The sequence below is a fragment of the Sphingobacteriales bacterium genome (assembly GCA_016719635.1).
In the GTDB taxonomy this organism is placed as follows: domain Bacteria; phylum Bacteroidota; class Bacteroidia; order Chitinophagales; family JADIYW01; genus JADJSS01.
Genome location: JADJYT010000002.1, coordinates 1 through 57,671, shown reverse-complemented (window position 1 = coordinate 57,671; position 57,671 = coordinate 1). Strand labels below are relative to the sequence as shown.

Genomic DNA, 57,671 nt, shown 5'->3' with positions numbered 1-57,671 from the left:
AGCCTCTTTTTTGTTAACTGTTCCATTGCAAATGAAGGCTATGATTTTGCAGTTAAGGATTCCCTGAAAAGAATGAAAGACAAATCAGCACTGGAACTGGAAGGTATTCATAAAGGGTTCATCCAGATGGATGTCAATTTTAATTTCGGAAGCCATTATGCCTTTACCGGAAAGAAAACTGATAGTCTGTCGCTCAAAAGTTATCAGCTTGGATTTCGGCCAGGCATGCTCTTGAATTTTGATGTAGCGGCCCATCCGTTCTTTAGTGTTGGGGTATTCATAGGATACGATGCGGGTAACAGGCAGGCGGGTATTGGCGTTGGTGGCAGAGGGGTTTTACATCTGTACCAGATGATTTATCAGAAAAAACAAACCAAAATTCATCCGGCTAAATTAGATGTATATATCCCTGTGCATGCAGGCGCCATTATACGAATAGGCAAAAGCGTGGGTAAATATGCCGGTGCTACAGCAGGAGCAGGTATCGGAATGCGATATTATTTCTTAGACCATTTGGGTGTGAATATGGAAGCCGGCTGGCTGGAGATGTGCGTAGCGAAAATCGGCATGGCGGTGAAGTTTTAATGCTGCTGATTTTTTTCCGTTAATAAATTATTAGAGTAACTGATTTTTATCATTGATTTATTTACGAATTCGGAATATATTTACTTAATAAAATAAGTTAATATGAAAAAAATTACCATAACCCTTCTTTTCATGGTGTTCTTGCTTCAAGGTTTCAGTCGTGGAAAGTTTGAAAACGCTTTTACTGCCGTTAAACCTAAAGCGACTGAACCGGTTGATTATTATAAAAAAGGATTTGTGAGTATTACGGAATTAGGTGTGGCTTTCTCCGGCAGAACGGCCATTTTTTCTTTCAATGAAGTGTTGGGTGGCCGTGTTTCACCTCACTTTGGGATTGGATTGGGTATTGGTACGGAATATGGAAGGGGAGGATTCATATCTTTTCCAATTACATTAGATATGCGTGCTTACTTCTTAAAGAAGAGAGTATCTCCGTTTATCAATATCGCACCCGGTTATCAGTTAAATACGTTAGTTTCTGCATTTACAGGCAGCATATCTCACAACTTCGTTTCGAATACCGGACTTGGCGTTGAGTTTAAAATTATCAAACAAGTTGGTGTTTCACTAAACGGGGGATATCGACTAACGGTTAATCCGGTTTCCGGCTCTGTATTTCTAGGTCACGGCGGATACGTTCGTTTCGGAGTCGTGTATTAGTATAATAGTGAACTGAAAAAAATAAGTCGACGGTCAATACTAAAAGTATTGACCGTATTTTTTATACAAAATCTTCAGCGATTATATTTTCCATGGCGCGTTCCGCTAATGCAGCTATGGTTAATGCAGGATTGGCACAACAGGAGAAGCCGGGCATCATGGAGCCGTCTAAACAATATAAATTTTCATAACCCTTTAATCTACCATACGTATCACTTGCTAAGCCCAATACGGCACCACCAAGCGGATGATAGGTGAAATCATCCCCAAATCCTTTTCCGTTAAAATAAAACAACCGATCCAGGGAGCCGCCGTTGGCTGCATTCAGTCGGTCTATAAAGTTACCCATGGCTCTTCTGGATAACTCCATCTGGCTGCTGTCAAAATATAATTCGGCGTTATCTGTTGCAGGATTATACTTAAAATAACCCCGGTTTGGATTCTTCGTAATAGCAAGGGTCAGTAACTGTTTCAGTTCCATTCCAATCGGAAATGGCGCCTGTTCAGCCAGCAACGGTGCAACGGGATTGTTTAGATCTCCATAAGCCGTTACCGGAACGATACACTGGTCAGCGCCTGTTTCTTCATTCAGCAGGACTCTCATAGCCATCACATTGCCGTTATTGCCCCAGTGTTTACCCACTTCATCGTTGAGATTCACGAGTCCTCCCAGATATTTTGATTTTAGGAGTATCTGCATGGTGCCCACCACGCCTGCATTCACAAACAGATGTTTGCAGGTATATATTTTGGTGTATTCCGTATCGCCCTGTTCATTTATCTTCAGTACGTTCACTTCATAGCGTCCGTCCGGCAGTTGTTTTACAAAATCTACTTTGTGCAGGGTTTCGATCGTTAAATTGCCGGTTGCTTTTGCAGCAGGAATATAATTCCTGTCCAGGCTGTTCTTATAGCCGTTGTTGGAACCATACAGCAACTCACCGCCTAACGATGATTTTTTTTCCGTGCCGTTCATTTCCCCGCGAATGATAGTAAAGTCGACACCGGCATTCAGCATGACTTTATCCATGCCGGCCTTTTCACAATGTGATAAGCCTACGCGGGCATACTTGTAATACTTTGAATTTAAGATGTCATCGGGTACTTCGCTGAAATTTAAAATGCTTTTTACTTTAGGATACCACTTGTCTGTCATTTCGCTGTATTCGACAAAAGGAAAATATTCATTCCACATGGATGGTTGTGCATACGGCAGCATCGCTCCATATACGACAGAACCACCACCCAGACAGGTACCCCTGTAAATATTCATATAAGATGTCGGAAACGATACTTTATCCAGCACACCTACATACTTCGGAATATCAAACTGAATGGTCGTTACAGGGGCTGCTGTCTTTCTCTTTAACCAAAAGGAACGACCGTCCGGGTTCAGTGTTTTTGTAAAGACCTCTTTGGATGGATTGATGTCATATTCTTTGCCCATTTCCAGCATCAGCGTTTTCTTTCCTGCTTTTGTAAGTCGCAAGGCGGAAACTGAAGCACCAAATCCGGAGCCAATGACGATGGCTTCATAGTCATTTACACTGGGAATCACTTCTGCTTTACTGCATCCCGATAATGGTAGGGTGGAGGCTAATCCTGCTGCAGCGGAAAGTCCGATAAACTTTCTTCTGGAAAGAGATTTTTTCATGAATTATAATAATTAGTTACGGCTAACTAAAAATAGTGATTTGTTGATACTTTTTGTACCTGCAAACAGATTAATTAGACAAATTTTAACAGAAATCTATATTATTTGACAAATATCAAATCCACCAAAAACCTACTATTTTTAAAGGCACTCTTTTTAGGATAAGATGCGGCCTATTTTTTCCAGTTCAGATGCCGGATTTTTCCACCAGTGGTATGACCATAAATGATAGGTTAGTATACCATACTCTGCCAGAATCTTTTGCCGGTGCAGTTTTGTCCTGTAGGAAACTTCGGGATGGTAGTGTCCGGTTTTCTCAAAGTCTATATGCAGAAACGGGAGCTTGTTTTTATAAAGAATAATGTCGAGCGTAAAACCGCCAAATGTATAATCCTGCTGAACATCTTCCCCGAAATATTCTTTAAGTGCGGCATATACACGATTCTTAAAGGGGGTGGCTGTATCGGTTGGTTTGTTGTTAAAAAGCGGCGTATTGTTTTGCTGTAACTGATTCAGTATAAATTGTACCTGCTGTTCATTGTGTTCATGTTTTGCTTTCACAAAAGCCAGGTAGGCATAAAAGATACTTTTTCCCTGATTGCCTTTTTGTTTCAGTTCCATTTCAAAATTCATAAAGACGGTTTCAGGAATGGACGTGAATACATACAGGGAATGTTTCGCTCTTGTAATGATGACATTGAGCAGCTGATAACCTTTTTCCTGAGAGAGCGGGCCGAAAAGCTGCCTGAATTTTCCGTTCTCGTCTTTACCGAATGTAGTGGAAAGTAGCATGATGTCGCGTTCATCTCCCTGGATGTTTTCCAGATTTTTTACAAAGAGCCCTTTGTCCAATAGTTCCCGCAATAGTTCATTTTTCTGTGTTTCTGCATACGCCTGTTCATACAGTTGATCTAAAATTAAGTCACGTTGGAAGATATTAAACGTGGCAATTCCGACAGAGGGATATGCGCCGTTTGTCTTTTGAAGCTGATAGATGAACGTAACGATATCAGATGCCTCTTTTGTATTGGTGCCTTGTGTGTAGGTTCCTTCTGTGTTTTTATAAATCAGTGCAGGGTAATGTTCTTTCTCCGGCATAGGTATCAGGCGGGATTGATAAAAAGCGTGATTGGAGAATTGTATCAGGTCGGGATGCAGTGAACGGTAATGAAAATCGAGGTAGGAATTTTTATAGTTGGCATCGTCTGCATACTCCAGGAGCGATTTGCTTTCCGCCAGGAAGCTTTCCGTTTCTTGCGCTGATTCCTCTTCTTGCCAGAAAATGGTTTCACTGCCAAAGAAGTTGCTGGGCGGCATCTGGTGCTTGTCTCCGGAGATGATTTTTATTTTTCCTCTTAATAGGGAAGAAAAGGTATCTTCGATTCTCAGCTGGCTGGCTTCATCTAAAATTATAAAATCAAATAAATCCTCCTGAAACGGTAGAATGGAGGTGCATACCGACGGGTTTACCATTAAAACAGGAAACAGCGTAGTAAAGAAATCAGTATCGTGATGTACGATTTTCCGGAGAGAGTTCCGGGTGGCGAATTGCTTGTTCTTCCGCTGGTTGTAGAGATACTTCAGTTCGGTGATGTCTGCATTTTGTAACAGCTGATGGATGTTCTCCTGCCAGATATGGTTTATCTTATCACAAATGGGTTGTTTTAGTGATACGTCTTTTTGTCCGAGCTCATTGTACAATTGTTGCGTGTCATCTTTCAGGTTATTCTCCATTGCCGTTTTCAGGATAAACTGATTCAGGTAGTAGGTCGTGAAAATGGTTTCCCAATCCGTATCGCCCGTAGTTGCTATTGCATTCAGTATATTTTGAGTGTTGGAGTCTTGTTGGAGGATATACTTCCGGTATTGATAATAATCGGAGAATAAGTGCTGCTTTTGCAGGAGTTTTTCTGTTTGAATTCTCACATGCTGTAAAGGTGGAAGCAGTATTTCCATTTTTTCCAGATTGTCGGTGGAAATGAAGTTAACTCCGAAGGACGGATATACCTCTGAATATAACTTGATATGGGTATAAACTGACAGACAACTCTTTTTCTCTTCTTTTATTTGCCTGTAGGAAGATAAAAAGACGGACAGGACAGCTATCTTGAAATGAGTAATGCCGGTCAGTAAATTAAAATCATCCTGATATGTATTAAGATTGGCTTGAAGCGTGTTTTCTAAATTGCCGCTGAGTTGAAAGAGAGCGGTCAGGCTGTCAAATAGCTGCGTTTCATCAACAGCACTGTCAGATAGGTTGGAATGGAGTTGTTCAAAGATAACGGCATCTGCGTGAACGGTTGAATACAAATGATGAGCTGCAATAATTTTATCTTTCAGGGAAAGGTATTCTTCAAACGAAAATTGATAATCGCTGCTGCGAAGTAGTTTGTTTAATGAGTCTGCTTTGGCCGCTACCTCAGGATTTGAATTCAGGATGGAGCTATTGCAGAGTAATTCCAGCCAGGTATCATCACCGAATACGGTCGTTTGGGTTAAGTTTATTCTGAAGTTGATTTCTTCCTTTAGCGATAAAAATTGTCCGTGCAGCATTTCATAATCATGACTCCTGAACCGTACGGCAGGGGCATTGCTTTCAATGATGGCGCGAACCTGTTCTACCATCTTTTTTCGGTCAGTATATACATCTTCTATGATAGCGCAAAGATGTTCCAGGTTCTTTGATTTTAAATTATTGTACAGCACTTCCATCGCCGTGCGTTTCTCACAAACGACCAGCACTTTCTGTTTATTCAGTAATGCCTGCGTGATGATGGCCGTGAGCGTCTGGCTTTTACCTGTTCCCGGCGGACCCTGGATAATCAGGTTATGTCTGTTGCTTAACTGATTCAATACATTCTCCTGGCTGGAGTCCAGTGCTATGGGTGTAAGGACTTCGCCGTCAAAATAATTAGCTGTCTGTAGGTTGCTTGTTTCCTCATTCCTGATTGAGGACTGTTTGCGCAGCAGATTTTCCACATCCCGGATGATGGGCTGTTTCTGCATTTTATAAAGCCCGAATATCGCACTCCAGCGTATCCATGGTTTTTCTTTGGTACAATTTTCAATCGCTTCTTTGTTTGAACCCGGCAGCAGCGTGACAATATTTTCATCCGCGGCAAAGGGTATATGCATTTTTTCTAACAATCGTTTGCAAAAGACATTCAACTGTTTCTCTTCCAAAAAATCATCTTCGAGGAGCGCTTCGAGGTCATCGGTTTTTATTTGCTCCTGCTGTTCAAAATGGGATTGCAGCAGTTCGTTGAAGATGAGCGGATGCTCTTCATTCCGGGAAATGATCCAGGTATTGTTTTTTCGGGTGTCTTTATCAATGGACAAATACCAGATTAGCAAAGGAGCTTTGATGATTCTTTCCGGATGATTGGGGTCACGTTTAATCAGTAACGGATAACCGAATCCGAAGGTGCTGTAGCCGTGTTCTGAAAACTCTTCCTTATCCTGATATTCCAGATGGTTCAGACGCCTGATGATACGCTGAATGATTTTTTGATGGTCTTCGTTTTTATCTTTCCAGGCTTCCGGCTCAACGGTAATGGAAAACCGGAAGGATTTTTTAGTCAGCAGCTGTTGTAGGAAGGATAAATGTAAGCTTTGCTCTATCGTCGCCAGATCGTAAACATCCAAACGCGCAAAATTCCCGGGCAGCGCATTGAGATGTATACTCCTTGCATCACCGCTTTTCAGGCGAACCAGTAACTTTTCTAAAAAGGTGTTTGAATACATGGCAGTCTTATCCGCCACAATTTACGATACGCATTTTGTTTTTACCAATAAAAAAAGCCTTCGAAAAATCGAAGGCTTTAAAGTATGTTGGTTATTATTAATACCTTTTTTTGTAGTCACTGCCACCGCCGTAGCCGCCTTTGTTATAGCCGCCGCCACCGCCGCCTTTGTAACCGCCACCGCCGCCTTTGTAACCGCCGCCGCCGCTTGATTTTTTGTACTCCGTTTTAGGACGAGCTTCGTTTACGGCTAATGCTCTGCCTTCCAGTTCGTACTCATTTAAAGCATCGATAGCTTTTTGAGCTTCGTCATCGTTGGGCATTTCCACGAATGCATAGCCTTTGCTGACGCCTGTGTCTCTGTCTTTGATTAATTTCAGAGATGCGATTTCTCCGTGCTGAGAAAACAATTCCTGTAATTGTTCGTCAGTCACTTTTCTTTCAATGTTTGCAACAAAAATGTTCATTTTTTTTTATTTAAAAATTTTAAAATAGGGCTACATACTTTTTAAAATCAAATCAAATGAACATTTACAACATTAGACAAGAAAAATTAAAAAGAACTATAGTTGAACAAAGATACAATTAAAATCTGAATATGAGCACTATCCGGTCAATTTATTACACCAGTCCAGCACATTCTGCAGAACCTGTCCCTTTTCCGGCTCATTATGGCATTCGTGGTACAAGCCCGGATATTCAATGAAGGTTACATTTTTTCCCGCGTTGGCAGCAAATTGTTTGCTGGCATCAAAGGAGGTAAGCTGGTCGGCAGTGCCGTGAAACAAGAGCGCTGGCAATGTCAGTTTAGCGGCGTTGGTTACCGCCTCCTGGCCGAATTCAATCAGTTCGATGCCCATCTTGGAGGAAATGCTGTCAAACACCATCGGGTCGTTGCTGTATTTTTTCACCACTTCCTTATCTCTGGAAATGGCATTCACATCTAATCCGGAAGGAAGGGAAAAGGTCGGAATCAGGTTGCGCATGAACTTCCCGGCAGCGATTTTAATGGCAGGTGGTTCGAATGCGGTATTGAAAAACGGAGAAGACAATACGATGCCGGCCACCTTCGGATTGCGCTTCATGGCGAAATTGGCCACTACGTTTCCGCCCATACTGTGTCCGTATAAAATCTTCGGAAGGCTGGGAAAATGGATGTCTGCCTGCCTGTTCAGGTTCTCCACATCATTCATGAATTCATCATAGGAAGGGAAGTGTCCTCTTTTGCCTCCGGAGCGTCCATGCCCCCGATGGTCATAAGCAATCACAGCATAGTGGTTATCCGTAAAGAACTGAGCAACGTGTTCATATCGGGAACTGTGTTCGCCGAAACCATGCACCAGGCAAATCACCGCTTTTGCCGGTTGGGTTTCGTTTTCCCATTTTTGCCCGAAAATATCCAGCCCGTCGTTCGATTTCCATTTTAATACTGTATTTTTCATGCAGATTGATTTTATATTCTAAAATAAGCCTAAATTTAAGGTTCTTACCGTCATTCACAAAGTATTCACATGAAAAAATACGGCATGATACTCATTAAAATAATCCTTGCGGTGGCCATACTGTTCGGCATGTATGTAATAGGGGCGATTTTGGTTGCGCAGCTGACGGATTACAAACCGAAGGCGGAGGAAGCAGCGGAAGTGCTGGAACCTAAGGAAGCATTGCCGCTGCTGGAAAAAGATACGCTGGTGTTTTATGACTGGAATATCGGCTATTGCGGACTGGGAAAAGAATCCGATTTCTTTTACGATGGCGGGAAAATGGTGCGTCCTTCCCGGGTGTTATCCGAAAAGAATTTCAAAGGTTTTATGGAAACGATTGCAAAGTGGAAAGCAGATGCCGACTTTATCCATATTCAGGAGATGGACAGAAATTCCAAACGCAGTTATCATACCGAACAGTTTCAGCAGGCTTTTGAAACACTGGGGAATTTTAAAGCGGTCTTTGGCAAAAACTATGATGTGAAGTACGTACCCATTCCTTTCTTCGAGCCGATGGGAAAAGTACTGGGAGGTATAGGAACGTTTTACAAATACAGGGATGCGGAGAAACCGGTCAAGTATGCGTTCCCATCCAATTTCTCCTGGCCTAAAGGATTGTTTTTCCTGGACCGCTGTTTTGTGAAACATCGCTTCAACCTGAAGAGCGGCAAACAGCTCATTGTTATCAATACGCACAACTCCGCCTACGATGGCGGTACGCTGAAGAAACAGGAAATGGCCTATTTTAAAAAGTATATCACAGAAGAATATGCCAAAGGGAATTACGTCGTAGTCGGCGGTGACTGGAATCAGATTCCGCCCGGATATCAGCCATTGAAAGAAAAAAGCGATTATGAAGAGATGCCCGTTCCATCCGATTTTATTGAGAAAGACTGGGTCTTTGCATTTGACAAGAATGTTCCTACTAACCGCAAAGTTGATTTTACGTATGAACCCGGTAAAACCTATACAACTGTAATAGATTTTTTCCTGTTGTCTCCGAATGTGGAGCTGCTGGAAGTAAAAGGCGAGGATATGGGCTTTGAATATTCCGACCACCAGCCGGTGCGCATGGTATGCAGGCTGAAGTAACAATTAATGAATTAAATTCGAATTGAAGATAGTTTTATGCAGATAAACTCAGAAATACAAACATTACAGAAGGTGATTGTTCACGAGCCGGATATGGGCATTGACCATGTGTCGCCGGAGATTGCGGAAGAATTGCTGTATGACGACATCGTTTTCCTGCCCCGTATGATTGATGAACATTACCAGTTCACCGAAACATTGAGGCAGCTTTTGGGTAAAGAGAATGTCATCGAGTTTCAATCTTTACTGGAAGATATTCTGAAAAACGATTCGGTAAAAGAAGAGATGCTCGAATATATCTATGAGAAGGAAGATTTGAGCCTGGGCAAATATGAAAAACTGAAACAGATAGAACCGGAATACCTCGGTCAGGTGCTGATTTCCGGCGTGCATCCGGATAGTGAGGAAAGCATCATCAAGCCGCTGCCTAATCTGGTATTCACCCGGGATATCGGCTGTGTGGTCAATGATCATCTGATTGTTTCCAAGGCCAATAAGTCCGTTCGGTTACGCGAAAATTTCCTGAACAAGTTTATCGCTCAATACCATCCGTTGTTTGACTCTTTCAAAGGTAAGGTGATTGACTTCGTGACGGATGAAAACCTGGAAAAGGATTCGGATATGTCCATTGAAGGCGGTGATGTCATGCTGATACATCCGCGGCATCTGCTGATAGGAGAGAGTGAACGCACGAGCCTGGACGCCATCTTTGAACTGAAAAATTATCTGTTTGAACACGATGTGGTGGATTATGTGACGGTGGTGGAAATTCCCAACGAACGCTACTGCATGCATCTGGACACCATTTTTACGATGATCAGTGCGGAGACCTGTGTCGGTTTTTCGCCGTTGATGTTCGAGAAAAATGACAAGGTGGATGTCATCACCTATTCTAAAGACAACAAGCGGGCGGTATTGCATCCATCGCTAAAGGAACTGATGAAAGAAATTTATCCTGCCATGCAGTTTATTTCCTGCGGCAATGGCGTATCGCCGTTTCAGCAGCGGGAACAATGGACAGACGGGTGTAATTTTGTGTCGGTTAAATCCGGAGTAGCCTATTGCTATGAGCGGAATATTCATACGCTGAAAGCGTTCCGGGAGAATGGATTTTCCATTGTGAGTGCCAAACGGGTGCTGTCGGAAGCGTTTACACTGGAAGAACTGAATAAAACCATCATCACGTTGTCTTCTGCCGAATTGTCACGTGCACGCGGAGGCCCGCACTGCATGACCTTTCCAATTTCCAGAATATAGATTTATGGGGTTGTTTCACCTTTTCGCAGCCTGCGGATTGTTTCAGAACTAAGATAAAGTCAAAAAAAAGGTAATACGATAAATCTTACATTTCACAGTGAGGTATTCAGGTCATTAACTGACAAAGTCAGGTGATTATTTTATTCTTTTTCCTTTACCGTTCCGGATTCTGCTCAGAGTTTCAGGGGTAATACCGAGAAAGTTGGCGATATCCTGCAGCGAATAACGGTTAAAAATATGGGGTCTTCTTTCATCGTCAGTTCATAACGTTCTTTAGCATCTAAAGATTGCAAAGCCATAAGTCGCTGTTCAAAAAAGTACAAGAGGTCATTGTTGAGTTTCTGAAAGAAACCGGCAAATGGTTTTTGTTCCAGTATTTTAATAAAGTTTTCCAACGATATTTTTATACCATAGGTGTCTTCCACACAGGTGACCCCTTCATCGGAAGGCAGCTTTACAAAGAAGTTTTTCATAGGGGAACAAAAATTACATTCCGTTAAAAATCCGATAATGTGCTGGCCGTGTTGGTTTTCTGTATAATATTTTACGGCACCCTGGCAAATAAAATTCATATACTCACCTGTTTCCCCCACCTTAAATATAGTTTCATTTTTCTCCCACATACCATATTGCAAATATTTTTCTATACCCTCGAAGTCTTTATCAGAGAATATTTTGAAGTTTTGAAGAAAATGAAAGAAATATTCTATACACTCTTCATGAGATGGCTTACTGCGTTGTTTGAATTTTAATTCGGGTGTGAAATTTTTATAAAAAACATTGGCCATGTTGTTCTGTTTATTTTCTTAGGTATGTTTCAATTCGAAAATACATATTTATTATGACAAATGTCAAAAATTTATCACTTTGTAGTTTTATTGATATGTGTCAACCTTCATCTGTTCATAATAAATTACCTTTAGTTAATTCTTTTGGGTAGAAACATAAATTCCTTATTACCCGTCGACCCAATATAGTTGAAGGCTGAACATTTGTTCAGCCTTTTTTTAGAATTTTAAGTCTCTGATTTTTTTGTGCAGTTCGAGCTTATGAAGGTCCAGCAGGAAAGATATCCGCTGTCCGAATTTTGGTGCGTTGGCCTTAAAATAATCTCTGTATTCCTTGCTCATCAGCAGTGGCAGGTAAACTTCAAATCCTTCATCAAAAAAGCTGAATAGGATACCCCCATCGTATTGGAATCCCTTAACCGGCAAAAGGTTGGAAGGGTTCAGGTGATTGTCGTAGGAGTAACCTAAATCAAAGAAAAATTTTATCGGAACGTATTGAATGGGAAAGTCAATCTTAAAATTCATTGCCAGCAACCAGTCTGCCGTCTGTCCGGTTTCAATGGCGTTTAAGGGAGTACTTACCTTAAAAAAGCCATCTGACTTTGTAATCTGATTGGCGGCAAAGCCCTGCTGTTCATTTCGCCCGGCATAGAAATCATCAAACAGGTAATTTTGCTCCCCCCGTTTGCCGTTTAAGTTAAATCCAACGTCCGGATAGAGCCTGAATTTGAAACGGCTGCTTCGCCATAAAAATCCTCCGACAAAAAAACGCAGATGAACACCGGTATTGTAGTTCTTCAACTGATAGCGAATAAAGGAGTTAACTTCCAGATAGCTTTTTACAAATGATCTGGATTGTTCCAGTGTGAAAGACGCCGTGAACGGAAAATTCCGGTCTGCCCGGGTGAATGTATATTTTAAAACATTGGCATAAAAACGGGTGAGGGTATCTTTCAAAACGGTATTTACACTGTCTGTGTAGGCAAACGTGAAGTCTTTTCGTAAAACAGTATGATGGGTGAATGAAATCTGGTGTGTCATTTTTTCCAGCCTCTCGGAACGATGGTTGAAGGTGGCGACGATTTCCGGGTGAATGGCATAATATTTCAATGGTTTCACAAAATCATAGTAGGTGAACGACTGGAATTTAACACCGGGTTTCAGTTCGGTCAGCACCCCTTTTTCAGGACGATAGTAATAATCGACATTTGCCGTGCCGCTCACTTTTCGGGATTTTATTCCGTAAAACAAGGTTCCGGTAAAATCTACATTCTTAACCGGCTGTTTCAGGTTGATGAGTGCAGCACCAATTTGCACCCCGTCATATTTATTGTAGGCAACAGCCGGAACGGCAAACGGAAATTCCCTGTTTTTACTGTCTGTCCACTTCAAATACTTCTGCTGAACGGAAAATAATCGTTTGAAACGAACTTCTTTTTCAGATTGAACGTTAATGGCTTCAATACTGTCTTGTCCGTAAACAGGGTAATATATTGATAATACCAAGATGTTAATAACTATTAAAAGGGGTTTCATATTTAACACTTAACTTTTCTATCAAATAGTATTACAATATTAACCATTAACTTTGAATTACTGACAAACTCACTCCATAATTATAGCCTATGAGTAGCTTTGAATTTGAAAATGAAGACGATCCCATCAACGTATCTGAGTTAGTAGCCCAATACGAACAATCCATACAGGGCGCTCAAACGCCCTTCTTTGATCAGGATGACTATGAAGTCATTATTGAATATTATGAAGATATGGGGCGATTTGATAATGCACTTGAAGTTGCGGAACAATCGCTGCTGCAGCATCCCTATTCTTCCATTCTGCTGCTGAAGAAGGCGCAGATTTATTTTGAACTGAAGCAACTGGACATCGCCCTGGATACATTGGATAAAGCGGAAATTTATGACAGTACCGAAATAGGCATTGGACTGCTGAGGGCTGAAATATTTACATTCCAGTCACGCTATAAGGAGGCGGTCTTTATCCTCCAGGAATTGCTGGAAAAAGCGGATAAAGAGGATTTACCGGATGTTTATCTTCAAATGTGTGATGTGTATGAAGACTGGGAGAAATATTATGAAGTCTATAACTGTCTCATCGAATGCCTCAGGATAGAACCGAATAATGAAGAAGCACTGAATCGTTTGAATTACTGCATCGAGATTACCGACCGGTATGAAGAAAGCATTCCGCTGCATCTGCGTTTGATTGATTTGAATCCGTATAATCAGTTTGCATGGTATAACCTGGCTTGTTCGTATCGCGGATGTGATGAGTACGAAAAGGCGATAGATGCTTTTGAGTATGTATTGGCCATTAACGATGACGCTGATTTTGTCTACCAGGATATCGCTGAACTGCATTTCAAAAAAAAGAATTTTACCAGGTCATTGGAGGTCATCAAAGAAATGTGCGAAACCTTTGAGGCGGATGACGAAATATTTTTCCTGCAGGGGAAATGCCATGAAGCGCTGGGCAATATGAAAATGGCGCGTTACTGTTACCGCAAGGCGGTACATGATAATCCATCCTTGTCAGAAGCCTATTTCAGAATAGGAGAGACGTACAAACAGGAAGGACTGTGGGAGCAGGCTTACAAATCCTTTCAAAAAGCCAATGAACTGGAAAAAGAACAGTATGATTTCTGTCTGGCGATGGCGGAAGCCGCATTGGAGATCGGAGAAACCGAAGTGTCTATCGATGCCTGTGAAACGGCAATTGATATCTTTGTAAAACGGTATGAAGCGTATTATATACTTTCCAGGATTATGGCGGACAGCGGCGATCTGGAAACAGCCAGACAAATTCTGCTGAAAGGCACAGAGGTTTGCAAAACCACCGTCGAACTCAATTTTGCATTAGCGGCGCTCGCATTTTTAGAAAATAAAAACAAGGAAGGAGAAGTGTTGCTGAGAGAATTGCTGCAAAGTAATTTCACTTCCCATGAATTGTTATTTGATTTTTCTGAAAAGCTGAAGGATAACCTTCAGATTCATGCAATCATCGCAGAATATAATTAACTAAAACTAAAATTCAATTGAAGTATTCCCACGAAAGTGGGAATACTTTTTTCTAAAAAATCAGGAATGAAGCAGTACGGATTGATCGGTTTCCCTTTGTCGCATTCATTTTCCAAAGGGTATTTCAAGGAGAAATTTGAACGGGAAAAGATTACTGATGCGGTGTACGATGTATTCCCGCTGGAGAGAATGGAACTGTTCAGGCATTTGTGCGAGCGGGAAGAAAATCTGGCAGGGCTGAATGTCACCATTCCGTATAAGGAACAAATCATTCCTTATTTAGATGAACTCGATGAAGAGGCGAAAGCTATCGGAGCAGTGAATACCATCAAATTTACAAAGGGCAAAAAAATCGGATATAACTCGGATGGCTTTGGATTTGAAAAGAGTTTACAGCCTTTATTGAAACCACAGCATACTGCCGCATTGATACTTGGTACCGGTGGTGCAAGCAAAGCTGTCGTGTATGTTCTGCAAAAACTGGGCATTCCGTTTCAGTTTATATCGAGGAATAAATCAAAAAACACGATCACTTATCAGGAACTGGACGATGCAGTTGTTCGGGAATCAACACTCATTGTCAATTGTTCTCCGGTAGGTATGCATCCACATACGCAAGAGGCGCCGGATATTCCTTATCAGGTCCTTACAGACAAGCATTTGTTATACGATCTGATTTATAATCCGGATGAAACGCTCTTTTTAAAATATGGGAAGATGCGACATGCGCAAACAAAAAACGGATTGGAAATGTTATACCTGCAGGCTGAACGAAGCTGGGAAATCTGGAACCGGTAAATGGAAAATTCGTATCTTCAAGGACTAAAAGACAATCGTGGATTTCAATAATACACAAACCGCATTTGCATACAAATCCAATCGGGAGCTTATCCGTGATTATCAGATTTTTCGTCTGATAAATGTCGGCTGGCTGGTGGATATAGGAACGAAGACAGCCTCCCGAATGATGGATATGGGTATCAAAACGCCGGTTGCAATGGGCATGCGTCCCACCATTTATGCCGTGTTTTGTGGCGGTGATTCCCTGGAGCTGGCGACTAAAAAAATCAATCATCTGTATGAATATGGCGTGCGGAGTATTTTGGATTACGGAGTGGAGGGGAAGGAAAGCGAGGAAGATTTCCAGCGTACTGAGGATGCTATCCGGCAGGCCATTTTTTTTGCAAAAAACTACAATGCGGTAGATATAGTCTGTTCTAAATTTACGGGACTGATACCATTGTCCATTCTGGAAAGGTTACATGCCAAAGAAACATTATCTCCCACGGAACGGCCTGTTTTTGAAACGGCAAAAAGCCGTATTTATAATCTGGCACAATTGGCTCATGACAATAACGTCAGCCTGTTTGTGGATGCCGAAGAAAGCTGGATACAGCAGCCACTGGATGATTTGACCTGGGATCTGATGTCTAAATTCAACAAGGAAAAACCTATCATTTACAATACGGTCCAGTTGTACAGAAAAGACAGGCTGCAGTTTTTCAAAGAACAGGCTGAAAAGGCGAAACAGGCAGGATTCATCTATGCCGTTAAACTGGTACGGGGAGCCTATATGGAAAAGGAAGAAATACGCGCTTCGAAAATGGGGTATGACAATCCGATACAGATTTCAAAGAGCCATACGGATAATGATTATAACGAAGCGGTAAAATATGCAATCGAAAATATAGGACATGTTGCCATCTGCGTGGCCACACACAATGAAGAGAGTACCTTACTGGCTATTCAGCTAATGCAGCAGGGCAACTTATCCAATAATCACCCGCATATTCATTTCTCCCAGCTGCTGGGGATGAGCGACCATATCACCTTTAACCTGGCGAAAAAAGGCTACAATACCAGTAAATATATGCCTTACGGCCCGGTGAAAGATGTCATCCCTTACCTGATACGAAGGGCACAGGAAAATACCAGTGTTTCCGGGCAAATGGGGCGCGAACTGAAACTGCTGAAGCAGGAAGTCCGGCGGAGGAAATTATTTATACTTTGACGGCAGGCCTTAAATATTAAGCCAGCAACCCCTGGTAGGTGCTTGGCCGCCGCTGCTCCAGTATCGCATTTCTGTCTCCCTTAAATTTATTGATGTAGTCAAAGCTGTTGTAATGACGGATGGTCAGTATGGTCAGATTCTCTTCGATGGAAAAATCAAACTTATCCTGTAAGGCAGCCTTCACTTTTTCAATCTTTTCAGGTATATTGTCAACTACGGCATCAAAAGAAATGGCGCCCTGCTGCATCATATTGAGTTTTAAATTGGCTTTGGAGAATGCCGTAAATATTTCCGCCACCACCTCATCTTCCACAAACGAAAAATCTTTGGTGTGCAGAACGATTAATGCCTGGCTGTTTTTTACGATTCTTACCGGCGGCAGGTTGTTGTCCTTTCCGCCCACTACCGTGCCTTTGCCTTCCGGATGTATAAACGATTTTACCAGTAACGGGATATTCTTATTCTGTAAGGGTTTGATGGTTTTCGGATGGATGACGGTTGCTCCGTAAAACGTCATTTCCACCGCTTCATTGAATGAAATCTCATCTATGAAGACAGCATCGTCAAAAACGCGCGGGTCGCCGTTCATAACACCCGGTACATCTTTCCAGATGGTTTGATTTTCGGCATCCAGCATATTGGCGAAGATTGCCGCAGTATAATCGGAGCCTTCTCTGCCTAAGGTGGTGGTGCAGTTTTCGGCGGTACATCCGATAAATCCTTGTGTAACGATGATGGAATCTTTTAGCATAGGTTTTACGACCGAATTCATCAGGGATTGTGTCTTATTCCAATCCACCACCGCTTCGCGGTAGGTGTCGTCCGTTTTCATTACATCACGCACATCCAGCCAGCTGTTTTTCACACCCGCTTCATTCAGATAGGCGCTGAGTATGACAGACGAAATCAATTCACCCTGCGATACAATCTGGTCGTAAACATAATTATAGCTTTCCTTCCTGCTTTCCTCCAGTTGCCAGTCCACTTCGGCATAGACATTCTGCAGTTTGTCAAACACTTCATGTGTATCATCATTAAACAGATCCCTGCAGATAGTATCATGATTCTTTTTGACAACGTCAAAAGCGGCTTTTGCATCCGTATTGTTGAAATAAGCCTTTATAACTTCTTCCAGTGCGTTTGTGGTTTTTCCGGTAGCGGAGACCACCACTACTAAATCCTGTTCGCCGTATTTTTGTACAATCGACGCTACGTTTCTGATTCCTGCGGCATCCTTTACCGATGCACCTCCGAATTTAAATACTTTCATACTGTCCAATTAGCAACGTGTAATATCTTTTTATTAGTAAAATGATGTATTCCACTGTGTTTATAATAAATTTTCTTTCTCTATCTTAACCGTTATCCAGGTATTGTCAAATGTCACCGGATATTTTTTGTAAAAATTGATGGCGTTCTCATTCCAGTCCAGCACGTGCCAGCGCAGCTGGTTGATTTTTTCTTCTCTGGCGATCGCTATCAGTTCGTCCATTAATTTTCTGCCGATTCCCTTTTTTCGGTAAGATTCTTTTACTACCAGATCATCTAGGTAAATCATCGAGCCTTTCCAGGTGGAATAGCCGTAATAATACAGGGCGATGCCGGCCACTTTCCCATTGTCATCCGCCAGGATAACCTGAAAACGCGGCTGTTTACAGGTGCCTTCTTCGATGAATTTTTTCAGCGGATTGGAAGGTTCATCCGGTTCTTTTTCAAAAGCAGCCAGTTCCCTGATTAAACCATAGACCTGTATCAGGTCATTAGGCTCTGCTTTACGAATAGTAATATTGAATTTTCCTTTCATTTGCCGGACTGCTAAAATAGTTATTTAGTTATTGTAAATCAGGAGGTAATTATTAAGTAATAATTAAAAGGTTTCATGGAATTTACTCGGAAATAGCCCTGATATCAGTATATTTGCGAACTACAAAACGAGTGTATGCGATTAATTACCTTAGATGAGTTTATAGCCAATAATCAGGAAAAACATCCCGAAGCAACAGGCGAATTGTCCGGATTGCTGCGTGATATCGGATTGGCATCCAAAATAGTGAACAGGGATTTGAGCAAAGCCGGCCTGGTCGATGCCATCTTGGGCGATGCGGATAAGACGAATGTGCAGGGAGAGGAAGTGAAGAAACTGGATATGGTGGCGAATGATGTGCTGATAAAATGCCTGCAGAACAGCGGCCAGTGCTGTGGTATCGCCAGTGAAGAGGAAGATGATTTTGTAGCGTTCAAAAACAGGAAAAGAGCCAAATATGTGGTGCTGTTCGACCCTTTGGACGGTTCCAGCAATATTGATGTGATTGCTCCAGTCGGTACGATTTTTTCCGTATTCGAGCGGGTGTCTAAAGTGGGGGAGTTGTGTACCCTGGATGATTTTCTGCAACAAGGGGAAAAGCAGGTGGCGGCCGGTTATGTGATTTATGGTTCCTCGACGATGCTGGTATATACCACGGGAGATGGCGTGAACGGGTTTACCTTAGACCCCAGCATTGGAGAGTTTTGCCTTTCGCATCCGGATATTAAAACGCCTGCCGCTGCAAAGTCATATTCATTGAATCAGGGCAATTTTAATTCCTTTCCCGAAAACGTGAAAAGATTTGTAGAGTATTGTCAGGATAACACCGATAAAAAAGCATTCTCTTTGCGGTATATCGGTTCTATGGTAGCGGACTTTCACCGCAACCTGATTAAAGGCGGTGTTTTTTTATATCCCGCCACCAAAGATACGCCGGGCGGAAAACTGCGCCTGATGTATGAATGCAATCCAATGGCATTTTTGCAGGAACAAGCCGGCGGTAAGGCGACCAACGGCAGACAGCGTATACTGGAGATTGTGCCTGAAAAGCTGCATCAGCGTACCATCGTGTATATGGGCTCTGCGAAGTTGGTGGATCTGCTGGAAGATTAAGTTGGTGCTTCAGCGGATTCGTTTTGGCAAACTCTTTCTGAATGATTCGATGTCTATCAAAATTTTTACTTCATCATTTCGGAATGCTGTAAAGTCTTCGGATTGCAGGGTTCGTTTTTGCCGTACCAGATTCTCATATGAGCTTTTAGTCAGCATCTGTTCCAGCCACAGGGCATATTCAAATTCTCCCGTCTGTATTTCCCGTTCATTTTCTTTTAGTTCCTGCCAGGTTTCTTTTAGCAGGACATTCCGGCTTTTGGGTTGTTTCCTGTCCTGCAGTTTTTTAAAAAAGGATAACAGGATTCTTTCTGTTGCAGTCGGGTTGTCTTTTCGGATGGTATTGATTTCTTTTTCCAGAAAATTATAGGAATACAAAGCCGCATCCGTATCCTTTTCATCAATGTGCGCAAGCATCTGAAGCAGGGTGTAGTTGATTTTATTATAAGTATCGATATTATTCCAGAACTCCTGCAGTTTACGCATACAGTAGAAGAAGTTTTTGTAATCTTTCGCTCCCAGATAGATTTCAGCGCAGTTGCCGTAAAATTTCCATTTGCTCGTGTGGTCAATTTCTTCCGTGGTTTCTAACCATTTAATAATGTTTCCGGCGGAGTATATACCTTCACCAAATTTTCCGGATACGTTATAATAGTAAGATTGAAGGGATGCCAGGCTCCATTCCACCTTGTATTTTATTTCCGCATCATTTCCGATAATCTGTAGATAGGTTTGCTGGATTTTTATCCACCGCAATGCTTCGTCAAAATTATAGAGATTGATTTCGCTTAAACAAAGGTTGTGTATGGCGGATGGCAGCTGATAGGGATTGCTCGCATTGATAGCCGGATTTTTGGCATGGAGTTCGACCAGTTTCTTGCAGTAAAGATTTTGCTGCTTCTTTTCCCCGGTATGGTTGAAATAGAATACCAGGCTTTCGATAGCGTAAATCCTGGCGATGGTGCAGTCAGCTTTCTTCAGGATGGTTTCTATGTCTTTTTTTAGGTTATCGTAGAAGTCTCTGTCCTGTTTGGTCTTGATATACCCGATTCTGTTTTTGGATTCCAGCAGCTGCATCACTTTGTGCCGGGCGGTTTGCGTATCCGAGAAATTTTGGAATGCAAGTGACTTCTCACTCCAGAATTTATCCAGGTCGCCGGCAGAATAGCCGTGAAGCCGGGTCGAAACAATGATCTTGTTCTGGTAGGAGAATAATAGTATCAGGAATTCGAAGCGTTCATAATCGTACGCCATTTTTTTTGCTTTGCTCAGTTCACTGTCCGCCTGTTCCCATAATGCTTTCTGAATCAGCACTTCTATGTTCTGGATTTTCTCTAGCAGTAGATTATCCACCGAATTTTCTGTCCGGTAATGTTTCAGCACCTTTAAAATCAATTGATACAGATAATATTTGGTTTCCGCAAAGTGTTTCTGGATATAGGCATCATTGATCTGATGTTTTATTTTCTTCTCATCATAGACCTTTGTCTTTTCAAGAGCATCATAAAGTTTCAGGTATTTCTGTTCTTTTTTTTCGTTTGCGAAATAAATCTTGAAATACCGTTTTTCCGATTTATCCATAGTTTGGATGAGTTCATATAGGTGGTCTTTCTTCGGCATGTCGGTATTATAACTATCCTAATTTAAGGATATTGGTATAAAAATTGATATTTTTGTATTAAAATCAGTAAAATGAGGAAGTGGATAGTTTCAACCATGTTTTTCTGCAGTGTCACATTGTTTGCACAAAATGATTTAAAGGGAAAATACGCCTGCTGCCGGAATGCCTATGTGTTTACATTCCTGGAAAATGGCCGTTATGAGCTTCAGGAAAATTCCTTTGGTACAGATGACAGAAATACAGGTTCTAAAACAAGTAAGGGAAGCTATACGGTTTCCAATCAGCAAATAGCACTTTCCAAAGATGCGGATACAACCAAATCCTGCTGTAAGAAAAAACAGAAAAAGTGCTGCAAAAAGGATTCCGTTACATGTGATTCCACTTCTGCCGTCGAAGATAAGTTAGAGTTGAAACGGGAAAACGGTGATTTGCTTTGGAATAGAAATGGAAACTGGGAAAAATTATACTTACAGAATGCGGCGGAATAATTTTTCTGAAAAACAGCCTTGCCGAATCAGGCAGACAGTACCGAACGGATTAGAAAGAGTATTCCAATTGCCAGCAATAAGATAAAAATGTACCGGTTGAATTTTCCCGGTGGTATTTGTTTTCTTATATACTTTCCCAACACCATCGCCAGTAGTGTGAAAGGAAGGCATAGCAGATAATATTTAAAAACTGTCTTTGTCAATATGCCTGAAATTAACTGACCGGCAAGGATAAACAGATCACTCGGCAGAAAATAGCCCTGCAGCGTACTGACGAATTGCATTTGTGTCCATCCTCTCAGCGTGCCGAATAAAACGATGGGCGGCCCACCCGTATTAAAGGCACCACCCAGAATGCCGGCGAAGAAACCAAAAACATAGGACCAGTTGGGATGAATGGAATGCGCTTCTTTTTTAAGCCACAGGTTGTACACAGCCACGCCTATAATGATGCCCCCAGGATGATCTTAGTAAGCTGTTCATTTCCGTTCTTCAGAAAATAAATACCAACAGGAATTCCGAAGGCGGACGAAATAATTAGTTTTTTTGCAGAAGTCCAGTCAATTTCTTTGTAATGTCTTGCAAATAAGACGGCTGCCAGTGTACAGCCGTTCAGCGTCATGAGGGGAGTGGCTGTTTTTATACCGATGAGCATGGTCAGCAAGGGCATGGCGAACAAGGCATCGCCAAACCCGAAAGTTGCATAAATCAGGGAGCCGGCAAACACGATACAGGGTATTAGAATTTCACTGGCCATAAATGATTGCAGATAATTGATTCATCAGAACATGCCTTTCTTTTGTTCCATTTCTTTTTCATAACCGGTATCAACATCCAGCTCAAACCCATCTGCCGCTTCTGTGGCCAGTTCATCACATCGGTTATTTTCTTTATTGGTAGAATGACCTTTCACCCACACAAAATCTATTTGCTGATATTCATGTAGTTTCAGAAAGCGTTTCCACAGATCCCTGTTTTTTTTCTTGGCAAAGTCCGGTTTCAGGTCCCACTGAAATACCCAGCCCTGTTTTACCGCATCCACCACGTATTTGGAATCGGAATAGAGGGTGATTTTAAGGTCGTTTTTTTTCAATGCTTCCAGTCCAGCAATCACCGCCATCAGTTCCATACGGTTGTTGGTTGTCAGACGATATCCTTTTGACAGTTCTTTCCGGTGTCCGTTCGCCAATAAAACAACACCATAACCTCCCGGTCCGGGATTGCCTCTGGAAGAACCGTCTGTGTATATCTCAATCATTGTGGAATTAATAATTGCGAATGTAACATTATTCGTTTTATTTTAGCACAGTGACTAAAAAAGAAAAAGCATCATTTATTGTCGGTACGCTGAATAAATTGTATCCCAATCCTCCCATTCCGTTGCATCATAAAGATGCATACACATTACTGATAGCCGTTTTGTTATCTGCACAATGCACCGATGAACGGGTGAATAAAGTTACTCCTCATTTGTTTGCATTAGCAGATGATCCGTTTGAAATGGCGAAGGTTCCGGTAGAAAAGATTAAGGAAATTATCCGTCCCTGCGGTTTGTCACCGCGAAAATCCCAGGCGATTTCAGATTTGTCAAAGATTTTAGTTAAAAAATATAATGGAAACGTTCCGAATACGTTTACTCAATTAGAAGAACTGCCGGGGGTGGGACATAAGACAGCCAGTGTGGTGATGAGTCAGGCATTCGGGTTTTCCGCTTTCCCTGTTGATACGCATATCCACCGTCTGGCATACCGATGGAATCTGAGTTCCGGCAAAAATGTAGAACAAACAGAAAAAGATTTAAAAAGAATTTTTCCGGAACATTTATGGAACATATTACATTTACAGATAATATATTACGGACGGGAATATTGCACCGCAAGAGGCCATAATTCCGCAAATTGCATTATTTGTTCAAAAGTGGGCAGAAAATCAATGGAAAAATAAAATTAATTTGGTAACTTTATCGATTAATATAACACAATCCTGATGAAGAAAATCATCTATACACTCTTAACAGTTCTGTTTATAACAACCGGATGTCATGTTCTTGAAGCTGCTGATACGGAAGGAAGCGGGCATGATGTTGGTTTTTCGGTAGGACCCAGTTTTGCTTTGACAGATTTAGGAGGGGCTAAAAAGATAGGTTCGCCGTTTTTACGTGATTTGGATTTTGAAGCTACCCGTTTCTTTATTTCTGCATTCTACCGATACAACGTCAATAAGTTTTTTGCTGTCAGAGCTAATCTGATGTACGGGATGATTTCAGCGGATGATAACCATACGGACGGTAATCCGCCGCCCAATGTGACAGACAGTTGGTACAGAGCCAGAAGAAATCTGAATTTTTCCACCCACATGGTGGAATTCCAGGCGATAGCGGAGATTAACCTGAAAAAGTACATGCACGATGAGGCGAGAGGTTCAAAAGACAGATGGGCACCTTATATCGGGGGAGGGCTTGGATTCTTTTGGTTTAATTCTTATACCAAACTGAATGGGAAAAAAGTATACCTGAAACCGCTGGGAACGGAAGGACAGTTTATCGGGTACAAAAAACCATACGGAAATTTTCAGTTTGACCTGATTGCTTTGGTGGGGATTAAATATAATGTTACAGAAAAATTTTCCATTGCTTTGGAAGGATGGTATCACCAGACATTTACAGACTACCTGGATGATGTCAGCGGTAACTATATTGATCCTCAGGATATTTCCTTGCTGTCACCTGAAGCACAGATTTTACAGAACAGATCAAATACCGGCCATTATCCTGATAATAATTTTAATTTTGTTGAAGGACAAAGAGATTTGACCACTGGAAACTTATTGCCGGCCGGTATCGGTCAGCAAAGAGGGGACCATAAGGATAATGACCAGTTTTTACACCTGCAACTTACTTTTTCCTTTACATTAGGACCATCCGGTAAACGATTAGGTTTCGGCAGCTGCGGTAAACGTAACCCTTATCACCATAAATTCAATTGCCCTAAATGGTAATCGAACTACCGATATAAAATCAAAAAGCTCCGTGTGTCACGGAGCTTTTTTTATAGCCTTATTTTTAATTAAAAGATGAAATTAATCTTTTGGTGCAGGTTGACTAGAGTCATCGGTGCATAGCCGATGAATTCGCCATCCATATCAATGGATATCTTTCTGGACTCCATGGATTCTATCGTTACCCGTTCCATTTGATGGTAATGCACTTCGGGATGAACCACTTTCCGGCATTTCTTTACGGTTCCCAGGTTCTTGAAATAATCCATCATGGTGACATCACCGATAATGACAATGTCAAACTTCCCGTCTGTAACGGATGCATCCGGCGCTACGCCTAATCCGTTGCCGAAATATTTCCCGTTCGCAATGACAAAGTTGATGGCTTTGCCTTCCCATTGGAAATTATCACCGATGGCCCGTATCTGCACTTTTTCATACGTGGCCAACGTGGATGTGATCGCCCAGAAATAATTGATATCCGGACCCAGCATCGGGATTTTGCTCCGTTGCAGTTTCAGTACCGTTTCACCGCCCATACCAACGTCCGTGATATTGATGAAGAAACGGTGAGCAGGCTCTTTCTCCGTCTTGAAATAAGAGACCCAGCCAATGTCAATCAGCTGAGAACGGTTCTTGTCGATTAAGTTTTTCAGGTAATTGATTTCTTTGGTGACATGAACGGTTTTGGAAAAATCATTCCCGCTTCCGGAAGGAAGCACCCCAATCCTTATCCTGCTGATATTTTCCCAGTTAAATGAATCATAAGAGTCTCCGAGTCCGGTTTTAAACGATTGAATGATACCGTTGATACCTTCATTCAGCGTACCGTCACCACCACAAATGACAATGGTATCATACCCACGGGAGATTGCAGTTTGCGCCAGCTGTGTAATGTGTCCTGCTTTTTCGGAGATGAATAATTTCGGATGATGTTCTTTGAATACAGACTCAATGCTTTTGGTCAGGAGCTCAAGTTTCCTTGCTGTTCCGTTGATTAAAAAGGCAAGTTTCATAGTACTGAGTTATAGGTTGGTTGTTGAAAGCTAAAAAGGTGCCCGTTCATTGTTACCTTCTAACATTTTATTTCCACGAATGCATAAGCTCCCATGAATGTCTGAACAAATTAATTTCTTCACTAATTTGTTCAGAAGACCAATTTAGCTCTTTTGCCATGATTTTTGCAACGGATTGTACCAATTCTTCCTCAAAATCTTTCATTTGATAAGAAATGAGGGTACGGCGGGTCAGGATATCATCCATTTTCTGCGCATTCTGATGACGGATAGAAAATATGATTTCAGCAGGGCAATACGGGTAATTTGTAAAATTCCGGGTGAGGTCAAGATTCTCCTGTGCAATGTTCGCGATTAACGTCGCATTTTTTATGCCGTACCGGTGTTTATAGGTATCAATCAGCGTACTTATCTTTATATCATCGTTTTCAATGGATTGGATCTTGTATTTTTCCTCTATGGTTTTAATGCAGTTTTCCGCCATGGACAGAAACGAGGTCAGTTTACCACCGGAGATGGTCAGCATGTTGTCATTGTTCCACCATATCTGATAATCCCTCGAACGCTGGTTGCTTTTTTTAGTTTCATCCCGGTCGTTCAGCAAGGGTCTGATACCGGCATAGACACTCAGTATATCCTCCTTTGTCGGTAGTTTGTCTTTCAGCTGGGCATTAACACTGTCTAATATGTATTTTATCTCATCGGCTTCAATCGCAATCTCGTCATTCCCTTCCGCATAATCCGTATCGGTCGTTCCCACCACACTCAGATTGTCGTCCCACGGCATGCACCATATCATGCGTCCGTCACCATTTGAAGTCGGAAAGAGCATCACACAGTCCTTCGGGAAATGATCGGCGGATACGATCAGGTGAACCCCTTTGCTGGGCATCATGTATTTTTTCGTATCGTTAGAATCGAATTTTTTGAGCACCTCATCCGTCCAGATTCCGGTAGCGGAGATAAATACCTTTGACTGGATGGTAAACGTTTTGCCGGAAATCTTATCCTCGCAGCTAATCGATTTTACCCTGTTGCTGACAGCCTGGAAATGGATAAGCTCAAAATAGTTTAAGGCGATGGCACCGATATCACAGGCTTCCTGAATCACATCATTGGTGAGGCGGGCGTCATTGGTTTTGGCATCGTAATAGACAAACCCGCCCACCATGGCATCTGTTTTCAACTGCGGAAAACGCTCTTTCACCTCTTCCATATCTATTTCCGCATGTTTCGGCATACTGCTCTCCCCGGTCAGGTAGTCATAACCGGAAAGGCCTATCCCCAGCTTTATTTTGCTTAACCTGGATTTATAGATAGGCATAAAAAATGGCTGTGGTTTTACCAGGTGCGGATATTCCTTCAGCAGATGCTCCCGTTCGTGCAGGGCTTCCCGCACCAGTTTTATCTGCAGGTTCTGCAGATAGCGCAATCCGCCGTGAATCATCTTGGCAGAGCGCGAACTCGTTCCATAGGCAAAGTCGTGTTTATCGATAATCAATGTCTTCCAGCCTTTGCGTGCCGCTGTCAGGGCGATGCCCGCTCCGGTGATGCCACCCCCAATCACGACGATGTCGAATAATTCTGTGGTGGCTTTTTGTATGTTGTACGTTCGGTTCATTTGGTATGGTTTAATGACACACCCCATATCCCCTCTGTAAGAGGGGAGAGGCGGACCGTAGTATTTGTCCGGATAATACTAATGTTTGCACAGTCCGAATCCCCCCTCCACATGGAGGGATTAAGGGAGGTGTAATTATCTGCCGTGTCAATCATGATTATTTAACTATATAATTTCCCCGGATTCATGATGCCTTTCGGGTCAAGCTTGTTTTTGACGGCTCTCAGAACGTCCAGCGCCAGTTTATCCGTATACTTTTTATACCATTTCTGATGATCCAGGCCTATGCTGTGGTGATGGGAAATGGAGCCGTTATGCTGCACAATCGTATTTGTCACCAGATCCTTGATATCCTGCCACTGCTCGATTTCCCTGCCTCTCTGCATCGGTGTGATGAGTGTGAAATACATACACGCCGCATTCGGATAGATGTGCGAGATATGTGCCAGGAAAATGCCTTTATTTTTATGGAATGCCGGAGATTTATGTAACTCCCGCGTCAGTGCCTGATGTAATTTCTGGACATCTTTCCAATGAACCAGCGTTTCCATCGTGTCAATATAAATGGAGTGCTCCACCAGGGTATCCCGAAGATAGGGCAGTTTAAACCGATTGTCCGCCCACTTGTCGCCGATGGTGGTGGGAGCTAGCATCCCTTTATGTTTAGCCACCAGGTCTTTTGCATAAATCAATTGAGACGAAACGCTGATTTCCGCCTGCGGAAACCGCATGATCAATACACATGGCTCTGACAGATTCTTCCATTGCAGAAACAGTTTCTGCGCCTCTTTCTTCAAGTCATTCAGCAGTCCCGGATGTTCTTCGGAAGAAGCCATCTTGGAAAAAAGATTCGTCTCATTGGCATCCGACAGCCGAACCACGGAAGGTTTTACACCCGCCTGTGCCAGCGCTTTCAGGTAGTTGGTGCCATCCTGAAAAGCGGGGAACAGGCCCACCACCCATCGGTAGTTTTTGGGCAGTTTTTTTATTTTGACGGTCACCTCCGTCACCACGCCCAGCGTACCTTCGCTGCCGATAAAAAACGGCAGCACGTTGATACCCGATGCGTCGTGGGTGAACGGGTTGCTTTCCAGCGTGCCGACGGGAGTGGCCACTTTGATATGCTCCACCAGGTCTTCCATCTTGCCGTAGTAAGTGGATTCCTGTCCGGCTCCGCGCGTCACTATCCAGCCACCCAGGGTGGAGTATTCAAACGACTGCGGGAAATGCCCGAGCGTATAGCCTTTGTTATTTAAAATCTTTTCAAGCTCCGGGCCGAAAATACCTGATTCAAAGGTAGCCGTCAGGTGTTCGTCGTCTATCTTCAGCAGTTTTTTATAGTTCCGTAAATCCAGGGTGCATCTGGTTTCCGGACGCGCGGAGAGATTATCCATGGAAAGCGCGCCCACCACATTGGTGCCGCCGCCGAACGGCATAATCAGTACGTTGTTCGCATTCGCCTGAGTCAGTATATATTGTATCTCCTCGTGCGAGGTGGGGGTGATGACGACATCCGGCGAAACGAAACCGCCGCCGTTGAAGATGCGGATGACATCGTAGTAGCTTTTTCCGAGCGATACGAACAGGCGGTCATCATCGCTGAACGAAATCTTCTTTGGATGGATGGTGGCGAAGGTGTCTTTAACCTGTTCCTTTTTCTTATCGGAAAGCTGCGGCAGTTCAAACTTTTTAGGCGGAAAAAAATCTTCTCGGAGATGTGTTTTCCAGCGTTCTTCCACCATGGTTTTCAGCTTGGGGTAGTCGTTGATATGCTTAATTTCTTTCGGGTCGCCCCATTTCCACCAGTCGCGTTTCATAAATTCGGAATTTAAACAAAGTTATCACATAATTGCAAAGAAACAACTGATAATAAATTATAGAATTGTTGCATTTGGAGCCACGGCAGCCCATTGCCGGTCTATGTGTCTTCATCTTCATTGAAGCGAGATGCTTCCCTGATTCAGGTCTCAGCGGGACGTTAAGACCGGTATGGGGGTATTTTTTAATCCTGTGTCGTGGATTCCTTCTGAAACGAAAAGGAGGACAGAGCATTTGTTAGAGGACTTTGAAAAAGGACTCGTTAAAGGAGAAGAAGCGGATGGGGTTTTTTGCGTAGCAAAAATAATTACTGACGTTTCGGAGGTGCGTAATGGCGCGTGCATAGCAGCGGCAGGCAGGATTTCTGCCATGCACAGGAATAATTGCGGATTATCAATTATTTTTTTTGGGATTTGTTTGCCATTAAGCCAGACATCATGACTAATGCAGTCAGAATGATTACCTGAATAATTAGAGACTTATTAACGAGAGAAATAGTATGGTTCGGTTCAATAGAAAGAAAAAGTAAAATCGTAATAAGCCCTCTGGGTGCAACAAACAATAAAGGTTGTAACGGAAGTTTAGACAGTTTAAGCTGAATTGTCCGAAAGGCGAAGATGAAAAATACAATACCTAAAGCCCACAAAAAAGTGTCAGCGTTCAGGACTTCACTTGTTTCAATTAAGTAGCCAAAAAGTAAAAAGAATAATGCTCTTATTAAAAATGCTCCTTCGGTGGTCAGCTCTTTGAATTTATTAACCTCTTTGTTTAATTCGTCTGGTCTGAATTTTTCAATCCACTTAAATTGTTTCAACTCATCAAGGTTTCCGATGAATAAGCCAAAGAGTAAGATAAATATCAGTCCCGGCAGGTGATAGATTTTGGAAACTGCATAAATTAGTACTACAAGTAAAATTATCGGAACAAACTTGATGTGGTGTTCAATTTTACTTAGCAGATATGAAAGTCCGATGGTCGCAACGAAGGAGACAGCCATGATGATGAGAAGCTGCAAAGCAAAATTTGCAAATGAATATTTATCAATGGTTTCATTAAGAGCAAGAAAATTAAAAACAAGCACGCCTAAAATATCGGACAAGCTGCTCTCATAAATCACAAACTCTTTGCTTTGAGATGAAAGATTTCTGACGCTTGGGATTGCAATGGCACTGCTGATTACACAAAACGGAATAGCATTTGTCAAACTGTCTTTCAGTCCGAAGTGGCCGAAATGCCTGAAAGAAAATGCAAGCAGAAATGCCAAAGCGATCATTGGAATTAAAGCTCCTAAAAATGATTTTCTGATTAGTCCGAACTTGGATTTGTTGAGTTCAAGTTCTAATGAACCTTCCAGTACAATCAGAATAAGTCCAACGGTGCCCAATACCGGAAGAACGGGAGAAAAGTCAGGAAGATGAATAGCAAGCAATGTGGTCAGCTGTCTGCCCGCCCATCCTAAAAGCAACAATAGAATGACGGAAGGTATTTTTGTTTTGGATGATGTCAGGTCAAACACATAAGCAATGAGCAGAAGAATGCAAAATGTTATGATTATCGTTGTTGTCATTGCATGTAAATATATGTCTATTTTTTGTCACTTAGTTTCAAGTTTGCACTGTCGCCATAGCATGACCGCTAACGTTTTGGCGCTTGGCGCAGTGGCGGATTTCGGAGCACAAAACTGTCAATACACCACAAAAGTTGATGCGAGGTAGAATGTTCAATTAACCACGTCACCCGCCATTGAGCCAAACGCCTGTTGGTGGCTGGCGTTCTTATTTGTTGTTTTCTTCATCAATTATTTTTTCTAGTCCAAAAAGTTCAGCAACAAGCTTATAAACCATTGTGCAAGGGTTTTGAACTGAATAGTTTTGTTGTCCAACATAAAGTTTTTCTAGATTCACAGCGTTTTTTATAGCATTTTCTCTACTTGCGTAGGTTTCCAATAAGGAATACATTTCCGTGCTATTCTTTTTGTATACGTAATCTTTTAATCCTTTTTTCTTAAAATTGTCTTCTATCAAATCCTGATATTGCTTTCTACTTATACCTGTGTTGTAATAGTGAAAATGCAATAGATACCAAAGTTCAAAAGCTTCATTTGTCCAAGCACAATCAACACCAGGACTATTTGCAATGCTGGTTTGAATAGCTGAATTGAAAGATTGGTCTGAAAAACTATCTTTATCAAATACTATCCACAATTTGTCAACTGTTCTATTTGTTTGTGCTTGCCATTTATTTCGTAAAGCCATTGCACTATTGACTAGTGAAACTGTGTTATGCCCATTACCTAAGATTTTAAAATCATAAATATCTAATACCCCTTTAGGCAAATCGTTTTTAAGAGATTCGAAATAATTTGGTTCTGTTTTTTCTCCTTCACACACAATCAGGAAAAACCTACGCTTAGATTTTGTTTCTTCTAAACGTTTAGACTCAGTTCGCTCGTGTCTTTTCTTAATATGATTGGGTATTTTTACTTTTCTTGCCATTCCGATACAATTTTAGAAATATCTCCAATGTAAGGAACAGCACCATATCTGCCCTGTATATAATCACTTTCAAATGAACGGTCTTTACGAACCTTATTACCATCTTCTTCTCGATACTCAACCAATGAATATAAATCAGATGCACCGTATTTGTCTTTTTCTACAAAATAAATTTGGTCTCTTCGATACTTTCCATAGGAAAATAAATTGGTATCGTGAGTTGAGAAAATTAATTGTGCATTTTTAGAATTATCTTTTTCTGAATTAAAGAGCCTTGTTATAGCTAACGTCATTAGTGGATGCAAACTGGAATCAAGCTCGTCAATTACCAATACGCCACCATCGTGTAATACATCAAAAATAGGTCCTGATATATTAAATACTTTGTTAGTTCCTGCTGATTCTTGACTACGCATATCAAACTCAACATCATCTATATTTACGTTATCCTTGTTATACTTTTTGTGTAATGTCTTTATTTTGAAGCGAAAAGCACCTTCGAAGTCTTTGATTAATAACTTAACCAAAGATTCGGGTGCATCTTCTGGAATTCTTTTAGGGTTGAATTTCTCTTTACTCACTGAAAGTCCGTCAAAACCTAAATCTAATGTGTCATAAAAATCACCTAAAGTTTTTGCCGTCTTTTCTTTTTCTAGCATCTTAAATGTTACCATTTCATAGTTCTCGTGAGTTAGTCCTGAAATGGTAATAAAGTTATTGAACCAATTCATTATTCTTTTAGCTGTAACTCCATTAAATTGGTCTATAATTGATAAGAATAAAGCGTTATTTCTTGTTTTACTTTCAAGGTTTTCTGCTTCTTTAAAAGAAGGCGACACTTCTATTCCATCACCTTCTCTAACGAATAATAATTTTTCGGCATTTTTCTTTGATTCAAATAACCATTCACTTACTACTTCCTTGTTTGTTATTTCAAATCCATATCTGTATCTGACATTTAATATTTCAAATAGAACTTCAAAATGTGATGGGCTATTTTCAGTTTCAGTATTCAATAAGAATGGAGCAACGTCTAAAGGCTTTGTGGAAGATTGATTAAATGATTGCATTACTATTCTTTTCATTGTGCTCATAGCACGAATGAAGTTTGATTTACCACTAGCATTAGCACCATAAATTATAGCTCCTTTTAAAAGTGTGTGCCTTTCAGACGTAATAGTATTTGTTTCTTTGTAGTCACTTATGCTTGATGCAACTAAGTTCAAAGTCTTTCTTTCACGAAAAGAAAGGAAGTTTGCGACACTAAATTCTAGTAACATAATTGCTTTTGTTTTGAGATTATTTCGCAATAATAAGCATTAAAACCTAATAATCACTATAAATTGAGATTATTTCTCAAAATATCAGTGTTTTTATCTTCTGCGTATTTTTAGAGAATAGTTCTAGTTGTCGAATCTTCTTGGTAACGATGTGGTCTAACACGCTTGCCACCAACGGTTTGCAGCTAGAACTTGTGCGGTTTTGGAACACTCGTCTAACGAAACGTTAAAATAAAGATACTATGTTTCTAGGCATTTGCAAAATGAAAATATGTTTCGCGGAGCGACCTTGAAATTTGCAAATGCTTTGATGTCGCCCGCATAAGTTTTAGGTGCTGTTATAGGGCGTTTTTTTCTTTGACGGTTAGTTTCACTTATCAAAACCCTATTTTATGTTTCAACCAAAATGTCAATGGGTATTCATTTAATGAAATAATAACTTGTAAGTCATCATTGTCGACAGAATCGCTGTCTAAGTATTGATGTCCGCTAACTACACTCATTCTCAAACCTGTAATTTTTTCTCTAAATACTCCCCATTTTTCTTTTGTTACTTTCCACTCATATGTCGTTGGCTTAGTTTGTCTAAGACCAACATTGTCTTTGTCATTATATGCTTTTAATTGCAATTTAAATTTATTGTCAAGGCTTGTCAAATTTGAAAAGTCAAATTCAGTAAGTCCGCCAGCCAATTTCAAGAATAGGTCTTCAAGTTCTAATAGGCCATTGATGTCCACAGAAATAAGTATGGAGTCTTCACCTTTGAAGTTCTCAAAATGTCCGATACGTATTTGTCCTTTTTGTGTTGTCATTAAAATGCCCTATAACGTTTTGCAGCTACTGGAAGTTTTTTGCTAAGTCCAATTTACGCATTTGAGCGCTAACCCGCAAAAAATTACCAGTAGGTGCTGTTAGCGGTAGTGCTTCTTTTTTGTCCGCTGTAGTTAATTAAATGATTGTTTAAATTCTAATGGTGTTAAGTCGGTTTTCTTTTTGAATAATTTGTTGAACGATTGAGGAAATTCAAAGCCCAATTGATACGCAATTTCACTTACTGAAAGGTTTGAAGTAGATAACAATTCTTTGGCTTTTTCTATCAATTTTTCGTGAATGTGTTGTTGTGCTGTTAGTCCAGTCAAGTTTTTCAGTAAGTCGCTTAAATAAGTTGGTGATAAATTAAGTTTATCTGCAACATATTGAACGGTTGGTAATTGTGTGGGTTCAGCTTCAAAATAGTTGTTCAAAATTTCTTCCATTTGAGATAAAGTATCATTGCTGATATTTTTTCTTGTAAGAAATTGTCTGTTGTAATATCTGTCGATATGTACTAAAAGCAATTCAATATTTGCAATCAAAACATCTTGGCTAAATTGGTCGGTGTTGTTTTGACATTCTTGCTCTATAGATTTAAATAGGTTCAAAATTATTTGCTCTTCTTTGTCGGATAGAAATAATGCTTTGTTATTGCTATAGGAGAAAAAACCGTAATTATGAATAATCTTTGCTAACGAATAACCTTGCACAAAATCGGGATGAAACAGAAGTTTGTAACCTGTCAATTGTATTTTTTCTAATTTTTCGATACTGATAACTTGTTTTGGTGCTGTAACAACCAAAACGCCATCATCAAAATCAAATTCGGTTTGTCCGTAAATTAGTTTTGAATTCATTCCTTTTTTGATGGAAATGGTATATAAATTATTGGCATAATGTTTCCAAAAATCTTCGCTTTTGAAAAAATCAATTTCTGCTAAATTTACTACACTTACCAACGGATGTAATGGTTTTGCCAACCCACATAATTGGTGATATTGACTTACCGATCTTACTTGATTGATATTATTTTCTTTACTCATTTTATAAATTCAATTTCCAAATTTACTTTATTTTTTCAAAGGTGCTTCCACGCCCGAAATGGCTTGTACATAAGGTGGAAATCTTTCTCCAAAAATTTGAATGGTGCTTAATTCATCGTTAAACGCTTTCCATTCTGTTGAAGATAATTTCACATTTTCGCCACCGATATTGTCCATCAAATGTGCCATTTGTGTAGTGCCTGGAATTGGTACAATCCAAGGTTTTTGAGCCAACAACCAAGCCAGCGAAATTTGAGCCATTGATACTTCCTTTGCTTCACTCCACTTTTTTACAAGTTGAACCAAAGGCATATTTTTAGCAATATTTTCGGGTGTAAAGCGTGTGGTTAAACCTCTAAAATCGCCTTGAGCAAAACGAGTGTTTTCGTCAATTGCACCTGCCAAAAACCCAACACCAAGCGGACTCCAAGGAACAAAACCGATTCCTAATTCTTCACACATTGGAATGATTTTTTCTTCTGCTCCACGCCACAAAAGCGAATATTCGTTTTGAACGGCTGAAACAGGATGCTCCTTGTGTGCTCTTCTAATGGTATGTTCGCCAGCTTCCGAAAGTCCGTAATACAATATTTTACCTTCTTTTATCAAATCTTTTATTGCTCCAACTACATCTTCAATCGGCACATTTGGGTCAACTCTGTGCTGATATAATAAATCAATTCTGTCGGTACGAAGTCGCTTCAACATTGCTTCTACAACCTTTTTAATATGTTCGGGTTGGCTGTTTAATTTACCAGTTCGTTTTCCGTTTTCATCAATATCGAAACCATATTTAGATTCTATCACAATTTTATCTCTGAAGGAAGAAGTTGCTTCGCCCAATATTTTTTCGCTTTCAAAAGGTCCATAGGCTTCAGCTGTGTCAAATAATGTAACACCATTTTCATACGCTTTTTGAATGATGTTGTGCATTTCTTTTCGGTTCGGAATCGTGGTTTGATAAGTTCGCCACATATTTTGTACGCCCAAACCAATAGCAGAAACTTCTAACTTTCCTAATTTTCGTTTATCGGATAAAATAGGTTGAACATCATTTTCTTTATTTTCAGTTTTTGCAACTTGTGCAAAACCGTTCAAAGGAAGCAAAGCACTACCTGCAATTGCCAATCCTGCTGTTTTTAAAATATCTCTTCTGTTCATAATGTTAGTTGTTTAATTTTCTTTCGCTAATCCATTTTACCATATTTGGGTCTCTATGGTCAAAAAATAAACTTGTTTTATTGTCTAACGTTGAGATGGTTTGCATTTCAGTTTCAGAAAGTTCAAAATCAAAAATATTGAAATTTTCTGCCATTCTTTCTTTGCGAACTGATTTTGGAATGGCGATAATATTTCTTTGAACGAGCCAACGAAGAATAACTTGTGCTACCGATTTTTTATTTTTTTCGGCAATATTTTTTAGTGTTTCGTTATTGAAAATATCATTTTTTCCTTCGGCAAAAGGTCCCCAAGATTGGGTTTGAACATTGTTGTCTATTAAAAATTGATGACTTTCAATTTGCTGATGAAAAGGATGCGTTTCAATTTGATTAACAGCAGGTGTAAACCCACTATTAATAATCAAGTCAATAACTCTATCTGGATGAAAATTTGCAACACCAATAGCTTTTATTTTTCCTTCGTGATACAACTCTTGCATTGCTTTCCAAGAACCAAAAACATCTCCATAAGGTTGATGAATAAGATATAAATCAAAATAGTCTAATTGCAGTTTATTTAAAGACTTTTGAAAAGCTAATTTTGTTTTTTCGTAGCCCATATCTTCCGCCCATAATTTGGTTGTAATAAAAAGCTCTTGTCTTGCAACTCCACTTTTTTTGATAGCGTTACCAACTGCTTTTTCATTTTGATAAGAAGCTGCGGTGTCAATTAGTCTGTAACCTGTTTCGATAGCATCAAGAACCGCTTGTTCACATTCTTTTTCGTCAGGGATTTGGAAAACCCCGAAACCTAAAATTGGCATTTCTATACCGTTGTTTAATTTTACTTTTTGCATTTTTTATTTGTTTTAAAATTGATAATGCAAATGTCAAACAACTACTTTTTTAATAAGTGTCCAAAATAGGGAATGTTGTATCCAAAATTTATTTTCAATTGTTGTCTGTCATTGTGTTTCCGTGTCGGTGGTCGCATTACCGCTAACGTTTTGGGGCTTTGCGTTCGGGTGGGTTTCGGAGCAAAAAACTGTCAACCAGCACTGCACCTGAGTAGAAGCACAAAGCTCCAAGTTTGCACGTCACCCCGCCTGACGCAAAACCCGTGTTAGTGGCGTTTTTATCAAAATTGTCTTGGTAAAAGTGCAGTCCATTGTCTGCTGTTTCCGTTAGTGTCAATGTAATTGTAACCGTCTTTCCAGAATATTGGCATAGTGTTATTTGGTATTGTAAAATAAAAAGCCAACATAAGCCCAAGGTCGAAATCAAAAGAACCTGGTCTTTTGAGTAATTCATTAACAGCTTTGATTTTCGCCTTTTCTTTATTTGTAAATAATCGAGATTGTTCTGAGTAGTGCTGATGCATTTCTGTCAACATTATGCCTGATAAAACTTTGAAGTGAGTATTTTCCGTCACGTTTTCTATCCCTTTAGGAGTGGCACATAAACTAAACAGATAAGGAATATGACTTGGTTTGATAATTTGATTTATTTTATTCTGAATAAAGTCAACTGATTGAGTTCCTGTCCCTATAATGTCCTCCACAAATATTATAGTGCTGCCTTCAGGAAGTGAATTCAATTCCCATGTCTTTTTTATTTTTTTTTGATTTACCTCTATCGTATGTGAAAAGTCATAAAGAATTATGTCGCCACTTTTGCCCGCATTTCCAAATCCAGTTATAAAACAGTTTTCTTGAGAAAAACATTTTCATTATCATAGACAACTTGTCGAATTGCGGATCGGATTTTAGGAGCAGTATAGATTTCAAAATTGTCGAGGATTTTTAAAACTAATGACCAAGGTAGTCCAGTTTGATTTTTCCAATGAATAATTGAATTGTGCCTGTAGCCTTGATAGGCAGCAAGTTTTGTCTCTAAGCTTTTGCCATTTTTCCAAAGGAAATATAATTTGTCTATTATCTCTTTCATATTAGTCAATCTCCTCCAATAATTCTTTTAAAGTTTTTTGCAAAAGCTGTAGCTGAATTACATAAGAGTAATCACTGATTAAATCTGAGTTTATGTCCTTTAGTGTGGTGTTTAAATAGCTAACGTATTTAATTACATTATTCCTAGTGCGGTCTTCTTGATTTCAGGAGTAACGAATACTTCCAAGCCCTTGTGGTTATTTTCAATAAATTCTTTGACCTTATCTGCGAATTCTCCTAATTGTCCAATTTTTTCAAAATAGCCCAATGATTTTCTGATTTCGCGAAATTCCTTAACATCATAAAATGTTTTTTGCTCTAAAAATTTAGTAATCATTTTATCAACTAAATTTTCAGTTCCATCTGGATATTGAAATTCGGGAATGCTACTTAATTTATGGGCAATAGGAAATAACTCAATAAAAAAGTCGGTAGATATTTTACCACCCTTTTCCATTAATACATCTCTATATTTCTTGGGATACCATAGTAGTGTTTTACACCTTCTAATCATTGATCTACTCACACCAGTAAAATCCGCTAAAATACTTTCTTGATCTGTTCCGATTTTTTCAATTACAGTTTCAAGTTTAAGTGCTGTCGGAAATAGTGCCCATTCCTTTCTAAAGTGGTGAATGTTGAACATATATAAAATGTTCTGAGTATCATCGGATGGCTCATCAATGATATTCGCTGGAATTGTTTCCATATTCAATTCTTGAGCACATCTCCATCGTCTTTCTCCATCAAGAAGGATATATGGTGTTTTTGGATGACTTTTAGTATTTCTATATACCGTTACAGGCACTAGAATGTTAACTTTTGCTATAGATTTTTAATTCATTTAAATCTTCTGGGTCGAAAATTAGTCGTGGATTAAACGGATTTGGTGAAATGTCGGACACCTTAATATTAAAAAGGGTTCGATTTTCTGTCGGTTTTATGTTTTCGTTCATTTAAGTATTTTTTGTCGTCTTAAAATTGCCACTAACGTTTTGGCGCTTGGCGAAGAAGCGGATTTCGAAGCACTAAACTGTCTGCTAGCACTAAACTTGATACGAAGCACAAAGCTTCATTTAAGCACTGAACCCGCTTTTTTGCCAAACGCCTGTTACCTGCTGTGCTTTTTTTTCTGTTCATTACCATTAAACTAGTCGTCCACAGCAAGTTTGTCTGTTGAGCCTATTTTGTTTAAAACTGTTTGTTCAAATTATGATATTCAATTTTTGCCATATAAGGGAAGTAAGGCAAGATTTCTATAAGTTCTTTTGTTCTTACTTCATCAACATTCTGAAATATTAAAACAGCATCTTTTTTGGCTACTGAAATAAAAAAGCTTTCCAAAATATTTTCTTGTTTCCATTGATTTACGAATTCCATTTCCTTTTTTGGCAACTCCGGATTTGATTTTATTGTCTCAATTCCGCTGTCTGATAGAGTGATTAAAACTAATATTCTGTTCATTTTGTCTTGATTTATTTTTTTTTATTAAAGTTATAATTATTCGATTGATTTTGTAGTCGTCTAGCATTGCAGGTAACGTTTTCGGGCTTGGCGAAGGTGGCGATTTTCACCACAAATGTTGATGCGGAGAACCAAACTTTGATTAACTACAAATGTGTCTGCGGAGCACTGAACCGCCACTTTTGTCAAACCCGTGTTACCGGCTGGCATACTTCTATTTTCCATGTGTAAAGCTTCGTTTGATTACAATTGTTTCAATGTCGCAGCCATGGTCAAGCAGTATTTTCTTTCTGTCATCTGTCGTGCCATTTCGTGCAAGTCTTTCAATCCAAGTAAAAATAGTATTTCGAGTTTTGAAATGAAATTCGCCATTTTCAGTTTTATATTTTGGCAATTCTTTAGCGTTGTTTACGAATCGCATGTCATTTTTAGGTTGAGTCGAACTTTTTAGCTTTTGAACTGTCCATTTAAAATTAATTGAGTTTAGTTTTTCAATTTGTTCGGGCAATAGTAAATGCTTTTTTAACCGTTGTGTTTTGCACCATTGAAAAAGTGTCTGATTTATACTCTGCTTAAATTCGCATTTACCAGTTTCCTGAAATATTTTATTTAGCTCATTAAAATAGTCCTCCCAACTGTTTTCTCTTGATGCCCAAGTCCAACCAAGAGATTCTAATTTTTCAATTTCTCCAGGTTCAAAATATTTCTTACTGTTTTGTTTTCTCCTTCCACCTTTATTTTCATGATAATAGTTTCTTAATTTATTCACGACCTGTAAGAAAAATGTTCTGTCTGTTTTGATTAAGTGATGAAATTCAACAACACCAAAAGCAGGATTCTTTTTGTGTTCTTCTTCAAGTCGTTCAATTGCAATTGCAGCTATTCTTTTTTTAAATGCGTCATTAATTCCTATTAACTGTAAGTATTCGAACATAGGAATTATCTGACCGTTGTATTCGTATGTGAAAAATTCTTGATTGTTTTTGTAGTCAGTAAGTAGTTTCGGTTTTAAGCTATGATGAAACCAAACAGAAAGTTCTTTCGACCAAAATTTCTTTTCATTCTCGCTTTTAGGTTCTCGCTTTGGAACACTACACGTTTGATGCTCATTATAATAATCTTCGAGCATTTTTACGTTCTTTCGATTTATAGCAAGCCTGTCCAATGGACCCATTTTTCTATCCTCACCCCAATCGAAATTGAGTGAATCCAATCTTTCAATTTGCTTAGGTGATAAGCGTTTCTTTTTTCTCCTTTGTTCACTCACCCAATATCCAATATTATCCCCTTTGAACTTTTCATCATGTTTTGGACTAACATGTTTATGGAGATTAAGATATTCTGTTAGGAGATTAAACCAAATTTCCCAAGTGTTTAGTTTTTCACCAATTGAATCAAGTAATTCAACAATTTCCTTTGTCTCATCGGTTACATCAAACTCAGGAATGTTATCAATTACACCATCTTCTTGTAGCTCATTTTGTTCTTTAGTTTTTGCTTCATTTAAATCACGAAGAAAATTATTGGCTTTGATGCTGCTAAAATTATTGACAAGGTCAAAAATTATTGGGTTTTCATTACCAACTTGTAAGCACCTTCCAATTTGCTGATAGAAAATTATTGGAGATTCAGTTGGTCTCAAAAGAATTACGCCATCTACACTTTCAATATGAATTCCTTCATTAAGCATATCAACGGCAAACAACAATGATATGTTTTCGGAATTTTCGTCCTGAAACAATTTAATTATTTCCTTGTTCTTGCTTACTTTTTGCTTAGAGTGAATTCTGTATTTGGAACGATTTTTAAAACCTGCCTTTTGAAACCATCCTTCTACTTCGATTTCCATTTTGTCTAAGTGGTCTATTCCTTCACAAAAGACTAAAAACTTCTTATGCGGAACTGTAGCGAGATGTTTTTTTAAAATAATGGGAACTCCATTGCTTTTTTCCCAGTCTAAACCCTTTTGAAGAAGTTCATTTTTTAAGGCATTTTTTTCCTCTTCTGATAATCTTGATTTTTGTAAATCTGATAATAGGTAGTTTATCTCTTCATCAATTGAAATTAATGAAGCAATGTACTTTGGGTTCGGTAAAATTCTTTTTACAATGGCTTGTGGAAGTGTTAGTTCGTTCGCTTTATTTCCATAAAATATTTCTTCGCTCATGTCGCGTTTCCCGTCAAGAAAACGAATTGGTGTCGCGGAAGTGCCTAAAATAAATGCGTCAGGATTTATTTGGAGCATTTTTTCAATTTTCTGTTCCCACTTCTTAGCACCAATCCTGTGGAATTCGTCAAGGATTATTAAGTCGGCTTTTAAACTATTTATATTCTCGTCACTAAATTTTTGACGATTATGATAAAGAAATGAATCTACTGTGTCGTCAATTAACCAGCCGTAATCGGGGTTTTCTTTAAACTGATTATTGATTGCTTTAGATGGAGTGATAAGTATTTTTCGTTTTTTGTAACAGTCAGACATTGCTTTAAAAATGATGTAGCTTTTGCCTGTGCCAGTAGCTTCAATTATAGAAACACGTTTGTTGTTTTTCCAAAGCTCGATAGCCCTTTCGTAAGTCGTTTTATTGTGTGAATGTAAACCAACATCTGGTGCCTCATGTCTGTCCTTGTTGTAGTTGTCGAGTAAGGTCTCAATATGTTCCCATGTTTCCAATCGCAAATTGTATTTTTCATAATGATATGCGTCTTGCACAAATCCATTAATTGAAATTAGTCGGTATTGGTTGCAGTTGTATAATTTACTTGCTTCTGAAATGAATTGATTTAATTCTCCTTGTGTGTCCTTTTTTGGTGAGTTTGGTTTTGTGGTTCTTTGCCTGAATAATGAATTTGGCTTTTGTGGGCTCACTTGGGTGTCTTACTACAATGTCGGCACCTTTGTCGTTGCGATTTCCTTTTACTTCTGTCAGCCAACCATTGCCCCTGTATAATTCAGCTATGAAAAGCTCAAATGCTTTACCCTTTTCGGTCTCAGGTAATTCATCCAAATAAGATTTAAGCCCAATGCGGTTATTGGTGTCAATTAAACTTTCTATGTCCTGTAAAAAACTGTTCATTCAATGTTCGTCAGGTTGATGTTAGCAGTGTCCTCAATGCTTGCCGGTAACGTTCCGCAAATTGCCGTTGTTGCCGATCTACGGAGCGAAAAATTGTCTGCCAATTAGAAACAAATATATGAAAACAATTTTCAAAATCAAGAAGGAGCCGGCAATAAAGGCAATTTGCTGTTAGCCACAGTAGCTTTTAATAATACTTTCAGCCTCGATTTTATATTCGTCATATTTCTTCTCGAATTGTTCAATCTTATCTTTTGAATTTTTGTCACTTAGGTTAATAATTCTTGTTCCTTTCCTAAAAAATAAACCGATTTGTCTTTGTTAATATAGTATTTTTCTAGTTTTGTATTGCTAAAGTTACATCGTTCTTTGTCAGAAATAGCTACCTCAAGAAATGCAAATTCTCTAGTAGATAAAGTCGACATTCCTGCTTTAAACCGTTTGAAATTTTTCAACTTTAGTATAGGTAAAAGTGCTGGATAGTCTGTTTTGTTCACAATAAAACCTAATGCTAATACCTCTAAATTTTCTAACCCTTCAAGAAAATTAAAATTGTCAATTGGTTGGCTCCAATCAAGTGTTCCGTCAATATGTAAATACCGCAAACTGCTTATTCCTTTTAGCCCCTCAAAATTTGAAACCCTACGAAGATTTTCAAAATGTAATGATTTTATTTTTGTCAACTTTTGAAAAGGAGATAGGTCAGAAAAACCTGATACATATTCAAAAACGACTTCTTCAAGATTCTCCAGATTAGCAATAAATTCAATGTCTTTTGCACGGAAGAAACTTAGTCTTAGTCTTTTTATTTGTCCTAACTTTTGTATTTCCTCAACCTGTTCCTTACTCGGGTCGTTTAAAGTTATCTCCTCAATGCTCGGGCAATCAAAAACTTGATTCCAATGCTTGTCTTGCTTGGAGATGGTTAAAACTTTTACATCGTTTTTGTTTTTGATGTCTTTGTCAGCCGAAAATGAATAGCGTTCAATATTTGGGATGATTGTCCAATAGTCAACCGTACGGTCTAATAAGTCTGCAAAATGGTGTTTCATTGTCTATTTGCTATTGTGGCTAACGGTTTGCAGCTACCCGAAGGTGGCGATTTCGAAGCGCTTCACTGTCAACCAAGCACAAACTTTGATAGAAGCACAAAGCTTGATTTAACCGCTGAACCGCCACTTTTGGGTAGGTGCTGTTATGGCCAGTTATTCTAGTTGTATTCATTCTCAATCGTCTGTTTACTTGTCGCACTTTTCATTATTATGTCAAATTGTTTTACTAGTGACTGCTCAAGTTTTTTTGTAAAATAAATTTCAGTTGAATCAAGATTCAAGTCTTTGAATTCCTGTTCTTCCATTCTTTTTAAATAATCTAGAAATTCTTTAGCTCTTTTAATTCTTAATTCTATTCTAGACATAAAGTCACGTGAATAATATAAATCCAATTCTTTACCTGCAGATTTTACTAAAGAGTTAGCGATCGACTCATCGTAGATACCGCAATCAAGACAAACTAGGTCTATATATGCAAAGTTGAATGCTAAATACTCATAAATATAGTTACCTAATGAAGTGATTTTAATTTGATTTACTTTGTCAGAAAATGTTTCAAGTCTGTTATTAGCTTCAATTATTCCTTTTTCTAAGAATAGTGATAAAGTTTTTTCGCAATCTAATTTCGAATCAAATTTTAACTCAAATTGATATGTTAAGTATTTCACATCGATGAAACCTCCACTTCCTTTGTCGCCCATCCTATTATGAAGTATATGAAGAATTCTTAAGCCTGTAAAGTGTGAGCTATCATTATCATTTCTTAATTGATATAAATTGGGGATTTTGGACTTACGTTCATCGTAAAAAAATCTCTCTGGAATCATCATCGGTTTAACAACTTGATGTACTTGAAAACTCCAATTGGGATGAGGTGCCATCTCATTTATGTTTGTATAGCCTGATGTTATAAAGCCCTTAAAAACTCTAACGCTTGGCGAACGTCACCGTGTGTTCCGTGGCGGAGGAAAAAACTTAAAGGTGACTTGCTCTTAAAAAGTTGATTTTTGCATATGTTTAAAAATGCAACCAATGTATTCAACTCAGATGTTGATTTTATGCCGAAATCAGATTCCAAATCAACTGTAAATTTTAAGATATCTAGTATATAATCAATACGTTTAATAATTACAGAAGGAATTACAGGAGATGATAAATGAAAACCTGGACTTTGATAAGCATCAAGAACACCTCTAGAGCTGGCTTCATAGTATCTTTCCTCTCTCATTGAGACAATCACTAAACAAGCTAGTTTTTCAGAAATTTCCCCTGCGGTTAAAAAGCAAACATCCTGAAGTTCAGGTGGGAGTTGGTCAACATTATCGATGAATATTACAAGTGCCTTATTTTTTGCCTTTTGTCTTAAACTTAATTTTTCACAAAATAGTTTTGTGTTGTCTATGTGTTCAAGAAGAAATTGTCGAGTGAGGTCTTGATATTTTTCACTTTTCTCATCTAATCCATCTAATATTTGCTTCTTATATATTTCATATTCGGTTTTGAAAAGCTCTAAAATGGATTCTTTACTGCCAGACTTAATTTTTTCTAAATCTATCTTTAGAAGAACTTGCTCCCAAATTTCCTTTGTTAATTCTTCCTTTGTTTGGGAAGAATACAATAAACCTACTAAGGCAACTTGCGAGTGAGTTTTAATTTCTTTAGGTAGTTTTTGATACAAAAATCTTTTTAGAAAGGTCGATTTTCCAGCACCTCTTCCCCCAAATAATATCAATACATTATTTAGTTTTTGTTTACGAACTAATTCAGATATTTTAATTCCAAATGCGCCTGCATTTCCATCATCACTAAAATCTTTAAACCCTAGATTTTGAAATACGGTGTCAAAGAATCATATAAAAAACCTTGAACATCTTTTTGTAATGTGTCATATTTACTCTTGTTACTTACGTAGCATTTGTCCATAAAATCAATATCATCCTCTGGAATCGGCCCAAGAAATTTATTTGAAATTGTCTTTAATGAACCTGCATATTTGTTATTGTCAACAGGGGTGTCAAATGCGGTAATATTGTTCTTAGGGAAAAACACTTCATTGTAAATCTTTTTTGCAACTCCGATACTATTATTCAAAGAGTCGTTCTCTGTTACGCTAGTGTATCCAAGTAAATTAACAGCAGTAGTATAATTTTCAATAAAATAATCTATGTCTTTAATTACGTACGCAAAAGTTTTTTCCACGGCTTAATATTTGAATTAATTCTAAAATTATCCAGCATTTACCATTGCAGGCTATAGCATAATTGCAAAATAGGTCTTCAGCATATTCTTTAACTTGATAAATTGCTTTTTTAATTTCTTCGTCCGTGATTAACTTTTCGACAAGTACTTTTTCAAAATTTTTACCTTGATTTAGTGTAACTGGAAGTTCAAAATATATTTCATTCTTCTTGCTTTCTAATATCACAATAGGCTTGTCATTTTTCCCTTTGAAAACATAGTCAGCTCGGTTGCCATTAATATATTTTTCGGTCGTAATAATTTCTTTTGGCCATTTAAGTACATCAACCAAAATGGTGTCTATGATTTTAAATCTAGTGTCCGACTCATTTAAGTCTGCGTTTTTATAGTCAGCAGCTAGTTTTTTTAATATGTCAATTTCGTTCATAGTTGTCGTTTTTATAATTGGCCATAACGGCTGAAAATTGGCGTTGGTTGTGCATGTTTGCACGAACTTAAACTAACCTTCAAACTAAATTTATTACATATTATTTGCTTTTCCAAGTGAGCCACAACTAACGCCAATTTTTTGTTAGTGCCAGTTTATTAATTTATATTAGTTTTATCACCTAATTCAGTTTCGGCAATTATTTTATAAGTAGTGATTAATGGTTGTTCTTTTTCGTTATAAGTTAATGCTTTTTTTAAGGACGTTAAAGCCAATTCATCAAATCCAGGAGCATACTCGATATATTGTTCCCATATATCTGGTATTTCAAACGATATTGTTAAAGTATCAATATCATTTCCATTTTGTTTTTCTAACCCTGAAAAATAAATTATACCGTTTGTAGCGTCGATATAAGCAAGGATTTCTTTGCTTTTAAAAGTATGTTCATTTTGTATTTTAGAATAAACTTGAGCCAAATCAGATGTTAATGCTTTTTCATTTTTAGCTTTTGATATAGCTGTTAATAAGTCTGGCGTTTCAAATTTCCATTTCATTGTTGTGTAGTTTTTATTATTAGAGTGATTTATGTTATCACAAGTTACTAAAGTAATAATACAGAATAATAGTTTTATCATATTAAAGGTCATTTTTAAATTGGCACTAACGGTTGAAAATTGGCGTTGGTTGTGCGTGTTTGAACGAACCGTAACTAACCTTCAAACTAAATTTATTACATATTATTTGCTTTTCCAAATGAACCACAACTGACGTCAATTTTTTGTTATGTGTTGTTATTTTTTTTCATTTAATCGATTATTTAGTTCCATTGCTCTATCATAATTTAAGTCTGCAATAGTTCCATACGCGATTTCTCTTTCTAGTTGTGGCGTAATACCAGTTTCTTCAAAAATTCTATCTACAGGTTTCCATAAGCTGTCAGTTAATTGTTTTTTCTTTGAATTCCATTCTTGTTGTTCAATAACTAATTGTTTACTTAATTCTGGCTTAGCAACAATTAATTCTTTATAGATTAATTCTAAGATGCTGTCAGTATCGAACATATATTGTCTATCAGTTAGCATCATATGTTCTCCAGTGTCAAGTTTTTTTTGCATCTTTTTCTTTAATTGGATTAAATCTTCTTTGTGATTTTTAGAAGATTCATTGCAGCTTAATAAAGCTGTAAGAGAAAGTAATATTGCGATATGAATTTTCACTGTCCTGAAAAAATAAAATACATAACGGTTGAAAATTGGCGATGGTTGTGCGTGTTTAGCACCAACTATCATTTATTTACAAATGTAATTTATTACACAAAACTTCAATTACCAAATCTACCACAACTATTGCCAATTTTTGTTATAGCCTGCTTTTCTTTCTCTCATCTTTGTATTAGTTGTTGTGAATATTATATTTATTTTGATAAACTTGTCTTACATGTAGGATAAAGAAATACCGTTCCTTGTCCAACAGTTTGTGAATTTGTCATTAGTATGAATTTGCACTCATTTCTTGAAAGCCAATATCTTACATTTGTGCTGTCAACCAAACAATAGCTTAAGTCGAAAGCTGGTCTGTGTTTATGGATGCTGCTTTTAATTTCTTTTTCTACCATTTTTTTATTCAGTGTCAAAAATAAAAACGGTCGATTTGTTGGCAAGTCAGTAGTTTTATATGTTAGTATAGGGTCGTCAATTTCTTTAAATCGTTTTTCTTTACGAGGAACTTCAATTGTCCGATTATTAAGAACTTCTTCAATCTCTTCTTTCAAATATGGCACACTTTCATTTCCACGAATTAAAATTACGCTGTCCCATTCAAAATCTGTAACAGTTGCAAGGTCAAAAGTGTCAGCACCGTTTTTAATTACGTTTATCTGTCCTTGGTCAATTTTTTCATAGAAGCGTCTTTCAAAATTGTCTCAACCTGTCAAGATAGTAAATGCGGTCAATGTTAATAAGTCTTTTGTTGGTCTCAAGTTTTGTCGTATTTTAAAATGGGCTATAACGTTTTGCAGCTACCCGAAGGTGGCGATTTCGGAGCACTTCACTGTCAACCAAGCTGAAACTTTGATAGATGCACAAAGCTTGATTTAACCACTGAACCGCCACTTTTGGGTAGGTGCTGTTATGGGCTGGCGTTCTGTCTGTCATATAGTTACTGTCTTTCAAATTTATATAGTTTGTTCTTGTCGAAAACGTAAAAACCTGGCTCGAAATAGTTGTCACCGAAACTTACAATTAATAGTATTGGATTTTTTATATTTACTGTCTTTGAGTTTGCAACATCCTTTATTGAGTTGAAGTCTGGTTGACTATAATGGTTCGAGCCATTTGGATGGCTGTGCCAGTCGCCAACATATATTACTTTGTTATTAAACTGTTCGTAGTATTCTTTTGTAAGCAAATTCAATTCTTTGTGGTCTGGTTCAAATTTTGTCGGACTACTCTTGTATTTTTCAGGAACAATAATGTCTGATATTACTAAGTCTATGTAGCTGTTTAGATAACTTCCCATTAAAATTCCACCAAATTCGTTGGGATAATGTAAACGTGAATATTGCTCAATAGTATCAAGAACTGAACTTTCAATTGTAATATTGAGATTTAGGTCTTTTTGGTAGAACTTTACATCTTCAGATAAACCGATATAGTCTTTGTCAATGAAGCTATAAAAACTTCTTGGCATTTCATTATTCTCATAAAATGAATTGAATTTTCTTATTGTAAAATTAAGTAGCTGATTAATATCAAAGTTTGATGCTTCAAAAGTCGGATGCCAACAACCTGTTCCTTCTCTAAATTCTGGTTCTGTGAAGGTGCCAAATGAATAAAGCATTTGATTTCTCCGTTCAATGATATTTGAATTGTCAGAGTTAGTAACAAATATCATTTCTCGGGCTTTGTTTGACATTGAAATATAACAAACTAGGTTGCTTAATTTCATATCGGTCAACATTTGTATTATTTCTATTATTAGCTGTACAGTCAATAATGATGTCGTATTTGGATAACTTTTCCAAGGTATCCTTGAAAATATCTGCTTTGGGTGAAGTCGCTTTTAAATCATTGTAAATATTGACTTCAACAAACGGAGAGATGTTTTCAAGTTTCTGTTTAAGTTGAGCAGATTTTGCAAATGAAACTTCTGTAAAATCAAACGCACTTCTACAAATATTTCCGGGTTCAACTATATCTATGTCTGCCAAATCAATTCTTTTTAAGCCTGCTCTTACTAATATTTCAGATAATGAACTACCAACTGCTCCATTTCCTATTACTAAAACTTTGCTTTCAGCAAGAACGTTATTTATTGACCCCCGACCAAAATATCTTGTGTATGATGAATTATATGTGTTGTCCCAAACAATTTCTTTTGAATATCTTTCAATTGATGATGAGCTTTTCTTGAGAAGTCATAGCGAGGAATTAGCACTAAATCCCAATGAACTTCATAATCATTTTGATTGGGAATTCTATAGCCAACAGCCAATAATATATTTTCATCCAAACCCCTTGGGTAGAGTTTGTAATTAGCAGAACTGCTACAAAAGTCTCTGAAAAATTTATTAAATCCACTTGGAAGATTTTTTGCTAAATCTATCCAACTATTAAACCGATGTTTCTTATGATGAACAGGTTCATTCTCAAGAAATACCCAAACCCCAATAAACCTTTCCTTCCCTTTTAAATCTTTAGACCAATTATATTCTTCATTGCCAATACCTTGAGCAATAGCTGTCAACTGTGTTATTTTGTTTTTCTCATTTCGATGAAAACCAACAACCGAATATTTGAATTGACCATAAGGAATATCAAAGCGTGAGCTTTGATATTTTTCTTCTTGGAAAATTAATGAAATAAGTCCTTTGCATCAAATGCAGAGTATTCATAATGTTCATCAATCTTATTTTTTTCATAGTAGTCCAAAATGTAGGACTTTAACTTTGAAATTTCAAGATTTAGTCTTGTATTAATGTGATTTACAAAATTGGTATTTAGGCAGAGTGAACCATCAAAATTTTGATGCGGAAGTCCTTCAAAATCTTTTGTGATAAATTTTATGTCACCTAATGGATATACTTCGGGAATATGAACATTAAAATGTAATTCCTTAAACAAAACTTCCCCTTCATATTTTTTGTTTTCCTTGTTGTAAACAAAGGATTTTTTCAGCTGGAAATTTTCAAGGTTACCAAAGTAGTCATTGTAAAATGCTAAGTCGGATTTATTCATTTGCGTAGCTTCTTGGTGGTGCTTCAGAAACAGCTGGTGCATCTTGCTTTAGTCCATATTGACTTTGTTGTTCTTTTGCTCTTTGTTCGTTTAATAATTTTTCTCTTGCTGCTTTCTCTTGTTGTGCTTTTGCTTTTGCTTCTTTTGTTTGTTTCTCTTTTTCTTCAAGTTCCTTTTTATGTCTTTCTTCTTGATTTTTCATCAAGATTTGAAGTCTGTAAGCAGCTAATTTTTCAGGTGTTAATGCATCTTTGTGTTCTTTTCAATTAACGCAAGTTCTGCTCTCTTTATTTCGGGATTTTCAATGTCTTTAAAGAAATTAAAACTTTTATAAAGCAATCATTAAACTCGGATAATTTTTTACTGACTGAAACGGGGTCTATTGTTTCATCGTTTGTAATAGCGTTAAATGACCAATTATAACTACCTGACTTTGCAATAATATCGTCAATTATGTAGAATTTATAATGCATAAAGTCTCCTTCTCTGGCTCTTCACTTCCTTTTTATTTACTACTCCACCAAGAGAAATTAATTTTGAAAAGCTCAAATCGAATTATGTTCAGTTCATTGCTTGAAACAATGACTTTTACATCTCTTCCTCTTTTTTTTGCATCAATAAGTTCATTGATTAAAAAAGTGTCTGTCAACCAAGATACCGCAACTTTTATAGATTGTTTTGCATTTCTTAGGTCATTTGATATTTCTGTTTGAATATTATTCATTGTCTTGATTTTTAATTGTTCAAATTTATCATTTTAACTGTTTGTCTGTTCGTGTCGTGTCGTTTACGCTTGCCCATAACGTTTTGCGTGTATGAGAAGTAGCGGATTAAAAAGCACTTCACTTTCAGTTTGGTACTGACTTTTATTAAAAGCACTGACCTTTGATTTAGCACTGAACCCGCTATTTCTTATACACGCTGTTGTGCGTTCGTACTTTCTATTTTTCAATTTTTTTCCCACTTATTATTCTTGAGATAATACCTTTCTGATTAGTGAATTCTGCCATTAAGACACCTCCTAAATGTATCCCAATAAATGCTACTAAATAGTAGATGCCCAAAACGTGAATTTCTTCCATTGGTTTTTTTAGTTCTTTTGGTCCTAATTCGATGATAAGTCCTGTTACCAAAGAAATTAAAACACAGATATAAAATATTAGATAAGTCCATTTTTGAAATTTCTCCTTTACAGTTAGGTTTTTAGTAAAAGGATTTTGAAACTTCATTTGCCCTAATGTCGGAAGTATGATGCGAATACTAAATAATCCAACCAATACATATCCGATATAAATATGCCAATCCCACATTGGTTGTCGAATTTTTTTGGCTAAGACAATTAGTTGCTCTTGAGATAATGTCTGGTCGGTACCGCTCAAATAATCTTGAATAATGGCTGCAACATTAAACTTATTCAACCACGTCAATCTCAAAAAGATAGTCAATAGTAATAAAGTAAATGATATTGCTATCGTCCAATGAATTATTCGATATACTTTAGAATAATTTGTCTGTTCCATATTGTCTTGTATTAAGTTATTAAATTCTCTTGTCTGTTTTTGTATGACGCACAACGTTTTGCAGATTTGCGATGGGCGGGATTTTTACCACTGAACTTTATGCGGAGCACAAAACTTTCGGCTACCACTAAACTGTCTGCGGAGCACGAAACCCCGCCTATTGCAAATGTGCTGTTACCAGCCGTTTTTTCTTTCCACGTCATATTTGTATGGGTTTTCAGAGTCAAGTTGTCCGTTGTGATAAATTAAAAATTCAGCGTGTTTGTTGTCAAGTTTAATTGTCTCAATTTTAGTAATTCCTAATAAACAAAGGTCGCCAATATGAAAAACTTGTTTGTCAAAAATTCCGAACCTTGTTTGTGTAATATTGATAATTTCTCCACAAGCTAAAAATCCGCCTGTCGTAACTGATATTCTATTGTTTTCGTCAAGTTGGCGTTCATATACCAGTTGCCCGAGAATGAGTGTCAACCCGCCTACCACTAATAATGGTGTCAATAGAAAAGCAGTCAATATTTTCCTTCTTGTGTTTTTAAATAAAGTAAAAAATAGGATTGTCGAAATAATAAATGTCCAAGTAATTATCGAAAAGGTGTAAAGTCCTTTTAAACTGTAGCCATTAAGTCCATAAATTCCGAATGTCAAAAATAAAATTGTCGCTGCGATTAATATTCTAACTATTACTTTTTCCACTTTCGGAAAAGCCGTCTTGGTCAGAAGTGGAATGCAATTCAGTCCAATTATTAGTCCTATGAATATTATTATCGCTGTCATTTGTGTGTCGTTCTAAAATGGCTGGTAACGTTCTGAAAATTGGCGTTGGTTGTGCGTGTTTAGCACATACCAATTTCAACTTTCAAACTAAATTTATAATATATTCTTTGCTTTTCCAAGTGAGCCACAACTAACGCCAATTTTATGTTATGTGCCGTATTATTTTCTTTGCCATAATAAAAATTGTTCGTCTCCAGCTGACGACATTGATTTTATAACATTTTCAAAATTAAAGTTTTCATATTTTGATACCTTGTCATAAACGGTTTCACATCCTTTAGTGCCTTGTGGTAACAAACACCCACTATTTTCTCCAATTAATGCTAACCATACATCAGGAGCAAAAGGTCCCGCACTTGTATTTATGAATCTAATTTCATTTATATCCTTCCAAGAAATTTGTTCTGTTTTGCGTTGGGATGTTCTACTTTTACAAATTCATCTGTAATTGTAATTATAAAATCATCTTCTGGATTTTTAGGTTTTGATTTTCCGAATATTTTGTCAAAGAAACCCATAGTTTTTAATTTTTTATTCAGTAAGGTTTTAGTGTCCGAATATGGCACTTTTTACGGGCCTTGACGGGTGGGATTTTTTTAACCCAAATGTTGATGCGGAAGGCAATGTTTGATTAACCACAAATGTGTTCTGGAGAACTGAACCGCCACTTTGCCAAACCAGTTATCGGTTCGGCTTTGTCTTGTCGTTAAGGTTACTCTTCGCCAAAGTAGTCACTGTCAATTTTTTTAAGTTTCGTAAATTTGTTGTGTCGTGCAACCAAGATTGTAGTCAATCATTAGTTGAGCCAGTTGTTCACCGTCAATAAGAACAATTTTAGTTTCGTTTTTCGGAGTATAGTCCAACGCTTCTTTTGTAAAATTTGATGTTGTAATGAAGATGCCTTTTTTGGCTCCTTGTCCAGCCAAAGCACCAACAAACTTGTGAAGTTCTGGTCGTCCAACTACGTTGCCAGGTTTCCACCTTTTGGCTTGAATGTAGATAATGTCAAGCCCTAATTTGTCTTCCTTTATTGTTCCGTCTATACCTTCATCACCGCTTTTTCCAATTGCCTTTCCTGCGTCTTTTATTGAACCACCGTAACCCATTTTTACTAATAGTTCAACTACAAGTCGTTCAAAGAATGTCGGTGAGAGGTCAACTACATTTTGAAGTAATTCGGATGCCAATGATTTTCTAATTCGTTGATATGCTTTATCAAGATTTTCTTCAGGTGTCTGTTCACTAACTGCAATTACAGTTGTTTCTTCTTCTGTTTCATTGTCCTTACGTGAAGCATTTTGAAACTCTAAAAAAGCTGGAAACTGTCTTAAATATTTAGCGTCAACTCGGTCAGGATTTTTCTTTAAAGTGTCAAGCCCAATTTGAGTAATTACAAATGTCGCACGTTTTGGAGAGTCGAGAAGTCCAGCTTTTTTTAAATATGTTTTTGCCCAACCAACTCTGTTGTCAAAAATTGCTTGGTTACCACTTGCTAAAAGTTCTTTCCGCTCTTCGTCTGTTACTTGAAATTCGATTGCCAATTTTTCAATTAGGTCTCTGTATTTGTGTTCCTGTTTGTCTGAAACAAGTTTAAGTAAAGGAAGCATTAAGGATTGATAGTCTGGTATCATATTTTGTCTGTTTTATAGGGAAACTCATTTTTACACTTGTTCCAAAAAGTCTCACCGTCTATTTCGGTTAAATGGTCTTTGAAAAAATCAACTGTTTCATTTCTCATTGTTTCTATTGCTTCAATAAACTTGTCAAAGAAAATCAAATGAGGTTCTTGTGCTGAACGACCTTTATTCATTGCAAAAAAAATGTCGCTTGGGTGATAATGGAAATTACAACCGCCCGGACAATTTCCTATGAATTTTGGGTATCGTGTCAAACTTTTAAAATTATTGTAGTAAGGTTTGAAGTGAGAAAAGCAAACCATATCTGTCAGAACAGTAAAAAAGAGTGCTACTCCAAAATATTCTTGTCCATCCTTGTCAAGAAATTTTAAGTGGTCAAACGAAGGTGTTAATCGTTCATACTGAATTGAAAATGTCAATTTGTTTTGATTGTCTTCGTGAAACCTACTTTCATCAGGAATTGTCGAGAAAAACGAATTTATGTCGTCTCGAAATTTTGAATTGTAGTATGTTTTGAAGTCTGTCATTATGTTTTACTGTCGTCTTTTAAGCTGACCGATAACGGTTTTGGCTTTGCGTTCGGTGTGGAATAGAAAGCACTAAAGTTCAAATTTAGTACAAAAGCTAATAGAAAGTACAAATGTTCAGCCTAGTACAAAAGCCACACTGACGCAAAACCAATGTTGGCAGTAGTGCTTCTTTTATGTTGTCAGTTTATATATTAAAATCATCGGAATTACATTAATAAATAATAAGGTTAAATTTTTATTTGATTCTTGTCTGTCTGTGCTTTAAGTAATCTATAAGCCCAAATCAAAAGTCCCAAATAGTAAATTGTTACAAAAAATAAAGGAATTAACAAAAGTCCCATAAACATTGTATCACAGGTTGCTGTTGCAATATTATACCAAGTCCAAAAGACTAAAATGTTTGAAATACTTACTAATACAAGGTTTGTATATGGAAATATTTGTTCTTGAATTGGCTTCATTAGTCGTTAGGTTTGGTGTTGAGAAACTTTAATAACTTTTCCATCTTTAAATTCAATGTCAGTACATCTGGGTCAATTCCGAATAATTGTGGTCTGTAACCTAAATAGTAATTCACAAGTCATTATTTTCTAAATTTTCTTCGTCTCCAAGTATTAGTTTAACTTCTGCTTTGGTTTTTCCGATTAGCATTTTGCTTTCAATTATTTCTTCTGAAAGTTCATATCTTTTTTTTTATCGCCAAGCCATTTTTGTTTGTCAAAGTCGTTTGAAGGGTAGTAGCTAATACTAAATATCCAGAGCATTACAAGTCCAACATAAATTATTGGTGTTGCAATTAGAGTTGCTGTCCAAGTTGCAATGTTTTGTTTCTTTTTGTCTTCAATGTACTTTCTAAATATCCAACGCCAAACGAAAAATGTAGGAATTGCTAAAATTAATATAATGAAATAACTTCAATGCTTTCCTCCAAAAGTTCAGGTATGTATAAAAAGTTTTGTCATTCTACTTTTCCATGAATGTTATTAGTTTGTGGTCTCTCGTAGCATTACTGCCAACGGTTGAAAATTGGCGTTGGTTGTGCGTGTTTAGCACTAACCGAAATCAACCTTCAAACTAAATTTATTATTTATTATTTGCTTTTCCAAATGAGCCACAACTAACGCCAATTTTTTGTTATAAGCAGCTCTTTTGTGCATATTCATTTGGTCGATTAATTTGGTTGTTTATTTCCTTTGTTATTTCGTTAAGCATCATTTTATGTCTAATTATTGCAATCAACCAGTTCATTCCACCTAACCATAAGAAGCAAAGTATTCCAACCCAAACTTGTTGAGAAAATATCGCAATAAATGTAGACATAATTGTCACCGCTATAAAGAGATGATACATATAAAATTCATAAGTCAATATATATCTATCTCCTTTGTCAATAATATTAAAACTCCTTTTCTATAGGAACAAGAATATTGATGTTCCACCTGTCTTTGAAAAATTTAGACTTAAAAGTCAACTTATCGTCTTCGATAATTATTTCGTCACCTGTTTTATTCGTTATAAAGGCTTCTATAAATTTAAATGTTTCTTCTTTTCTATCAATGGAAAAATGATTGTTAAGTCGAGCTGAATATTTAATTGAAAATGGAAATGTCATTGTTTACTTTGCTGTCGTTAGAGTTGCTTATAACGTTTTGCAGATTTGCGATGGGCGGGATTTTTACCACTGAACTTTATGCGGAGCACAAAACTTTTTGCTACCACTGAACTGTCTGCGGAGCACGAAACCCCGCCTATTGCAAATGTGCTGTTAGCTGATGTTTTTTTCATTCTGTTTCGATTTGAAAGGGCTTTCCGTTCAACTGTCCTTGTAATAAATTTTCCTTTTGCACGTCTATTTTTAAAACACCGTAGTCAAATTCTTTATGATGATTTGGACATAAAACGATTATGTTTCCAAGAACACTTTGTCCGCCTTGATTAACTGGTTTTATATGAGCAACTTCAACATAATTAGTTCCGTCAGCTGTCATTACTAACGAGTCGCAATCTGGAAACTGACATTTATATTTATTTACTTTTTTGAATAGGTCAACAATTTGTTTGTCCTTACGCAAAGTCTGCTCAACTTCTGCCATTCTTTTCTCTGGACTAACATTTTGCATTTTTTCGTTAAGTCGCTTTAGTGCAAGTTTTAAGTCGTCCGCAATGTTTGGAACATTTGTATTTGTCGGAATGTCGAGTTTGGTTTGGTCTGCCAATGAAATTAAGGTCGAACAGAAAACGTGTTTGTCAATATTTTGAAAACCAATACCAAAATTCCCACAAAAATTTCTAAAGTTTGTAAAGTTGTCAAGGTCATTTAGTAAAATAGGTTTCTGAAAGTCAAAACCAGTCCCGTTTACGTTGTAATATTTATTTTGGTCTTTTGTAAAGTCGTCAATTCTAAAGTATGACCACAAATAATATTTTTGATTTTTCTGTCTTGCCAACGATTAAAAACAAAACTGTCAACTGCTTTTTCTACAAGTTTTTTCGAAGTGTAAAACTGTGCTTCATATTTAACGCTGTTGTCAAGCGTCAACAAGTCAATGCTGGTTTTGAAGTCAGTTTTAGGTGTCGGATAATTACCTAATCTGTCTGCGTTATGGTATTGTATGTAGTGTTGGTGTGTCGTCATAAAATATCAGCTAACGGTTGAAAATTGGCGATGGTTGTGCATGTTTAGCACAAACTAGCACTTATTTACAAATTAAATATAATATACAAAACTTAATTTACCAAATCTACCACAACTATTGCCAATTTTTTGTTATGAGCAGGTTTCTATTCTTCAAGCGAAATGAGAGAGTACACTATATAAACAAATATTTTTACCATATTTTAGGTATATAAATAAATCCTAGTAATAAAAATAGATAAACAAAGAATTCAAAATAATCAAAGCCATTAAAAATACCAAAGAATGCATACCCACCTTCAAATCGATAAATAGAATAACCTTGTGGATCATAATAATATCCATTTTTATCAGGTTTTGAATTAAAGTATTTTACAATTGGAGTTGTAATAGGCCAAAAACTTTTTGTTGTTTTATCATAAAATGGACGACTGTATTCATCACCTCTAGAAGTGAAAATATTTATTGTTTTATAACCAAACATTTCAGATCCATAAGGGCCATTATTTTCCACAATAGGATATCCTTTTCTGATAGTTCCATTAAAGGGTGCTTTATTGCACAATAACGCAAATAGTCCAATTATAACATAAA

Annotated in this window: 60 protein-coding genes and 2 pseudogenes (1 of these 62 running past the window's edge); 11 read left to right on the top strand and 51 right to left on the bottom strand. The window is 37.9% G+C overall.

The annotated features are described in order from the left end of the window. Together IPM95_04475 and IPM95_04470 are read left to right on the top strand one after the other, a co-directional pair. Positions 1 to 585 carry the 3' portion of a hypothetical protein gene (locus IPM95_04475; protein ID MBK9328569.1) on the top strand. Its footprint begins 27 nt before the window's first position, so only the last 585 of its 612 coding nucleotides appear in the window; the start codon falls outside the window, past its left edge; it ends in the stop codon at positions 583 to 585. A gap of 102 nt (positions 586 to 687) precedes the next feature. Next, the gene (locus IPM95_04470; GenBank protein ID MBK9328568.1) at positions 688 to 1,245 is read left to right on the top strand and encodes a hypothetical protein; all 558 of its coding nucleotides are present in this window, start codon (positions 688 to 690) and stop codon (positions 1,243 to 1,245) included. Positions 1,246 to 1,306: 61 nt separating this feature from the next. Here IPM95_04470 and IPM95_04465 read toward each other — a convergent pair whose 3' ends face one another. From IPM95_04465 to IPM95_04450, 4 genes are all read right to left on the bottom strand, one after another. Beyond that, positions 1,307 to 2,899, bottom strand: coding sequence for a GMC family oxidoreductase (locus IPM95_04465; protein MBK9328567.1), 1,593 nt, complete (start codon positions 2,897 to 2,899; stop codon positions 1,307 to 1,309). A gap of 156 nt (positions 2,900 to 3,055) precedes the next feature. Next, complete coding sequence (locus tag IPM95_04460) at positions 3,056 to 6,661, bottom strand: DUF4011 domain-containing protein (protein MBK9328566.1); 3,606 nt, start codon at positions 6,659 to 6,661, stop codon at positions 3,056 to 3,058. Positions 6,662 to 6,740: 79 nt separating this feature from the next. After that, positions 6,741 to 7,109, bottom strand: a complete 369-nt coding sequence (locus IPM95_04455) for an RNA-binding protein (GenBank protein MBK9328565.1) — start codon at positions 7,107 to 7,109, stop codon at positions 6,741 to 6,743. A 138-nt stretch (positions 7,110 to 7,247) separates the two neighbouring features. Then, positions 7,248 to 8,084, bottom strand: a complete 837-nt coding sequence (locus IPM95_04450) for an alpha/beta hydrolase (GenBank protein MBK9328564.1) — start codon at positions 8,082 to 8,084, stop codon at positions 7,248 to 7,250. 69 nt (positions 8,085 to 8,153) lie between these two features. Between IPM95_04450 and IPM95_04445 the strand changes: the two genes are divergently transcribed. Both IPM95_04445 and IPM95_04440 read left to right on the top strand, forming a co-directional pair. Continuing rightward, positions 8,154 to 9,218: an endonuclease/exonuclease/phosphatase family protein gene (locus tag IPM95_04445; GenBank protein ID MBK9328563.1), complete on the top strand. Its 1,065-nt coding sequence runs from the start codon at positions 8,154 to 8,156 to the stop codon at positions 9,216 to 9,218. Positions 9,219 to 9,254: 36 nt separating this feature from the next. Beyond that, the gene (locus tag IPM95_04440) at positions 9,255 to 10,475 is read left to right on the top strand and encodes an arginine deiminase (GenBank protein ID MBK9328562.1); all 1,221 of its coding nucleotides are present in this window, start codon (positions 9,255 to 9,257) and stop codon (positions 10,473 to 10,475) included. A gap of 135 nt (positions 10,476 to 10,610) precedes the next feature. Here the strand turns inward: IPM95_04440 and IPM95_04435 are convergent. Continuing rightward, positions 10,611 to 10,948: pseudogene (locus IPM95_04435) on the bottom strand (Crp/Fnr family transcriptional regulator). Positions 10,949 to 11,482: 534 nt separating this feature from the next. After that, positions 11,483 to 12,769 (bottom strand): hypothetical protein, encoded by a 1,287-nt coding sequence (locus tag IPM95_04430; GenBank protein MBK9328561.1) that lies wholly within the window; start codon positions 12,767 to 12,769, stop codon positions 11,483 to 11,485. Between the two features lie 119 nt (positions 12,770 to 12,888). On the opposite strand from IPM95_04430, the gene IPM95_04425 reads away from it, so the two are divergent. From IPM95_04425 to IPM95_04415, 3 genes are all read left to right on the top strand, one after another. Then, positions 12,889 to 14,301: a tetratricopeptide repeat protein gene (locus tag IPM95_04425; GenBank protein MBK9328560.1), complete on the top strand. Its 1,413-nt coding sequence runs from the start codon at positions 12,889 to 12,891 to the stop codon at positions 14,299 to 14,301. Between the two features lie 66 nt (positions 14,302 to 14,367). Continuing rightward, positions 14,368 to 15,099, top strand: a complete 732-nt coding sequence (locus IPM95_04420; GenBank protein ID MBK9328559.1) for a shikimate dehydrogenase — start codon at positions 14,368 to 14,370, stop codon at positions 15,097 to 15,099. Between the two features lie 34 nt (positions 15,100 to 15,133). Next, on the top strand, positions 15,134 to 16,312 hold the full coding sequence (locus IPM95_04415) for a proline dehydrogenase family protein (protein ID MBK9328558.1): 1,179 nt from the start codon (positions 15,134 to 15,136) through the stop codon (positions 16,310 to 16,312). Between the two features lie 16 nt (positions 16,313 to 16,328). Here the strand turns inward: IPM95_04415 and IPM95_04410 are convergent, their stop codons facing one another. Both IPM95_04410 and IPM95_04405 read right to left on the bottom strand, forming a co-directional pair. Next, positions 16,329 to 17,582, bottom strand: a complete 1,254-nt coding sequence (locus IPM95_04410) for an aspartate kinase (GenBank protein MBK9328557.1) — start codon at positions 17,580 to 17,582, stop codon at positions 16,329 to 16,331. 60 nt (positions 17,583 to 17,642) lie between these two features. Continuing rightward, positions 17,643 to 18,116 carry a GNAT family N-acetyltransferase gene (locus tag IPM95_04405; GenBank protein ID MBK9328556.1) on the bottom strand — a complete coding sequence of 158 codons (474 nt, stop codon included), beginning with the start codon at positions 18,114 to 18,116 and terminating at the stop codon, positions 17,643 to 17,645. A 135-nt stretch (positions 18,117 to 18,251) separates the two neighbouring features. On the opposite strand from IPM95_04405, the gene fbp reads away from it, so the two are divergent. Continuing rightward, a complete protein-coding gene (gene fbp, locus IPM95_04400; GenBank protein ID MBK9328555.1) occupies positions 18,252 to 19,229 on the top strand; it encodes a class 1 fructose-bisphosphatase in 978 nt (325 codons plus the stop codon). Between the two features lie 9 nt (positions 19,230 to 19,238). Here the strand turns inward: fbp and IPM95_04395 are convergent, their stop codons facing one another. Next, complete coding sequence (locus IPM95_04395; GenBank protein MBK9328554.1) at positions 19,239 to 20,846, bottom strand: hypothetical protein; 1,608 nt, start codon at positions 20,844 to 20,846, stop codon at positions 19,239 to 19,241. Positions 20,847 to 20,918: 72 nt separating this feature from the next. Here IPM95_04395 and IPM95_04390 point away from each other — a divergent pair, with 72 nt between their 5' ends. After that, positions 20,919 to 21,335, top strand: a complete 417-nt coding sequence (locus IPM95_04390; GenBank protein MBK9328553.1) for a hypothetical protein — start codon at positions 20,919 to 20,921, stop codon at positions 21,333 to 21,335. Positions 21,336 to 21,361: 26 nt separating this feature from the next. Here the strand turns inward: IPM95_04390 and IPM95_04385 are convergent, their stop codons facing one another. Genes IPM95_04385 through rnhA form a run of 3 tightly spaced genes read right to left on the bottom strand, consistent with a single transcriptional unit; the run spans position 21,362 to position 22,593 of the window. Further along, positions 21,362 to 21,769 carry a sulfite exporter TauE/SafE family protein gene (locus IPM95_04385; GenBank protein ID MBK9328552.1) on the bottom strand — a complete coding sequence of 136 codons (408 nt, stop codon included), beginning with the start codon at positions 21,767 to 21,769 and terminating at the stop codon, positions 21,362 to 21,364. Positions 21,770 to 21,777: 8 nt separating this feature from the next. Further along, entirely contained in the window at positions 21,778 to 22,092 is a 315-nt protein-coding gene (locus IPM95_04380; protein MBK9328551.1) for a sulfite exporter TauE/SafE family protein, read from the bottom strand. 24 nt (positions 22,093 to 22,116) lie between these two features. Further along, complete coding sequence (gene rnhA, locus IPM95_04375) at positions 22,117 to 22,593, bottom strand: ribonuclease HI (protein ID MBK9328550.1); 477 nt, start codon at positions 22,591 to 22,593, stop codon at positions 22,117 to 22,119. Positions 22,594 to 22,643: 50 nt separating this feature from the next. On the opposite strand from rnhA, the gene nth reads away from it, so the two are divergent. Further along, positions 22,644 to 23,279 (top strand): endonuclease III, encoded by a 636-nt coding sequence (gene nth, locus IPM95_04370; GenBank protein ID MBK9328549.1) that lies wholly within the window; start codon positions 22,644 to 22,646, stop codon positions 23,277 to 23,279. Positions 23,280 to 23,321: 42 nt separating this feature from the next. Further along, on the top strand, positions 23,322 to 24,332 hold the full coding sequence (locus IPM95_04365) for an outer membrane beta-barrel protein (protein MBK9328548.1): 1,011 nt from the start codon (positions 23,322 to 23,324) through the stop codon (positions 24,330 to 24,332). A 68-nt stretch (positions 24,333 to 24,400) separates the two neighbouring features. Here IPM95_04365 and IPM95_04360 read toward each other — a convergent pair whose 3' ends face one another. The 39 genes and pseudogenes from IPM95_04360 to IPM95_04170 form a co-directional block, all read right to left on the bottom strand. After that, positions 24,401 to 25,348, bottom strand: a complete 948-nt coding sequence (locus IPM95_04360; protein ID MBK9328547.1) for a diacylglycerol kinase family lipid kinase — start codon at positions 25,346 to 25,348, stop codon at positions 24,401 to 24,403. 67 nt (positions 25,349 to 25,415) lie between these two features. Then, positions 25,416 to 26,969, bottom strand: coding sequence for a glycerol-3-phosphate dehydrogenase/oxidase (locus IPM95_04355; GenBank protein MBK9328546.1), 1,554 nt, complete (start codon positions 26,967 to 26,969; stop codon positions 25,416 to 25,418). A gap of 161 nt (positions 26,970 to 27,130) precedes the next feature. After that, entirely contained in the window at positions 27,131 to 28,786 is a 1,656-nt protein-coding gene (locus tag IPM95_04350) for an FAD-binding oxidoreductase (GenBank protein ID MBK9328545.1), read from the bottom strand. Between the two features lie 398 nt (positions 28,787 to 29,184). After that, positions 29,185 to 30,354: a sodium:proton antiporter gene (locus IPM95_04345; GenBank protein ID MBK9328544.1), complete on the bottom strand. Its 1,170-nt coding sequence runs from the start codon at positions 30,352 to 30,354 to the stop codon at positions 29,185 to 29,187. Between the two features lie 208 nt (positions 30,355 to 30,562). Next, entirely contained in the window at positions 30,563 to 31,282 is a 720-nt protein-coding gene (locus tag IPM95_04340) for an RloB domain-containing protein (GenBank protein ID MBK9328543.1), read from the bottom strand. Beyond that, the gene (locus IPM95_04335) at positions 31,267 to 32,562 is read right to left on the bottom strand and encodes an ATP-binding protein (GenBank protein MBK9328542.1); all 1,296 of its coding nucleotides are present in this window, start codon (positions 32,560 to 32,562) and stop codon (positions 31,267 to 31,269) included. The genes IPM95_04340 and IPM95_04335 overlap by 16 nt, the downstream gene beginning before the upstream one ends. 377 nt (positions 32,563 to 32,939) lie before the next feature. Further along, positions 32,940 to 33,374: a hypothetical protein gene (locus IPM95_04330; GenBank protein MBK9328541.1), complete on the bottom strand. Its 435-nt coding sequence runs from the start codon at positions 33,372 to 33,374 to the stop codon at positions 32,940 to 32,942. 132 nt (positions 33,375 to 33,506) lie between these two features. After that, on the bottom strand, positions 33,507 to 34,418 hold the full coding sequence (locus tag IPM95_04325; GenBank protein ID MBK9328540.1) for a helix-turn-helix transcriptional regulator: 912 nt from the start codon (positions 34,416 to 34,418) through the stop codon (positions 33,507 to 33,509). 27 nt (positions 34,419 to 34,445) lie between these two features. Then, positions 34,446 to 35,579, bottom strand: coding sequence for an aldo/keto reductase (locus IPM95_04320; protein ID MBK9328539.1), 1,134 nt, complete (start codon positions 35,577 to 35,579; stop codon positions 34,446 to 34,448). Positions 35,580 to 35,583: 4 nt separating this feature from the next. Beyond that, positions 35,584 to 36,435, bottom strand: coding sequence for an aldo/keto reductase (locus tag IPM95_04315; GenBank protein MBK9328538.1), 852 nt, complete (start codon positions 36,433 to 36,435; stop codon positions 35,584 to 35,586). A 281-nt stretch (positions 36,436 to 36,716) separates the two neighbouring features. After that, a complete protein-coding gene (locus tag IPM95_04310; protein MBK9328537.1) occupies positions 36,717 to 37,175 on the bottom strand; it encodes a hypothetical protein in 459 nt (152 codons plus the stop codon). A 98-nt stretch (positions 37,176 to 37,273) separates the two neighbouring features. Then, a complete protein-coding gene (locus IPM95_04305; protein ID MBK9328536.1) occupies positions 37,274 to 37,525 on the bottom strand; it encodes a hypothetical protein in 252 nt (83 codons plus the stop codon). Positions 37,526 to 37,657: 132 nt separating this feature from the next. Continuing rightward, positions 37,658 to 38,332, bottom strand: coding sequence for a ParB N-terminal domain-containing protein (locus IPM95_04300; GenBank protein ID MBK9328535.1), 675 nt, complete (start codon positions 38,330 to 38,332; stop codon positions 37,658 to 37,660). A 383-nt stretch (positions 38,333 to 38,715) separates the two neighbouring features. Beyond that, on the bottom strand, positions 38,716 to 38,988 hold the full coding sequence (locus tag IPM95_04295) for a hypothetical protein (protein ID MBK9328534.1): 273 nt from the start codon (positions 38,986 to 38,988) through the stop codon (positions 38,716 to 38,718). 214 nt (positions 38,989 to 39,202) lie between these two features. Continuing rightward, entirely contained in the window at positions 39,203 to 41,701 is a 2,499-nt protein-coding gene (locus IPM95_04290) for a Helicase associated domain protein (protein ID MBK9328533.1), read from the bottom strand. A gap of 46 nt (positions 41,702 to 41,747) precedes the next feature. After that, complete coding sequence (locus IPM95_04285; GenBank protein MBK9328532.1) at positions 41,748 to 42,065, bottom strand: restriction endonuclease; 318 nt, start codon at positions 42,063 to 42,065, stop codon at positions 41,748 to 41,750. Between the two features lie 269 nt (positions 42,066 to 42,334). Continuing rightward, positions 42,335 to 43,117: a leucine-rich repeat domain-containing protein gene (locus IPM95_04280; protein MBK9328531.1), complete on the bottom strand. Its 783-nt coding sequence runs from the start codon at positions 43,115 to 43,117 to the stop codon at positions 42,335 to 42,337. Between the two features lie 158 nt (positions 43,118 to 43,275). Then, on the bottom strand, positions 43,276 to 43,998 hold the full coding sequence (locus IPM95_04275) for a hypothetical protein (GenBank protein ID MBK9328530.1): 723 nt from the start codon (positions 43,996 to 43,998) through the stop codon (positions 43,276 to 43,278). A 26-nt stretch (positions 43,999 to 44,024) separates the two neighbouring features. Next, complete coding sequence (locus tag IPM95_04270) at positions 44,025 to 44,849, bottom strand: hypothetical protein (protein MBK9328529.1); 825 nt, start codon at positions 44,847 to 44,849, stop codon at positions 44,025 to 44,027. An 89-nt stretch (positions 44,850 to 44,938) separates the two neighbouring features. Then, entirely contained in the window at positions 44,939 to 45,316 is a 378-nt protein-coding gene (locus IPM95_04265; protein MBK9328528.1) for a hypothetical protein, read from the bottom strand. Continuing rightward, a complete protein-coding gene (locus IPM95_04260; GenBank protein ID MBK9328527.1) occupies positions 45,288 to 45,743 on the bottom strand; it encodes a hypothetical protein in 456 nt (151 codons plus the stop codon). The genes IPM95_04265 and IPM95_04260 overlap by 29 nt, the downstream gene beginning before the upstream one ends. A 158-nt stretch (positions 45,744 to 45,901) precedes the next feature. Continuing rightward, positions 45,902 to 46,381, bottom strand: coding sequence for a hypothetical protein (locus IPM95_04255; protein ID MBK9328526.1), 480 nt, complete (start codon positions 46,379 to 46,381; stop codon positions 45,902 to 45,904). 156 nt (positions 46,382 to 46,537) lie between these two features. Further along, positions 46,538 to 47,035, bottom strand: coding sequence for a hypothetical protein (locus tag IPM95_04250; GenBank protein ID MBK9328525.1), 498 nt, complete (start codon positions 47,033 to 47,035; stop codon positions 46,538 to 46,540). 125 nt (positions 47,036 to 47,160) lie between these two features. Beyond that, entirely contained in the window at positions 47,161 to 47,517 is a 357-nt protein-coding gene (locus IPM95_04245) for a hypothetical protein (protein ID MBK9328524.1), read from the bottom strand. A 386-nt stretch (positions 47,518 to 47,903) separates the two neighbouring features. Then, entirely contained in the window at positions 47,904 to 48,659 is a 756-nt protein-coding gene (locus tag IPM95_04240; protein MBK9328523.1) for a Mov34/MPN/PAD-1 family protein, read from the bottom strand. After that, positions 48,622 to 49,137, bottom strand: a complete 516-nt coding sequence (locus IPM95_04235; protein MBK9328522.1) for a ThiF family adenylyltransferase — start codon at positions 49,135 to 49,137, stop codon at positions 48,622 to 48,624. The genes IPM95_04240 and IPM95_04235 overlap by 38 nt, the downstream gene beginning before the upstream one ends. Beyond that, positions 49,056 to 49,490 (bottom strand): hypothetical protein, encoded by a 435-nt coding sequence (locus IPM95_04230; protein MBK9328521.1) that lies wholly within the window; start codon positions 49,488 to 49,490, stop codon positions 49,056 to 49,058. Before IPM95_04230 ends, IPM95_04235 begins: the two co-directional genes overlap by 82 nt. Before the next feature lie 107 nt (positions 49,491 to 49,597). Continuing rightward, entirely contained in the window at positions 49,598 to 49,981 is a 384-nt protein-coding gene (locus IPM95_04225; protein ID MBK9328520.1) for a hypothetical protein, read from the bottom strand. After that, entirely contained in the window at positions 49,974 to 50,183 is a 210-nt protein-coding gene (locus tag IPM95_04220; GenBank protein MBK9328519.1) for a hypothetical protein, read from the bottom strand. Before IPM95_04220 ends, IPM95_04225 begins: the two co-directional genes overlap by 8 nt. An 85-nt stretch (positions 50,184 to 50,268) precedes the next feature. Beyond that, on the bottom strand, positions 50,269 to 50,454 hold the full coding sequence (locus IPM95_04215; GenBank protein ID MBK9328518.1) for a hypothetical protein: 186 nt from the start codon (positions 50,452 to 50,454) through the stop codon (positions 50,269 to 50,271). A 32-nt stretch (positions 50,455 to 50,486) separates the two neighbouring features. Beyond that, positions 50,487 to 50,705 carry a hypothetical protein gene (locus tag IPM95_04210; protein ID MBK9328517.1) on the bottom strand — a complete coding sequence of 73 codons (219 nt, stop codon included), beginning with the start codon at positions 50,703 to 50,705 and terminating at the stop codon, positions 50,487 to 50,489. A gap of 217 nt (positions 50,706 to 50,922) precedes the next feature. After that, a complete protein-coding gene (locus IPM95_04205) occupies positions 50,923 to 51,501 on the bottom strand; it encodes a cytochrome b/b6 domain-containing protein (GenBank protein MBK9328516.1) in 579 nt (192 codons plus the stop codon). Between the two features lie 174 nt (positions 51,502 to 51,675). Then, positions 51,676 to 52,275 carry a hypothetical protein gene (locus IPM95_04200; GenBank protein MBK9328515.1) on the bottom strand — a complete coding sequence of 200 codons (600 nt, stop codon included), beginning with the start codon at positions 52,273 to 52,275 and terminating at the stop codon, positions 51,676 to 51,678. Positions 52,276 to 52,655: 380 nt separating this feature from the next. After that, positions 52,656 to 52,793, bottom strand: a complete 138-nt coding sequence (locus IPM95_04195; GenBank protein MBK9328514.1) for a hypothetical protein — start codon at positions 52,791 to 52,793, stop codon at positions 52,656 to 52,658. Between the two features lie 194 nt (positions 52,794 to 52,987). Next, a pseudogene (locus IPM95_04190) lies at positions 52,988 to 53,906 on the bottom strand (restriction endonuclease). Next, entirely contained in the window at positions 53,903 to 54,439 is a 537-nt protein-coding gene (locus IPM95_04185) for a hypothetical protein (protein ID MBK9328513.1), read from the bottom strand. The pseudogene IPM95_04190 and the gene IPM95_04185 overlap by 4 nt, the downstream one beginning before the upstream one ends. 230 nt (positions 54,440 to 54,669) lie before the next feature. Continuing rightward, on the bottom strand, positions 54,670 to 54,903 hold the full coding sequence (locus IPM95_04180; GenBank protein ID MBK9328512.1) for a hypothetical protein: 234 nt from the start codon (positions 54,901 to 54,903) through the stop codon (positions 54,670 to 54,672). Positions 54,904 to 56,223: 1,320 nt separating this feature from the next. Then, entirely contained in the window at positions 56,224 to 56,889 is a 666-nt protein-coding gene (locus IPM95_04175) for an HNH endonuclease (protein ID MBK9328511.1), read from the bottom strand. A 381-nt stretch (positions 56,890 to 57,270) separates the two neighbouring features. Further along, positions 57,271 to 57,591 (bottom strand): hypothetical protein, encoded by a 321-nt coding sequence (locus IPM95_04170; GenBank protein MBK9328510.1) that lies wholly within the window; start codon positions 57,589 to 57,591, stop codon positions 57,271 to 57,273. Between the last annotated feature and the right edge of the window lie 80 nt (positions 57,592 to 57,671).

Excerpts from the sequence above, each read along its gene's own strand:
- IPM95_04470 (MBK9328568.1), top strand. The coding sequence starts at position 688 with ATGAAAAAAATTACCATAACCCTTCTTTTCATGGTGTTCTTGCTTCAA.
- IPM95_04465 (MBK9328567.1), bottom strand. The coding sequence starts at position 2,899 with ATGAAAAAATCTCTTTCCAGAAGAAAGTTTATCGGACTTTCCGCTGCA.
- IPM95_04455 (MBK9328565.1), bottom strand. The coding sequence starts at position 7,109 with ATGAACATTTTTGTTGCAAACATTGAAAGAAAAGTGACTGACGAACAA.
- IPM95_04450 (MBK9328564.1), bottom strand. The coding sequence starts at position 8,084 with ATGAAAAATACAGTATTAAAATGGAAATCGAACGACGGGCTGGATATT.
- IPM95_04445 (MBK9328563.1), top strand. The coding sequence starts at position 8,154 with ATGAAAAAATACGGCATGATACTCATTAAAATAATCCTTGCGGTGGCC.
- IPM95_04440 (MBK9328562.1), top strand. The coding sequence starts at position 9,255 with ATGCAGATAAACTCAGAAATACAAACATTACAGAAGGTGATTGTTCAC.
- IPM95_04425 (MBK9328560.1), top strand. The coding sequence starts at position 12,889 with ATGAGTAGCTTTGAATTTGAAAATGAAGACGATCCCATCAACGTATCT.
- IPM95_04420 (MBK9328559.1), top strand. The coding sequence starts at position 14,368 with ATGAAGCAGTACGGATTGATCGGTTTCCCTTTGTCGCATTCATTTTCC.
- IPM95_04410 (MBK9328557.1), bottom strand. The coding sequence starts at position 17,582 with ATGAAAGTATTTAAATTCGGAGGTGCATCGGTAAAGGATGCCGCAGGA.
- IPM95_04405 (MBK9328556.1), bottom strand. The coding sequence starts at position 18,116 with ATGAAAGGAAAATTCAATATTACTATTCGTAAAGCAGAGCCTAATGAC.
- fbp (MBK9328555.1), top strand. The coding sequence starts at position 18,252 with ATGCGATTAATTACCTTAGATGAGTTTATAGCCAATAATCAGGAAAAA.
- IPM95_04395 (MBK9328554.1), bottom strand. The coding sequence starts at position 20,846 with ATGCCGAAGAAAGACCACCTATATGAACTCATCCAAACTATGGATAAA.
- IPM95_04390 (MBK9328553.1), top strand. The coding sequence starts at position 20,919 with ATGAGGAAGTGGATAGTTTCAACCATGTTTTTCTGCAGTGTCACATTG.
- IPM95_04380 (MBK9328551.1), bottom strand. The coding sequence starts at position 22,092 with ATGGCCAGTGAAATTCTAATACCCTGTATCGTGTTTGCCGGCTCCCTG.
- rnhA (MBK9328550.1), bottom strand. The coding sequence starts at position 22,593 with ATGATTGAGATATACACAGACGGTTCTTCCAGAGGCAATCCCGGACCG.
- IPM95_04365 (MBK9328548.1), top strand. The coding sequence starts at position 23,322 with ATGAAGAAAATCATCTATACACTCTTAACAGTTCTGTTTATAACAACC.
- IPM95_04360 (MBK9328547.1), bottom strand. The coding sequence starts at position 25,348 with ATGAAACTTGCCTTTTTAATCAACGGAACAGCAAGGAAACTTGAGCTC.
- IPM95_04355 (MBK9328546.1), bottom strand. The coding sequence starts at position 26,969 with ATGAACCGAACGTACAACATACAAAAAGCCACCACAGAATTATTCGAC.
- IPM95_04350 (MBK9328545.1), bottom strand. The coding sequence starts at position 28,786 with ATGAAACGCGACTGGTGGAAATGGGGCGACCCGAAAGAAATTAAGCAT.
- IPM95_04345 (MBK9328544.1), bottom strand. The coding sequence starts at position 30,354 with ATGACAACAACGATAATCATAACATTTTGCATTCTTCTGCTCATTGCT.
- IPM95_04340 (MBK9328543.1), bottom strand. The coding sequence starts at position 31,282 with ATGGCAAGAAAAGTAAAAATACCCAATCATATTAAGAAAAGACACGAG.
- IPM95_04335 (MBK9328542.1), bottom strand. The coding sequence starts at position 32,562 with ATGTTACTAGAATTTAGTGTCGCAAACTTCCTTTCTTTTCGTGAAAGA.
- IPM95_04330 (MBK9328541.1), bottom strand. The coding sequence starts at position 33,374 with ATGACAACACAAAAAGGACAAATACGTATCGGACATTTTGAGAACTTC.
- IPM95_04325 (MBK9328540.1), bottom strand. The coding sequence starts at position 34,418 with ATGAGTAAAGAAAATAATATCAATCAAGTAAGATCGGTAAGTCAATAT.
- IPM95_04320 (MBK9328539.1), bottom strand. The coding sequence starts at position 35,579 with ATGAACAGAAGAGATATTTTAAAAACAGCAGGATTGGCAATTGCAGGT.
- IPM95_04315 (MBK9328538.1), bottom strand. The coding sequence starts at position 36,435 with ATGCAAAAAGTAAAATTAAACAACGGTATAGAAATGCCAATTTTAGGT.
- IPM95_04305 (MBK9328536.1), bottom strand. The coding sequence starts at position 37,525 with ATGAAAGAGATAATAGACAAATTATATTTCCTTTGGAAAAATGGCAAA.
- IPM95_04295 (MBK9328534.1), bottom strand. The coding sequence starts at position 38,988 with ATGAACAGAATATTAGTTTTAATCACTCTATCAGACAGCGGAATTGAG.
- IPM95_04285 (MBK9328532.1), bottom strand. The coding sequence starts at position 42,065 with ATGAACAGTTTTTTACAGGACATAGAAAGTTTAATTGACACCAATAAC.
- IPM95_04280 (MBK9328531.1), bottom strand. The coding sequence starts at position 43,117 with ATGAAACACCATTTTGCAGACTTATTAGACCGTACGGTTGACTATTGG.
- IPM95_04275 (MBK9328530.1), bottom strand. The coding sequence starts at position 43,998 with ATGGCACCTCATCCCAATTGGAGTTTTCAAGTACATCAAGTTGTTAAA.
- IPM95_04260 (MBK9328527.1), bottom strand. The coding sequence starts at position 45,743 with ATGAACGAAATTGACATATTAAAAAAACTAGCTGCTGACTATAAAAAC.
- IPM95_04255 (MBK9328526.1), bottom strand. The coding sequence starts at position 46,381 with ATGATAAAACTATTATTCTGTATTATTACTTTAGTAACTTGTGATAAC.
- IPM95_04250 (MBK9328525.1), bottom strand. The coding sequence starts at position 47,035 with ATGATAGTTGGTGCTAAACACGCACAACCATCGCCAATTTTCAACCGT.
- IPM95_04240 (MBK9328523.1), bottom strand. The coding sequence starts at position 48,659 with ATGTCAAACAAAGCCCGAGAAATGATATTTGTTACTAACTCTGACAAT.
- IPM95_04225 (MBK9328520.1), bottom strand. The coding sequence starts at position 49,981 with ATGAATAAATCCGACTTAGCATTTTACAATGACTACTTTGGTAACCTT.
- IPM95_04220 (MBK9328519.1), bottom strand. The coding sequence starts at position 50,183 with ATGAAAAATCAAGAAGAAAGACATAAAAAGGAACTTGAAGAAAAAGAG.
- IPM95_04215 (MBK9328518.1), bottom strand. The coding sequence starts at position 50,454 with ATGCATTATAAATTCTACATAATTGACGATATTATTGCAAAGTCAGGT.
- IPM95_04210 (MBK9328517.1), bottom strand. The coding sequence starts at position 50,705 with ATGAATAATATTCAAACAGAAATATCAAATGACCTAAGAAATGCAAAA.
- IPM95_04205 (MBK9328516.1), bottom strand. The coding sequence starts at position 51,501 with ATGGAACAGACAAATTATTCTAAAGTATATCGAATAATTCATTGGACG.
- IPM95_04200 (MBK9328515.1), bottom strand. The coding sequence starts at position 52,275 with ATGACAGCGATAATAATATTCATAGGACTAATAATTGGACTGAATTGC.
- IPM95_04195 (MBK9328514.1), bottom strand. The coding sequence starts at position 52,793 with ATGGGTTTCTTTGACAAAATATTCGGAAAATCAAAACCTAAAAATCCA.
- IPM95_04185 (MBK9328513.1), bottom strand. The coding sequence starts at position 54,439 with ATGACAGACTTCAAAACATACTACAATTCAAAATTTCGAGACGACATA.
- IPM95_04180 (MBK9328512.1), bottom strand. The coding sequence starts at position 54,903 with ATGAAGCCAATTCAAGAACAAATATTTCCATATACAAACCTTGTATTA.